The organism is Nitrospiria bacterium (genome assembly GCA_035517655.1).
Lineage (GTDB): Bacteria > Nitrospirota > Nitrospiria > JACQBZ01 > JACQBZ01 > JACQBZ01.
Map to the genome: position 1 here is coordinate 1 of DATIYJ010000022.1, position 51,413 is coordinate 51,413.

General features: G+C 58.8%; 50 protein-coding genes and 1 other RNA gene. 5 read left to right on the plus strand and 46 right to left on the minus strand.

The window, feature by feature from the left end; genetic code table 11:
* A complete protein-coding gene (locus VLY20_04620) occupies positions 1 to 2,469 on the minus strand; it encodes a heavy metal translocating P-type ATPase (GenBank protein ID HUK55922.1) in 2,469 nt (822 codons plus the stop codon).
* A 323-nt stretch (positions 2,470 to 2,792) separates the two neighbouring features.
* On the opposite strand from VLY20_04620, the gene VLY20_04625 reads away from it, so the two are divergent.
* On the plus strand, positions 2,793 to 3,572 hold the full coding sequence (locus VLY20_04625; GenBank protein HUK55923.1) for a hypothetical protein: 780 nt from the start codon (positions 2,793 to 2,795) through the stop codon (positions 3,570 to 3,572).
* A 21-nt stretch (positions 3,573 to 3,593) separates the two neighbouring features.
* On the opposite strand, the gene VLY20_04630 is transcribed toward VLY20_04625, so the two are convergent.
* The 3 genes from VLY20_04630 to VLY20_04640 are packed head-to-tail and all read right to left on the minus strand — an operon-like array spanning position 3,594 to position 6,680.
* Positions 3,594 to 3,962 (minus strand): PilZ domain-containing protein, encoded by a 369-nt coding sequence (locus VLY20_04630; protein ID HUK55924.1) that lies wholly within the window; start codon positions 3,960 to 3,962, stop codon positions 3,594 to 3,596.
* Between the two features lie 34 nt (positions 3,963 to 3,996).
* On the minus strand, positions 3,997 to 5,151 hold the full coding sequence (locus tag VLY20_04635) for an SAM-dependent methyltransferase (GenBank protein ID HUK55925.1): 1,155 nt from the start codon (positions 5,149 to 5,151) through the stop codon (positions 3,997 to 3,999).
* Positions 5,124 to 6,680: an AAA family ATPase gene (locus VLY20_04640; protein HUK55926.1), complete on the minus strand. Its 1,557-nt coding sequence runs from the start codon at positions 6,678 to 6,680 to the stop codon at positions 5,124 to 5,126. Before VLY20_04640 ends, VLY20_04635 begins: the two co-directional genes overlap by 28 nt.
* Before the next feature lie 173 nt (positions 6,681 to 6,853).
* Here VLY20_04640 and VLY20_04645 point away from each other — a divergent pair, with 173 nt between their 5' ends.
* From VLY20_04645 to VLY20_04655, 3 genes are all read left to right on the plus strand, one after another.
* Positions 6,854 to 7,222, plus strand: coding sequence for a TRL domain-containing protein (locus VLY20_04645; protein HUK55927.1), 369 nt, complete (start codon positions 6,854 to 6,856; stop codon positions 7,220 to 7,222).
* 21 nt (positions 7,223 to 7,243) lie between these two features.
* A complete protein-coding gene (locus VLY20_04650; protein HUK55928.1) occupies positions 7,244 to 7,741 on the plus strand; it encodes a hypothetical protein in 498 nt (165 codons plus the stop codon).
* A 113-nt stretch (positions 7,742 to 7,854) separates the two neighbouring features.
* Positions 7,855 to 8,967, plus strand: coding sequence for a DNA recombination protein RmuC (locus VLY20_04655; protein ID HUK55929.1), 1,113 nt, complete (start codon positions 7,855 to 7,857; stop codon positions 8,965 to 8,967).
* Here the strand turns inward: VLY20_04655 and VLY20_04660 are convergent.
* The 36 genes from VLY20_04660 to ssrS form a co-directional block, all read right to left on the minus strand.
* Positions 8,964 to 10,067, minus strand: coding sequence for a sensor domain-containing diguanylate cyclase (locus tag VLY20_04660; GenBank protein ID HUK55930.1), 1,104 nt, complete (start codon positions 10,065 to 10,067; stop codon positions 8,964 to 8,966). The genes VLY20_04655 and VLY20_04660 overlap by 4 nt on opposite strands.
* Positions 10,064 to 10,879, minus strand: coding sequence for a nitrilase-related carbon-nitrogen hydrolase (locus tag VLY20_04665; protein ID HUK55931.1), 816 nt, complete (start codon positions 10,877 to 10,879; stop codon positions 10,064 to 10,066). Before VLY20_04665 ends, VLY20_04660 begins: the two co-directional genes overlap by 4 nt.
* Positions 10,880 to 10,966: 87 nt before the next feature.
* Positions 10,967 to 13,663, minus strand: a complete 2,697-nt coding sequence (secA, locus tag VLY20_04670; GenBank protein HUK55932.1) for a preprotein translocase subunit SecA — start codon at positions 13,661 to 13,663, stop codon at positions 10,967 to 10,969.
* Between the two features lie 135 nt (positions 13,664 to 13,798).
* A complete protein-coding gene (locus tag VLY20_04675; GenBank protein ID HUK55933.1) occupies positions 13,799 to 14,002 on the minus strand; it encodes a cold-shock protein in 204 nt (67 codons plus the stop codon).
* Between the two features lie 129 nt (positions 14,003 to 14,131).
* On the minus strand, positions 14,132 to 14,782 hold the full coding sequence (locus tag VLY20_04680) for a M23 family metallopeptidase (GenBank protein ID HUK55934.1): 651 nt from the start codon (positions 14,780 to 14,782) through the stop codon (positions 14,132 to 14,134).
* A 456-nt stretch (positions 14,783 to 15,238) separates the two neighbouring features.
* Entirely contained in the window at positions 15,239 to 15,916 is a 678-nt protein-coding gene (locus VLY20_04685; protein HUK55935.1) for an endonuclease III domain-containing protein, read from the minus strand.
* Positions 15,917 to 15,930: 14 nt separating this feature from the next.
* Complete coding sequence (gene cutA, locus VLY20_04690) at positions 15,931 to 16,248, minus strand: divalent-cation tolerance protein CutA (GenBank protein ID HUK55936.1); 318 nt, start codon at positions 16,246 to 16,248, stop codon at positions 15,931 to 15,933.
* A gap of 3 nt (positions 16,249 to 16,251) precedes the next feature.
* Positions 16,252 to 17,667, minus strand: coding sequence for a type IV pilus secretin PilQ (gene pilQ / locus VLY20_04695; protein HUK55937.1), 1,416 nt, complete (start codon positions 17,665 to 17,667; stop codon positions 16,252 to 16,254).
* A gap of 18 nt (positions 17,668 to 17,685) precedes the next feature.
* On the minus strand, positions 17,686 to 18,078 hold the full coding sequence (locus VLY20_04700; protein HUK55938.1) for a hypothetical protein: 393 nt from the start codon (positions 18,076 to 18,078) through the stop codon (positions 17,686 to 17,688).
* A 17-nt stretch (positions 18,079 to 18,095) separates the two neighbouring features.
* Positions 18,096 to 18,686, minus strand: coding sequence for a type 4a pilus biogenesis protein PilO (gene pilO, locus VLY20_04705; protein ID HUK55939.1), 591 nt, complete (start codon positions 18,684 to 18,686; stop codon positions 18,096 to 18,098).
* 13 nt (positions 18,687 to 18,699) lie between these two features.
* The gene (locus VLY20_04710) at positions 18,700 to 19,299 is read right to left on the minus strand and encodes a PilN domain-containing protein (protein HUK55940.1); all 600 of its coding nucleotides are present in this window, start codon (positions 19,297 to 19,299) and stop codon (positions 18,700 to 18,702) included.
* A 30-nt stretch (positions 19,300 to 19,329) separates the two neighbouring features.
* Positions 19,330 to 20,433, minus strand: a complete 1,104-nt coding sequence (gene pilM, locus VLY20_04715; protein ID HUK55941.1) for a type IV pilus assembly protein PilM — start codon at positions 20,431 to 20,433, stop codon at positions 19,330 to 19,332.
* 22 nt (positions 20,434 to 20,455) lie between these two features.
* Complete coding sequence (locus tag VLY20_04720; GenBank protein ID HUK55942.1) at positions 20,456 to 20,710, minus strand: MerR family transcriptional regulator; 255 nt, start codon at positions 20,708 to 20,710, stop codon at positions 20,456 to 20,458.
* Positions 20,711 to 20,876: 166 nt separating this feature from the next.
* A complete protein-coding gene (locus VLY20_04725) occupies positions 20,877 to 21,095 on the minus strand; it encodes a hypothetical protein (protein ID HUK55943.1) in 219 nt (72 codons plus the stop codon).
* Between the two features lie 64 nt (positions 21,096 to 21,159).
* Positions 21,160 to 22,926 (minus strand): hypothetical protein, encoded by a 1,767-nt coding sequence (locus tag VLY20_04730; protein ID HUK55944.1) that lies wholly within the window; start codon positions 22,924 to 22,926, stop codon positions 21,160 to 21,162.
* 17 nt (positions 22,927 to 22,943) lie between these two features.
* A complete protein-coding gene (locus tag VLY20_04735; protein ID HUK55945.1) occupies positions 22,944 to 23,900 on the minus strand; it encodes a pilus assembly PilX N-terminal domain-containing protein in 957 nt (318 codons plus the stop codon).
* The gene (locus VLY20_04740; GenBank protein HUK55946.1) at positions 23,900 to 24,397 is read right to left on the minus strand and encodes a prepilin-type N-terminal cleavage/methylation domain-containing protein; all 498 of its coding nucleotides are present in this window, start codon (positions 24,395 to 24,397) and stop codon (positions 23,900 to 23,902) included. Before VLY20_04740 ends, VLY20_04735 begins: the two co-directional genes overlap by 1 nt.
* Before the next feature lie 7 nt (positions 24,398 to 24,404).
* Positions 24,405 to 24,824: a prepilin-type N-terminal cleavage/methylation domain-containing protein gene (locus VLY20_04745; GenBank protein HUK55947.1), complete on the minus strand. Its 420-nt coding sequence runs from the start codon at positions 24,822 to 24,824 to the stop codon at positions 24,405 to 24,407.
* A gap of 5 nt (positions 24,825 to 24,829) precedes the next feature.
* Positions 24,830 to 25,354: a prepilin-type N-terminal cleavage/methylation domain-containing protein gene (locus tag VLY20_04750; GenBank protein HUK55948.1), complete on the minus strand. Its 525-nt coding sequence runs from the start codon at positions 25,352 to 25,354 to the stop codon at positions 24,830 to 24,832.
* Positions 25,355 to 25,383: 29 nt separating this feature from the next.
* Positions 25,384 to 27,420: a tetratricopeptide repeat protein gene (locus VLY20_04755; protein HUK55949.1), complete on the minus strand. Its 2,037-nt coding sequence runs from the start codon at positions 27,418 to 27,420 to the stop codon at positions 25,384 to 25,386.
* Between the two features lie 176 nt (positions 27,421 to 27,596).
* Positions 27,597 to 28,037 carry a type II secretion system protein gene (locus tag VLY20_04760; GenBank protein HUK55950.1) on the minus strand — a complete coding sequence of 147 codons (441 nt, stop codon included), beginning with the start codon at positions 28,035 to 28,037 and terminating at the stop codon, positions 27,597 to 27,599.
* 91 nt (positions 28,038 to 28,128) lie between these two features.
* Positions 28,129 to 28,521 carry a type II secretion system protein gene (locus VLY20_04765; protein ID HUK55951.1) on the minus strand — a complete coding sequence of 131 codons (393 nt, stop codon included), beginning with the start codon at positions 28,519 to 28,521 and terminating at the stop codon, positions 28,129 to 28,131.
* A gap of 173 nt (positions 28,522 to 28,694) precedes the next feature.
* Complete coding sequence (locus tag VLY20_04770; protein ID HUK55952.1) at positions 28,695 to 30,062, minus strand: sigma-54 dependent transcriptional regulator; 1,368 nt, start codon at positions 30,060 to 30,062, stop codon at positions 28,695 to 28,697.
* 44 nt (positions 30,063 to 30,106) lie between these two features.
* The gene (locus VLY20_04775) at positions 30,107 to 31,237 is read right to left on the minus strand and encodes an ATP-binding protein (protein HUK55953.1); all 1,131 of its coding nucleotides are present in this window, start codon (positions 31,235 to 31,237) and stop codon (positions 30,107 to 30,109) included.
* Positions 31,230 to 32,453 carry a type II secretion system F family protein gene (locus VLY20_04780; protein ID HUK55954.1) on the minus strand — a complete coding sequence of 408 codons (1,224 nt, stop codon included), beginning with the start codon at positions 32,451 to 32,453 and terminating at the stop codon, positions 31,230 to 31,232. Before VLY20_04780 ends, VLY20_04775 begins: the two co-directional genes overlap by 8 nt.
* 1 nt (position 32,454) lies before the next feature.
* Positions 32,455 to 34,167 (minus strand): type II secretion system ATPase GspE, encoded by a 1,713-nt coding sequence (gene gspE, locus VLY20_04785; GenBank protein ID HUK55955.1) that lies wholly within the window; start codon positions 34,165 to 34,167, stop codon positions 32,455 to 32,457.
* Positions 34,168 to 34,313: 146 nt separating this feature from the next.
* Positions 34,314 to 35,246 (minus strand): NAD-dependent epimerase/dehydratase family protein, encoded by a 933-nt coding sequence (locus tag VLY20_04790; GenBank protein HUK55956.1) that lies wholly within the window; start codon positions 35,244 to 35,246, stop codon positions 34,314 to 34,316.
* Positions 35,243 to 36,214 (minus strand): GDP-mannose 4,6-dehydratase, encoded by a 972-nt coding sequence (locus VLY20_04795; GenBank protein HUK55957.1) that lies wholly within the window; start codon positions 36,212 to 36,214, stop codon positions 35,243 to 35,245. The genes VLY20_04790 and VLY20_04795 overlap by 4 nt, the downstream gene beginning before the upstream one ends.
* Positions 36,211 to 36,984, minus strand: a complete 774-nt coding sequence (locus tag VLY20_04800; GenBank protein ID HUK55958.1) for a TlyA family RNA methyltransferase — start codon at positions 36,982 to 36,984, stop codon at positions 36,211 to 36,213. Before VLY20_04800 ends, VLY20_04795 begins: the two co-directional genes overlap by 4 nt.
* A complete protein-coding gene (gene dxs / locus VLY20_04805) occupies positions 36,984 to 38,933 on the minus strand; it encodes a 1-deoxy-D-xylulose-5-phosphate synthase (GenBank protein ID HUK55959.1) in 1,950 nt (649 codons plus the stop codon). Before dxs ends, VLY20_04800 begins: the two co-directional genes overlap by 1 nt.
* Before the next feature lie 24 nt (positions 38,934 to 38,957).
* Positions 38,958 to 39,902 carry a farnesyl diphosphate synthase gene (locus VLY20_04810; protein HUK55960.1) on the minus strand — a complete coding sequence of 315 codons (945 nt, stop codon included), beginning with the start codon at positions 39,900 to 39,902 and terminating at the stop codon, positions 38,958 to 38,960.
* Positions 39,880 to 40,158 carry an exodeoxyribonuclease VII small subunit gene (gene xseB, locus VLY20_04815; protein HUK55961.1) on the minus strand — a complete coding sequence of 93 codons (279 nt, stop codon included), beginning with the start codon at positions 40,156 to 40,158 and terminating at the stop codon, positions 39,880 to 39,882. Before xseB ends, VLY20_04810 begins: the two co-directional genes overlap by 23 nt.
* On the minus strand, positions 40,139 to 41,503 hold the full coding sequence (gene xseA, locus VLY20_04820) for an exodeoxyribonuclease VII large subunit (protein ID HUK55962.1): 1,365 nt from the start codon (positions 41,501 to 41,503) through the stop codon (positions 40,139 to 40,141). The genes xseB and xseA overlap by 20 nt, the downstream gene beginning before the upstream one ends.
* A gap of 23 nt (positions 41,504 to 41,526) precedes the next feature.
* Entirely contained in the window at positions 41,527 to 42,309 is a 783-nt protein-coding gene (locus VLY20_04825; protein ID HUK55963.1) for a TIGR00282 family metallophosphoesterase, read from the minus strand.
* Positions 42,310 to 42,371: 62 nt separating this feature from the next.
* The gene (gene rny, locus VLY20_04830; GenBank protein ID HUK55964.1) at positions 42,372 to 43,946 is read right to left on the minus strand and encodes a ribonuclease Y; all 1,575 of its coding nucleotides are present in this window, start codon (positions 43,944 to 43,946) and stop codon (positions 42,372 to 42,374) included.
* A gap of 405 nt (positions 43,947 to 44,351) precedes the next feature.
* A non-coding RNA gene (gene ssrS / locus VLY20_04835) (6S RNA) lies at positions 44,352 to 44,537 on the minus strand.
* Positions 44,538 to 44,916: 379 nt separating this feature from the next.
* On the opposite strand from ssrS, the gene VLY20_04840 reads away from it, so the two are divergent.
* Complete coding sequence (locus VLY20_04840) at positions 44,917 to 45,519, plus strand: LuxR C-terminal-related transcriptional regulator (protein ID HUK55965.1); 603 nt, start codon at positions 44,917 to 44,919, stop codon at positions 45,517 to 45,519.
* A 17-nt stretch (positions 45,520 to 45,536) separates the two neighbouring features.
* On the opposite strand, the gene VLY20_04845 is transcribed toward VLY20_04840, so the two are convergent.
* From VLY20_04845 to VLY20_04870, 6 genes are all read right to left on the minus strand, one after another.
* Positions 45,537 to 46,100 carry an O-acetyl-ADP-ribose deacetylase gene (locus VLY20_04845; protein ID HUK55966.1) on the minus strand — a complete coding sequence of 188 codons (564 nt, stop codon included), beginning with the start codon at positions 46,098 to 46,100 and terminating at the stop codon, positions 45,537 to 45,539.
* A gap of 13 nt (positions 46,101 to 46,113) precedes the next feature.
* On the minus strand, positions 46,114 to 46,908 hold the full coding sequence (locus VLY20_04850; protein HUK55967.1) for an arginine deiminase-related protein: 795 nt from the start codon (positions 46,906 to 46,908) through the stop codon (positions 46,114 to 46,116).
* An 11-nt stretch (positions 46,909 to 46,919) separates the two neighbouring features.
* Complete coding sequence (locus VLY20_04855; GenBank protein HUK55968.1) at positions 46,920 to 48,134, minus strand: TIGR00300 family protein; 1,215 nt, start codon at positions 48,132 to 48,134, stop codon at positions 46,920 to 46,922.
* Between the two features lie 22 nt (positions 48,135 to 48,156).
* A complete protein-coding gene (locus tag VLY20_04860) occupies positions 48,157 to 49,650 on the minus strand; it encodes an aldehyde dehydrogenase family protein (GenBank protein ID HUK55969.1) in 1,494 nt (497 codons plus the stop codon).
* A 209-nt stretch (positions 49,651 to 49,859) separates the two neighbouring features.
* Positions 49,860 to 50,678: a pyrroline-5-carboxylate reductase gene (gene proC / locus VLY20_04865; GenBank protein ID HUK55970.1), complete on the minus strand. Its 819-nt coding sequence runs from the start codon at positions 50,676 to 50,678 to the stop codon at positions 49,860 to 49,862.
* A 95-nt stretch (positions 50,679 to 50,773) separates the two neighbouring features.
* Positions 50,774 to 51,163, minus strand: a complete 390-nt coding sequence (locus VLY20_04870) for a DoxX family protein (GenBank protein ID HUK55971.1) — start codon at positions 51,161 to 51,163, stop codon at positions 50,774 to 50,776.
* Positions 51,164 to 51,413 lie beyond the last annotated feature (250 nt).

Sequence of the window (51,413 nt, forward strand, 5' to 3'; positions counted from 1 at the left end):
TCAAAGCGACAAGCGCCGGAGGCGTAGGGCGTTGGTGATGACCGAGACCGAGCTGAAGCTCATCGCGGCCGCGGCGATCATCGGGCTTAAGAGCAGGCCGAAGGCCGGATAGAGCACGCCGGCCGCGATCGGGACGCCCAGGCTGTTATAGATGAACGCGAAGAAAAGGTTCTGGCGGATGTTCTTCATCGTGCCGCGTGAAAGCCGGATCGCGCGGACGATCCCGCGAAGATCGCCCTTCACCAGCGTCACCCCGGCGCTCTCGATCGCGACATCCGTGCCGGTGCCCATCGCGATCCCGACATGGGCCCGGGCCAGCGCCGGGGCGTCGTTGATCCCATCCCCGGCCATCGCCACGATCCGGCCGTCGGATTGAAGGCGCTTGATTGCGTCGGCCTTCCGGTCCGGAAGCACCTCGGCCGCCACCTCGTCCAGCCCCAGTTTGCGGGCCACCGCCTCGGCCGTCGTGCGGTTGTCTCCGGTCAACATCACGGTCCGTATGCCATAGCCTTTCAGGGCCGCGATCGCTTCGGGCGTCGACGCTTTGATCGGATCCGAAACACCGATCAGACCGGCCGGTTGACTCCCGACCGCAAGCCAGACCACGGTCCGGCCTTCCATCCGGAGAGGTTCGCACCGTTCGGCCAGCTCGCCCGGCGGTATCCCGAGCTCTTCAAAGAGCGCAGGGTTGCCGAGCGCGACGTCACGGCCGCCGATTTTTCCGACCACGCCTTTTCCCGTGATCGACCGAAAATCGTGGGGGGATTCGAGCGCAAGGTTTTTCTCCCGGGCACCGGCCACGATCGCCGCCGCCAGCGGGTGCTCGCTGCCCCGCTCAAGACCGGCGGCCAGTTTTAAAACTTCGTCCTCGCTTGCGCCCGACAGCGCAAGGACCGTGTCGAGCCGCGGCCGGCCCTCGGTCAAGGTCCCGGTCTTGTCCAGGACGAGGGTGTCGATCTTCTCCAAAAGCTCCAGCGCCTCGGCGTTTTTGAACAGCACCCCCGCGGTCGCGCCCCGACCGGTCCCGACCATGATGGACATCGGCGTGGCCAGCCCCAGCGCGCAGGGACAGGCGATAATCAAAACCGCGACGGCGTTCACCAGCGCGTAGACCATCCGCGGATCGGGACCGGCAAGCGCCCAGACCATGAACGTGACGACGGCCGTCAGGATGACGATTGGAACAAAGTAACCCGAAACGGTGTCGGCCAGCCGCTGGATCGGGGCGCGGGAGCGCTGGGCCTCGCTCACCATCCGAACGATCCGCGCCAGAAGCGTGTCGCTTCCGACCCGTTCCGCGCACATGATGAAGCCGCCGGCGCCGTTGATCGTCCCGCCCGTGACGCGTTTTCCCGGCCCTTTCTCGACCGGGATCGCCTCGCCCGTGATCATCGATTCGTCGATCGAGCTGCTTCCTTCGATAACAACCCCGTCCACCGGAATCCCCTCGCCCGGGCGGACGCGGAGCCGGTCGCCGGGCTTCACACTATCGAGCGAAACATCCTCCTCGGTCCCGTCTTCACGAAAGCGCCGCGCGGTTTTTGGCGCAAGGTTCAGGAGAGAACGGATTGCGGCGCTGGTGCGTGAGCGTGCGCGAAGCTCGAGCACCTGACCCAGCAGGACCAGGACCGTGATCACGGCGGCCGCTTCGAAGTAAACCCCGACCTGGCCATGCGCATGGCGGAAGGATTCCGGGAAGAAATCCGGAAAGAGCGTTGCAAAGACGCTGTAGAGATAGGCCGTTCCGGTCCCGATCGCGATCAGCGTGAACATGTTCAGACTGCGATTCACGATGGACCGCCACCCGCGCTCGAAAAACGGCCAACCGGCCCATAACACGACCGGCGTCGCAAGCGCCCATTCGATCCAACTCAGAATCTGCGACGGGATGATCCGCATGAGCGGTTCACCCGGGATGAGATCCGACATCGCCGACAGGAAAAGCGGAAGGGTTAGACCAAGGCCGATCCACAACCGTCGGGACATATCGATCAGCTCCGGATTGACTTCCTCGACCGTAACCGTTCGCGGCTCAAGCGCCATGCCGCAGATCGGGCAGGCGCCCGGATGATCCTGGACGACTTCGGGATGCATCGGACAGACGTATTCGGTTCGCGTGGCCGGCGCCGTAACGGTCTCCGGTTCCAGTACCATGCCGCATTTCGGGCAGGCGCCGGGGTCTTTTTGGCGGACGTCCGGGTCCATCGGGCAGATGTAGTCGCTTCCGGCCGCCGCTTCGGGCCGGTGATCGGCATCCGGCGGCTCCAGAAAGCGTCGGGGATCTTCTCGGAACCGTTCGAGGCAGGACTCGTTGCAGAAATAATAGGTCCGGCCGTTGTAGGATTGGGTCCCGACCGCGTCCGACGGCGGGATCTCCATCCCGCAGACGGGATCCGTCACGGTCGGCGTCGCCCCCGTTCCGACCGTCTCGTCTTCGATTTTAGAATGCCGATGGGGTTCGTCTTCCATCTTCTTCACCGTTTTTCCTTACGGCTATTCTAACAGGTCTCATCGCGCCGGCACAACCAGAGGCTTTACTTGGGTCATGGACTGCCGGCGTTGGAAGACCCTGTTCGACCGGGCCCTTCTTGCTCCGACGGCTTTTGTTTGACCCGGCTAAGCTCGTCCGCTAAATTCTGCGAAGATAAGGCGCGCAAAATTTGTCCGCCATCGGCGGACCGCGTCCTTCGCCAAGCCGGGTGCCCAAACAGAAGCCGAGATCGCAGTCCGGGCCGCAATCGAACAGGGTCTTCTCATTGACAGGGCCGTAAACATGTTGTAGCGTCTTGTCCATGCTGAACGATATATGGGCCGTCTACAAGCCGATCGGGATCACGAGTCATCAGGTGGCGATCCGCTTTTCGCGAAAGCTCGGCGCCGCCGTCACGCATACGGGCAGTCTCGATCCCATGGCCGAGGGCGTTCTCGTGCTCCTCATCGGGCCGGAGGCCATGAAAAAACAGGCCGAGCTGCAGGCCGTGGACAAGGAGTACGAATTCGATCTCCTCCTGGGTTTCTCGACCGATTCGTACGACCCGCTCGGACTCATCACGGAGGCCGCCGCCTATGACCCGGAAATCATCCCGGAACAACGGGTCAACGATCTCGTCGCGCGACTCGCCGGGAAAAGAATACAGGAGCTTCCTCCGTTTTCGTCCAAGGTCGTCAAAGGCAAACCTCTGTTCTGGTGGGCGAGGGAAGGCCGGCTTCGGGAGGTCGGCCTGCCTTTGCGGGAGATCGAGATTTACAAGGCCGAGCTCTTGAAGATGAGCCGAATCGCAAAAGCCGACCTTGAGGGGCTGATCTTGAAAAACATCGGCCGGGTCGCGGGCGATTTCCGTCAGGATCGCATCAAGGAAGGCTGGCCGGCCGCGCTGGGCGGGCATCCCAACGCCCGATTTTCGGTCGCGACGATACGGATCACGGTCGGATCCGGCGTCTATGTCCGGTCCATCGCAAACGAATTCGGGAAAGCGCTCGGGATTCCGTCCCTGGCCCTCCGGATCCTTCGCACGCGGAACGGCCGCTTCGGGTTGACGGACTGCAGTCCGCTCGATGATCCGATCGAGTAACAACCCCGCCGAAGGGCCTTCTCAGCGCTGTTGCTTGACCCATTGATCGATCGCGTCGGCCACGACGATCGGCAGGTCCAGGAAGCGGACCCCGTAACCGGGGTCCTCCTTGCTCGACGGATTGTATCCCCGCTTCCAGACCACCTCGCAGCGGCACTCGACGCGGATCTCCGTGTTGGGAATTTGAAAGGCGATGGCGAACTGATCGCCCGGCTGCCGGGGGTTGACCGACTGGATATAAAGCCCGCCGCGGCTGACGTTCTTGGCGTAGCCAAACAGGCGCTTTCGATCGCCCTCGGCGCTCACTTTGAGAACGATGATCGGAGACCGCAGCGACTTCCGTTTATCCGCAGCTTTCGGCGTGTCCTTTCGGTCCCCCGGCGTCTCCATTTTTATCTCATCTCCCGCGATTGTTGCGATCCCGTCACACCGTCAAAACGTCCTTGAAGTACGGTCGAAAGCTCAAACCTTCCAGCGGAGGCGGCGCGAGGCCCTTATGCTGAACGAGAATCTTGAACACCCCGCCCATGCTCTCCCGGGCCAACAGTCGCTTGACCGACTGGATCTCCGGGCTCTCGGGATCGGACTTCTCCATCTCCTGCGCGATCCCGAGGCTCATCAAAAAATTGAGCTGGTTCGTAAAACCGGTCACGGACAGTCCCGATTCGGCGCCGGCCCGGGCCAGTTGTGTGAAGTCGACATGGGACGTGATATCCTGCCGGCCGATCCGGCCGTACGGGTCGTCGTTGACGGTATGCCGGTAGTAGCAGAGCAGGCTTCCTTTTTTCCGATGCGCCGCGAACAGCTCCGAGGCCGGATAACCGTAATCGATCGTGACCACGAAGCCCCGATCCAGGGTCCGGCCGACCGCGCGGATCCAACGGGCCGCTTCAAGATTCACCTCCGCCCGCTGGCCCTCGGTCAGGCGGACCTTCAACCCGTCGAAGTAGGCCGGCAGGTCCGGCGTGGAGGGCAGATCGGCCGTATCGACGAGGCGGTCGTCCATCAAACCCACGTAAATCTCGTCCAGCCCTTCCCGGGTCCCGACCACCCGATGGACCGGGAAGGCATCCACCAACTCGTTCGACAAAACGCATCCCCGCAGGGACCCTTCGGCCGCGGCGTCCTCGAGGCTTGAAACCCAGACGACGGAGCCGGTCAAGCCCGCATCGCGGAGCAGCGCTTTTTGTTTCACGACCATGGCCGGACTGCGCTCGATCACGGCGTAACGATAACGATCGAACCGCTCCGGCGTATCCCTCTTCAACCCACCCAGGATGTCCCGGCAGAGCAGTCCCTTCCCGGCGCCCATCTCAAGAATCGTGAAAGGATCCGGCCCCGGGACGAGCGTCTCCATCTGACGGATCTGCTTCGCCAGAAGCCGGCCGAAGACGGGATGCACATCGGGACTGGTGTAGTAATCCCCGCCGAGGCCGATTCGCTCGGCGGCCGCGATATAATAGCCCTCGTCCGGATCGTACAGGGCGATCTCCATGAACCGTGCGAAGGTCATCCGGCCCTTGCGCCGGATCTCCTCCCGGATTTTGCGGGCTAACGACGCCCGGCCTTCGTCCGGCATGCCGCCACGAGCTCCTGCGCGTTCCACCCCTTTTCGGTATCGACCGGAACCACCGACTCCGCCTCCTCCGGCTCGAACGGCTCGAAGACCGAAAGCTGCCGCCGCATGATCCCGACGTCGGCATCCGAAATGTCCTTCGACTCCGCCGTCCTCCGCGCCAGGCGCGCCTCAAGAACCGACAACGGGGCGGTGCAATGAAGGATGGCGAAGGGCACCGCCATCTTCTCGGCCCACGACTTCGCGGTCCGCCGGTGCGGCTTCCGGGCATACGTGGCGTCGAGGAGGGCCCATCGCCCGCTCGCGATCACGAACCCGGCCCGTTCCAGGAGGCCGTCGTAGGTCCGCTCCGTCATCTCGGGTGCGTAGAGGCCCCGGGCGTAATCCGTCGGGCCCCGCGCCTCCCGCCCCGACCCCGCCAGCGATTTGCGCACGGCGTCCGAACGGATCATGACGCCGGCGGAATTTTCCGCGACGTCGGATGCGACGGTGCTCTTCCCCGATCCGCTCACCCCCGCCATCAGGATCAGGCCGGGCCGGCGGTCGGCCAGGTAACCTTCGGCCAGTTCGAAATAAGCCGAGGCGCGCGCGCCGGCGGCGGCCTTCTCGGCCTCCGTGATCTCCGGATCATCCAGAAGAAAGCAGGCCACCTTCGCCCTGACGCAGGCGCGATAGACAAGGTAGAAGTCCAGCACGGACAGCCCTTCGTAGTCCTGGGTCTGCTCAAGGTAGCTGTTCAGAAAGCGGTTGCCCAGCCCGGCCAGGCCGCGGTGGTCCAGGTCCATCAACAAGAAGGCGATCTCGTTGACTACATCGATATGATTCAGCGCCTCGTTGAATTCGATGCAGTCGAAGACGATCAAGCGCCCCCGATCGAGACAGATGTTTTGAAGATGCAGATCCCCGTGACAGATTCGAATCGCGCCGCGCTTGACCCGTTCATGAAACAGGGACGCTTTTCGGGTCAAAAAATCTTCCGAATACTTTTTGAGCCTCGAAAACCGTTCCGGAGAAACCACGATCCCCTGAAATTTCGCGGTCTGTTCGAAATTCCGCAGCACGTTCTCGCCGATGACGTCCGTCGTCCCGAACGCGTCGTCGGCCCGGTCGATCGACCGGTGAAAACGGGCGACCTGGGAGGCCAGTTCGAGGATGGGGGCCCGCGTCAGACCGCCCCGCTCGGCCATCGCATCGAGAAGACCGTCCTGACCGAACTGGACCATCTTCACCGCATACTCCACCGGTTCGCCCTCCCCTTCCACACGGAAATCTTCACCGTCACGCGTGATCGGCACGACCCCCACGTAGATCTCCGGCGCCAACCGTCGGTTCAAGACCACTTCCCTCTCGCAATAGAAACGCCGTTTCTCCAGCGTGGAGAAGTCGAGAAACTTCAGATCGACCGGCTTCTTGATTTTGTAGGCAAACGGCCCGGTCAGGAAGACGTCCGAGATATGCGTCGCCAGGTGGCGGACCTCCCGGACGGGATGGGGGTAAGCCGCAGGGTTCATGAGCGAGCGGTACCAGATCATCCGCGCCTCCCTTCGATGGCCATCATTTTAGTCAGTTGCCGGTTGAAAGTCAAAGCCGTCGGGGCGAAAATCTCCCCCCGATTCCCTCAAGGGACTTGCGCGAAACCGGTTTTTTTTATTGATAAACGTGGTATATTAAATGAGTTATGCCATGAAGAACGGAGGGTAAATCGATGCCGATGAAAACCGTCAACGCCATATGGAGAACCGCCGCCCTAGCCGTGCTCACGGCCGGCTTGGCCGGCTGCATTTATGCCAACACGACCCTTCCCCTGGCCTGGATTTCCAATACCCGCCTCGATGTGAAGGACCTGAACCTGGAGAACCAGGAGATTATCGGCCAAGCCACGGCCTACGGCCTCTTGTTCGGTTTGATCTCCTGGGGAAACGCCGGACTCGATGCGGCCTTGGAGAACGCGAAGCTTAAGGCCGGCTTCGAAGTCAAAGAAGTGTACGATGTCAAAACCGACCAGCGGGTCTTTAACGTGCTGGGGCTCTACTTCAGCCGGACGATCATCATCACGGCCAAAGCGGCCCATTAAAATGCCGGGGGGCCGAGTTCCATGATCCGCACGATCATCGTGATTCTATTCATCCTTTATGTCCCCGATCCGGCCCGGGCCTTCGGGCCGCACAGCGACGGGACCGTCGGCAATGCCATCGACCGCGCGGAGCTGCCGCGGGGCTTTCCCATTTATCAGGACTACGAAGCCCCCTTCTCCTATTCTTCGATGACCCGCAGGGATCTCAATCCGATGGTTCAGGAGGACGACGCCGTCGAAGTGGAGGGCTCGAGTGAAATGACGGGGTTTTTCATTCCGGTGGGATTTTTCATGGGACTCGGACCGACCTCCGGACTTTCCGTCGATGTGAAGGATCGAAGCATCCGCGCCGCCATCGAGGACGCGAAGAAGCGCTACGGCGTCGGCCATCTGTACGACGTCCGGATCGACGTGCGGTATTTTTCCATCCTGGGGGTCTACAACAAGACGACCACGATCATCCACGCGAAGGCCGTCCGGGAAAGCACACCTCCGCTCCAAAAAGGTCCTCACCCCTAAAATCACTTCGCGGCGGGAATCCGGCCCGGCCTAATCTCCTTTGGACCGCCGCACCCATTCCGACGGATCGCAAGCGGGTTGACTTCCTGAACCAGCGCGGATAGAATCGGGCCATGGAAACCGTTCTTCTGATCGGAATCGTGGCGGTTGTCGGGCTGCTGGCGGTGCTCATCGTCCTGCAAATCCAGGGACGGAGCAAGCCGCCGGACACCGGGATGCTGGTGATGCAGCAGCAGGTGGACGCGCTGCGGCAGCAAATCACCGAGACGATCGCGGGAAACACGACCGCCCTCAATCAACAGCTCTCGTCCGTCACGCAGCAGGTCAACCAGCAGCTGACCGCGATGGTCCAGCAGCTCCAGAACGCCACCGGCCAGATCGGAACGCGCCTTGACAACGCGGCCCGGGTCGTCGGAGAAGTCAAGCAGAACCTGGGCGAGCTGTCGAAGGCGACCCAGCAGGTGTTTGACGTCGGCAAGGACATCGCCAGCCTTCAGGAAATTCTCCGGGCCCCGAAGCTGCGCGGGATTCTGGGCGAGTTGTTCTTGGGAGACCTCCTGGCCCAAATTCTTCCGCCCAATCATTTCACGCTCCAGCATCGCTTCAAGAGCGGGGAGACGGTCGACGCGGTGATCCGCCTGGGCCAATTTCTCGTGCCGGTGGATTCCAAGTTTCCGCTGGAGAATTTCCGCCGGGTGGTCGAGTCCAAAAACGACGAGGAGCGGAAGGCCGCCCGTAAAAAGTTCAACGCGGACGTCAAGAAACACGTCGACGCCATCGCCGACAAATACATCCTGCCGGACGAGGGAACCTTCCCGTTTGCGCTGATGTACATCCCGGCTGAGAATGTCTATTACGAAACCATCATCAAGGACGAAAACCTGGGCGATGACAAGAGTCTGTCGGCGGATGCGCTCGAACGGAAGGTGATCCCCGTCTCGCCCAACAGCCTGTACGCGTATCTCCAGGCGATCGTGATGGGCCTCAAGGGTCTGCAGATCGAGAAAAGCGCCCAGATCATCATCAGCCACCTGGAGCGTCTGCGGGGGGATTTCGAGCGGTTCCGGAAGGAATTCGAGGTGATCGGCACGCACCTCACCAACGCCAAGGGGCGGTATGACGAGGCGTCGATCCGTCTGGATCGGTTCGGCGAGCGGCTGGTCTCCGCGGGACAGGGCGAGGCCTTGCCGGGCGAATTGAAGAACGAACCGTTGCGGCTGAACTAGGTGGCGCGAACCCGCGACCGTTCCTGCCGTTTCTCGGCAATGCAGATCTGGTCGCGCCCGCTGTTCTTGGCCAAGTACATCGCCTGGTCGGCCATCCGGACCAGATCCCGCTTCGTCAGCGCGTGCTCCGGATAGCCGGCGATTCCGTAGCTGGCCGACATCCTGATCTGCAATCCTTCGTCCTTCAAGAATTCGTGCGCCTTCAGGCTTTTGTGCAGGCGGTGGGTGATGCGGATGGCCGTCTCGACATTGGTTTCCGGCAGGACCACTACGAATTCGTCGCCGCCGTACCGCGCGATGATATCCACGTCCCGAAGGTTTTCAATCAGAATATGCGCCACCTCGATCAGGACCTTGCTGCCCATGAGATGGCCGTGCGTGTCGTTGACGTGTTTGAAGTAGTCCATGTCGAAAAAGATGATCGACAGGACCGAGCCGTAGCGCCGGCAGCGATTGATCTCGCGGTCGAGGATCTGGTCCAGGTAGCGGAAATTGAACAGCTTGGTCAGGTCGTCCGTGATCGCCAGGTTCGACATGCGCTCGTAGAGGCTCGCCCGCTCGAGCGCGATCGCGGCCTGATCCACCAGTTTCCGGAGGAGATCCTGGTCGGTTTCGTCGAACGGTTCGCGGTTCTGTTTGTTGATCATTTCCAGGACGCCGATCGTCCGCTTTTTATTCACGATCGGCACGCACAGGACGGACCGGGTCTTGAACCGGATGATGCGATCCGCCGCCCGGTTGAACCGGCGGTCCTTCCGCACGTCATGGATGATCAAGGGCTGGCCGGTCTTGGCCACCCAACCGGCGATGCCTTGGCCCACCTTCAGGCGGATCTTTTTGATGCCCTTGGTTCCTTTGGCCGCGACGAAACGGAGTTCCTGAGCCTCCTCATCCAACAGGAGCAGCGACCAGGCGTCGCACTTGATCAGCCGCTGCGCCCGCTCCATGATGACTCGAAGGATTTTATTGAACTCCAGCGTGGAGGTCAGGGCCTTGCCGCTGTTGATGAAGAAGGACAGTTCCTTGGATCGTTGGGCGAGGGCCGTGCGCAGGCGGCTGTTCTCAAGCCGGTAGCGGACAAGGAGTTCCGGGTTCTTCATGGCCGGGCGAGTTCCCCATAGAGTTCGGGCCGACGGTCCTTGAAAAAGGTCCAGATGTCCCGCGTTTCCTGAACCTCGTTCAGATCCACATCCGAAAACACAATGGCATCGTTCGACCCGGCGGGAGAGGCGATCAATTCTCCGAAGGGGTTGACGCAGAAGCTCCGGCCATAGAACGTTTGTCGCTCCTCCTTGCCGGCCCGGTTGATTCGAAGGATGAAGACGTTGTTCGCAATGGCGTTGGCGCAGATCATCTTTTCCCAGCGGGATTGGGACGCAAAGGCGGCCGCGGTCGGGGCGACGATGATCTGGGCTCCCTGCAGGGCCATGATCCGGCTGCCTTCCGGAAAGAAATTGTCCCAGCAGATCTGAACGCCGATCCGCGCAAAGGAGGTTTGAAAAACCGGAAAGCCGAGGTCCCCCGCCTTGAAATAATGCTTCTCTTCCCACAGCGGGATCTGGGGGAGATGCACTTTCCGGTAACGACCGAGCACGGTCCCGTCCTTTTCGATCACGGCGGCCGTATTGTAGTAGGAATCTCCTTCTTTCTCGAAAAAGGTTCCGATTAAAACCGTCTTGGACGCTCTCGCCGCTTCGCGAAGGGCCGAAACGGTCGGGCCTTCCAGCGTCTCGGCCCACTGAAAATGGTCGTTTCGACTTTCGAACGCGAACCAGGGCAGACTGAAAAGTTGCTGCGTGGCGATGATCTTGGCCCCCCGTTCCGCGGCCAGGGCGATCATCTCGAGGGCTTTTCGGAGGTTCGCGTCTGGATCCTTCGAACATCGCATCTGGATGCCGGCAATTTTAAGCATGGCGGCAAAATGCGGGGTGCCGGATGCGGGTGAAGAATACGATTCTTCTTTTACACCGGCATTTCTCTTCCAGCATCCAGTCCCTTTCTATTGTCCGTGGCATTTCTTATATTTCTTTCCGCTTCCGCATGGGCAGGGGTCGTTCCGACCGACCTTCTGGACGTCCCGGTGGACCGTCTTGGATTGGGCCGGAGCGTCGCCGCGGCTGAACTGAAGCCGCGCCGGCTGGGGAACGGCCGCCGGGCGGGGTGCCGGCGGGGCCGGTTGGTCCTTGATCACTTGGATCTTGAAAAGATGCTCCACCGCGTCGTTCTTGATGCGCTCCATCATGGCCGAGAACATCTCGAATCCCTCCCGTTTGTACTCCACCAGGGGATCCTTCTGCCCGTAGCCCCGCAGCCCGATTCCTTCCTTCAGGTAATCCATCGCCAGGAGATGATCCTTCCATTGGGTGTCGATCACGCGGAGCGTCACCATCTTTTCCAGTTGACGCATCAACGGCTCGCTCAACTCGGCCTCTTTCCGTTTGTACGCCTCGTCGATCTTCTGAATAAGGTGTTCCCGCACCGCGGCTCGTCCCGTCTCTTTCATTTCCGATTCCCGTTCAGCGCTCATCGCAAACTGACGGGCGAGCGCCTCGTTGAGCCCTTTGAGATCCCATTCTTCCGGATAGACCCCATCCGGACAGTACAAATCCAGGAGCTCGTTCAAACGATCGTCGATCATGCCCAGAAACAGATCCGTCAGATTTTCGCCGCGAAGGACCCGCCGACGCTGTTCGTAGATCACCTCGCGCTGTTTATTCATCACGTCGTCGTACTCGAGCAATTGCTTCCGGATATCGAAATTATGGGCCTCCACCTTTTTCTGGGCGTTCTCGATGGCGCGGGTCACCATCCGGTGTTCGATCGGGACCCCCTCCTCCATTCCGAGCCGCTGCATCAGCCCCGAAATACGCTCCGAGCCGAAAATCCGCATGAGGTCGTCTTCCAACGAAAGATAGAACCGGGACGATCCCGGATCCCCCTGCCGGCCGGCCCGTCCCCGCAACTGGTTGTCGATCCGGCGACTCTCGTGGCGCTCGGTGCCCTGGATGTGGAGCCCGCCCAGCGCCACGACCTCCGCTTTCTCGGCCTCGCATTCCTTTTTGATCCGCTCCAGAAGCCGGGCCTGCTCCGCCGGCGGCATCTCGGGCTGCTGGATGAGGTGCCGCTTGAAAAGAAAATCGGGGTTCCCTCCGAGGAGGATGTCCGTGCCGCGTCCGGCCATGTTGGTCGCGATGGTCACGGCGCTCTTGCCGCCGGCCTGCGCGATGATCTCGGCCTCCTTTTCATGATACTTCGCGTTTAAAACGGAGTGCTTGATCCCCTGACGATTGAGGAGGCCGCTCAGCCGTTCGGATTTTTCAATGGAGATCGTTCCCACGAGAACCGGCTGCCCTTTTTGATGCCGTTCCGCCACCTCTTCGACGATCGCGTTGAATTTTTCACGTTCGGTCCGGTACACGACATCGGGGAAATCCTTCCGGATCATGTTCCGGTTGGCCGGGATCACCATCACATCCAGATTGTAGATTTTGGCAAACTCCACCGCCTCGGTGTCGGCCGTGCCGGTCATGCCGGCCAGTTTCTTGTACAACCGGAAATAGTTCTGGAACGTAATCGAGGCCAGCGTCTGGTTTTCGTTGGCGATCTTGACGCCCTCTTTGGCCTCAACCGCCTGGTGCAGGCCGTCGCTCCAGCGGCGGCCCGGCATCAGGCGTCCGGTAAATTCATCGACGATCATCACCTCCCCGTCTTTGACCACATAGTCCACGTCGCGCTTGAAGAGGGCATGGGCCTTGAGGGCTTGGATGACGTGATGCACCAGATCCATATTCGACATGTCGTAAAGATTCGACACCCCCAGGAGCCGTTCCACTTTTGCGTTGCCTTCCTCCGTCAGGGTCACCGTCTTGGTTTTTTCCTCAACGGCATAGTCCTCTGATTCTTTCAACGCAGGGATGATTTGATTGATCCGGTAATACTTGTCCGTGGATTCCTCGGTAGGTCCGGAAATGATCAGCGGCGTCCGGGCCTCATCGATCAGGATGCTGTCCACTTCGTCCACGATCGCGTAGTGAAGGTCCCGCTGAACGCCCTGGCCCAAATCGACCGTCATATTGTCGCGGAGATAGTCGAACCCGAATTCGTTGTTGGTCCCGTACGTGATGTCGGCCTGATATGCTTCGACCCGGTTCACGGGCCGGAGGAATTGCAAACGGCGGTCGGCCGCTTGGTAGGTCGGGTCGAACCGAAAAGCGGCTTCATGCTGGATCACGCCCACGGATAAACCCAACGCATCATAGATCGGGCCCATCCACTGAGCATCCCGTTTGGCCAGATAATCATTCACCGTAACCAGATGGGCACCGAGTCCGGGTAACGCATTCAGATACAGCGGAAGCGTGGCGACGAGCGTCTTGCCCTCGCCCGTCTTCATTTCGGAGATCTTTCCCTCGTGCAAAACGATTCCGCCCAGAAGCTGTACGTCGAAATGACGCATTCCAAGCCGCCGTTTCGACGTCTCCCGCACGACGGCGAAGGCTTCGGGGAGAACGTCATCCAGCGATGCGCCGGAGGCCAAACGGGATCGGAACTCTTCCGTTTTCGACCGCAGTTGTTGATCGTCCAACGATGAGACGGCCGTCTCAAAGGCGGAAATCTGTTCGACCACCGGGGCCAACCGTTTCAATTCCCGATCGTTTTTGGTCCCGATGACTTTTCGGATCAATATTCCCAACATCAAGGAGTCCGTTCAAAAATAATCACATTATAATACCACAATACGAAAAAGGCACGCAAAAACTGGGGAGATAAAAAACCCCGACAAAGCGGACGCCTTGTCGGGGTTTTCAGGGATCATCGTTTCAATGGTTTGTTATTGCGCCTTGACCACATTCGATGCCTGTGGGCCTTTTTTACCGTCCACCACATCGAATTCCACCTCCTGACCCTCGGTCAATGTTTTAAATCCATCTCCCTGAATGGCCGAGAAATGGACGAAGACGTCTCCTCCGCCCTCTTGTTCGATAAATCCGTAACCCTTCTTCTCGTTGAACCACTTGACCTTTCCTTTACTCATTACGCTGACCCCTCCCTACAATCGGCCCCGGAACCCCGACCGGAGCGACTATTAATAATCGAGCAGACAGGCCATGGAAAACGGTCCGCTTGCTCCCCGCCAAAAATTGTTTTATCAAAGGGAAATGCGCTAATTTAGGATGTACCTCAAAGGATTGACCGGGACGTTGTTGACGATAACTTCGTAATGCAGGTGGGGACCGGTCGACAATCCTGTGTTGCCGACAAAACCGACTACGTCTCCCCGTTTGACCTTTTGACCGATCCGGACGTTCACTTTCGAAAGGTGTCCATAGACCGTTTGCATTCCGTAACCATGATTAAGTTTGACCACCTTGCCCAAACCGCTGTCGAACCCTTCATAACTGACCACGGCACTAGCGGTCGCCATGACCGGGGTATCCCGACGGGCAGCCAAATCGATGCCGTTATGCATCGCGACGCTTCCGGTAAACGGAGAGATCCGGTTTCCAAATCCGGACGTCAACCATCCCCGCACGGGCCAGACGGAAGGGGTCGATGCCCATAAAGAACGCCGGTCTTTCATGGCCTCCGTCAGTTGTTCGAAACTTACCTCTTGGGCCGCTTCGGCCGATTTGAGCTGGCTAAGATCCTCGCCCATCTTGATGATGTCTTCCGGTTGTACATCCCCGTTTTGAGAAACCGCATCCGTCCCATGTTCCTCCGGTCCGCCCAGACCTTTGAGTTGGTCGTTTTCCGGTGGAGGACCGATGTCCGTGATCACCCGCAAATTGGCGTCCAGATCCTTGATGCGTGTCATCTGCTTTTTCAAATCAATAATGTTGGAAGCAAATTGTTGAATTTGGATCTTCTGTGTCTTCGTCTCCTTCCGAAGAGATTTCAACTCCCACATGTCACGAACCATATAAGAATATTGAATAATAAAAACAACGAGAAGAACAGCCACGACACAAGTGGTTCCAATAAAGGTCTTTAGAGCTTGCTTACTGAAGCTGAATCGGTATGCCTTGGAGGTGGGCGTCGGTATAATCATTACTGTGTACGAATCCTTCAATGTTTTCATACAGTAACCTCCTAAAAAGCGGGGTGATGTTATCATACCCCAAAAACCTTGTCAAGAAATTTTTGCTCTTTTTAGAACCGTTTTTTCCATTTCGCATCCACCTTTACTTATCTAAGATAGCAGAAATTCACATTCCTGTAAGCTTCATATTATAGATAATAACACTATATATTGATATTTTTTAAAATAACACTATATATTGGGCTTTTTCCCATTCAAATAGGTCTCTAAAGGACATCCACTGCAAATCGGTGTGGACTTGCAATGCTCCTTGCCAACCTTTACCAACAAGGCATGGTATTCATTATAAAGTTCGGACCGGGATGGAAGATGGTCCATGAAAAAACGTTGCAGACAGTCGTAGGAAGCTTCCGGGTCAACCAAGCGGTGCCGGCTGAAAACCCGCCGAGTGTAAGCGTCGATCACAAAAATCGGAACATCTCCGGTGTACAAGAGAATCGAATCGGCTGTCTCAGGCCCGATTCCCTTTACGGAAAGCAGTTTGGAACGCAGCAGACCGGGCGGCGCGCTGATCATTTGTTTCAAATCGCCATCATACTCTGACTTCAGAAACTGCACGAATGCTTTTAATCGGCCGGCCTTGATTCTAAAGGTACCGGATGGGCGGATCGTCTCGCTTAATCGCTTCAACGAGACCTGGTGAAGCGCCTGGGGTGTCATGAGACCCTCCCGTTTTAAATGGGCCACGGCCCGTTCCACATTTCTCCAGGCGGTATTTTGGGTCAGGATCGCCCCGACCGTGATTTCGAACAAGCTGTCCGCGGGCCACCAATGCTGGGGGCCGTAAACTTCCAGCAACCGTCGATAATACCGTTCAAGTTCTTGGGCCGTCCGGGGTTTTTCGCGCATGGCGGGTCGTACCGCTACCGTGTCGTTTCACGAACCCAACGGAGATACTCTTTCGAGCCTCGGGCAATCGGCAGGGCGATGATTTCCGGAACAGAATAACTATGGAGGGATTTTACCCGCTTCATGAGACGTTCCAATACGGACCGTTGCGTTTTGAGAATCATCAGGGTTTCCCGCTCTTGACGAATCCGGCCCTGCCAGAAGAAGACCGACTCGACCCGCGGAATGATATTGGCGCAGGCGGCCAGTTTTTCCTCGACCAGTCGTTTCCCGATCGCGCGGGCTTCCCGGTAAGACGGGGCCGTGATCAAAACAACCAGCTCGTTCGCCAAGGATCATTGCCCTTTGTATATCGACGGCGTAATAAAAACCATGAGCTCGCTTTGATTATCCACTTTGCTTTGATGCTTGAACAACCATCCCAGGATCGGGATACGGGACAAGAACGGAATTCCGTTTTCATCCAGGGATTCATTCCGTGTATAGATGCCGCCGATGACGATCGTTTCCCCGTCCTTGACCAGCAGATCCGTCTCAGCCGTCCGGGTGTTCAGGGGTGGAATGCCCTGAACCTCCCGGTTGTAATCCGGTTCTTTCTTTTCGGCCTTCACATGCATCACCACCTGATTGTCCGGTGTGATATGAGGCCTCACGGTTAGCTCCAGCTTGGCATCGATCTTGGTCACGCCGCCGACGCCCGTGGTTCCGGTCGCTCCGGCCGTTCCGGTCGTGGACCCCGTGGTGGTCGCCCCGCTCAGAACCGCGCTCTGGATAAAGATCTCCGTCCCGCTTGAAATCAAGGCCTCTTTATTGTCCATGGTCAGCACCCGCGGATTGGATAGGATGCGTCCTTGACCGGTATCCTCCAAGGCCGACAGCTGCAAATCCAACTGACGGGTGCTGGCTACGTTTCCAAAGGTGAATCCGACCGCTCCGCCCGCCCCTTGGGCCACGGCCGCGGGAAGATTGACTATAAAGTTGTTGCCGCTCAATCCCACTCCCCCGGTCAACGGGAGGGCCGTTAAACCCGTGGCACCGGTATTGGACGTGGCACCGGTCACCTGATAGTTCCCCCGCGTCGTCTGGTTGGTAAAATTTCCGCCCCATTGGATGCCGAGTTCCCGGGTAAAATTCGTACTGGCCTCGACAATGCGCGCTTCGATCAGGACCTGCGGGGTGCGGGTATCGAGGTTTTTCAGGATCGACTCGATCTTGGCCACGTTGTCCGGGAGATCGCGGACAACCAGCGAATTGGTCCGCGTATCGACCGCAAGAGTCCCTTGCTTGCTCAAAAGATCCCGGACGGAGTCGGCGTTGATCTTGGCATCGCCGAAGTTGACCGGAATGATTTCGGTGGTCAGGTTGTTTGCGCCATCCGCAAAGGGCGACCTGATAACGCGGACGATCGTGCCATCCCGGAACGAGATCAGGTTGTTGATCTTCAGAATGGCCTCAAACGCTTCCCGCGCGAGAACCCGCTGGAAACTCAAAGTCAGACGGCCGTTGACATCCTCCGCAATGATGACGTTGAGACCTTCCTCCTGCCCCAAAGCCCTGAGAACATCTTTCAGATCTGCGTCCCGAAACTCCATGCTAAAGATGGCCCCGTCCGCGTCGTTGGACTCCTTGACAACATTAATCGTCCCTTGACCGGTCACGGCGGCAGGAGCGATGGAATGGCCGGTCACCCAACACAACGCGATCAGGACCCAAACCATCTTACCCGCTGTTCCGTGACGCCCCCTCTTCATGGAGACCTCCTCTTAGGCCTAATGTCCCAAAACAAATTTATCGACCCGCAGTTCCTTTTCTCCCGCTGGACCTTGCAGCACCACGCGGTCTTCTAATATATCGGTGATCTGTTTTCCATCAATCTTATCACCCTTGCGCAAAATCTTGTTGTTGATAATCGCCACGCCCCGGCCCGATCGATAGATAATTGCGCTCAGATGGAGCTCTCCATTCGCTTCCGACCCCACGGCGTTCGTTCGGCCGGGAAGCACAAAGGGATCCCTGCCCCACTGCAAGGCTTTCTCCTGGCGTTCCAGCCACTGCGTATTAATCTCGGATAGCGGTTGAGCTCTGAGAAACGCAGGGGTAAGGAATAAAAGGCAAAGAATAAAAAACGGGAACAGAATAATAAAAGACACGGCCATTTTCATCTTATTCCTCTTGCTCTTCACTCTTTTCCCAAATACGTTATCGTTTTCAAATGCGCCAAGACGGACGGGCTGATGTCGGTTCGTGTTTCGACTTTGATCTCCTTTACGACCACGGCTCGCGGCAAGTTCTCCAACATGAGCAGATAATCTCCCAGTTCGCGAAACCGCGACTGGACGTCGATCTGGAGCGTGAGCTGGAGATAGGCCCCTTTATCCTCGATGGAATCCGGACGAATCGAAACAAACTCGATCTGCCGGAGACGGGCCAGCCGGGTCATCTCTTCCAGCAACTCCGACAGGCGGCTTCCTCCCGGGAAAAGATCCCCCGCTTTCCCCGCCAGCTCGGCACTGGTCTCTTTCCCCTGAGCCGATTGCCGAAGCTCGTCGGCCCGCTTCCGGAGCAAGGGAATCTGCGCCGTTCCCTGATCCATTTCGGCTTTGAGAGAAACTTTCTGCGCCGACAGATCTTTGGCGCTCCGGACCATCGGAGCGACGAAATACCCGAAATAAATGAATACAACGGCGGCGATGGTCAAAATCGCGAGAGCGCGCTCGCGCATCGAGAGCTTGGTCAGGTCAAGCTTTGCAAGATAATCGTTCAGAGGCACAATTTTCTCTGCGTTAGTGTAAACTCGCCGTCAACTCAAAACTCATGCCTTGCGCGCCCTCTCCGGGTTCTTTTTGAGCGTAGATCAATGAAACATACCCGTAACGGGGAGAGTGTTCGAGAGCCGCAATAAACCGGTTGATGGCGGCCTGGGACTGAGCCATGCCGGCAAAATGAAGTCCGGCTTCCGTTGACGGAGGCATAAATCCTCCGGACTTCGAATCCGTGCTTTCCAGGCGCGTCAGCCAGACATCGTCCGGAACAAGGAGGCTCACTTCCCGCACAACATCCGACCAAAGGATGCGGTTCTTCAGAAGGTCCCTCATGGCCGCGAGCTGCTCCGCCGCGACCCCTTGCCCTGCCTGCGCCCCCGCCGACAAGCTTGCAATCTCTCCATTGAGCCGGGCCAACTCTTGCTGAGTCTTGTCCCGCTGAATCGTGAGCTCCTGAACTTCTTTTTTCATCGTGCTAACTTTCCACCAATAGCCTAAAGAAAAAACGACCAAGACGACGGCGCCGGTGGCCACGCTCACCGGAATGGCCCTCTGTTTGAAGGAAAAAGGTTTCTCCTCAAATAGAATCTCCGGCGCGATCAAATTGATATAAGATTTCATTGATATCTCACGATCAAGGATCCCGTCGCCTCATGCGTCCGTCGTTCTCAAGGCCAGTCCCACACCGGTCGAGAATCGGGGTGCCAACAGCCGGATCTCCCGGAAGGCCGATTCCTCGCAGATTATTTCGGCAAACGGATCGTCCAATTCCACATTGGCATCGAAATAGGACGCGAAGTATTCCTGGAATCCGGGCATGAGGCCGACGCCGCCCATCAACACGATCTTTTTGACCGACCCCTCGCGGAACTGGGCCCGGTAGTAATCCATGGAGCGTTGTGTTTCCAGGACCATCCGGTCCACCTCGGCCTTGATGATTTCGAGCCGCCGGCCGTCTTGATCCTTGGAGGGCGCGGCGGCTCCTTCGCTGGGCTTGGCGCCGGAGAGTCCCTTGTCCCGCTTCAGTTGTTCCGCTTCTTCCCGTTCGATCCCCAACCCCTGCGCGATGGCCCGGGTGATTTCCTGGCCTCCGAGCTGAACATTCCGCGTGAACCGCAAGACGCCCCGCTTCGAGATATTGATATCCATTTTTTCGGCGCCGATATCCACAAAGACGAGGTTTTCATCCAGGTCCGATTTGTAATTCAATTTGACGGTATTGAAGAGCGCCAGCGGATTCACGTCCATCGCCGTAATCGGCAGGTTGATCCTCTTGAAGGCCCCGAGTTGGTTCATCACGGCGGCCCGTTCGGTCGCGACCAGCAACACCTCGGTTCGCTTGAGGTCGCGCTCCTGGACTTCTCCGACAACGAGATAATCCAGAACGGCATCCTCGACCGGAAACGGGATCAGTTTCTTGGCCTCCCATCGGACCGCCTCCGCCAACTCATCCTTGGGCATCTTCGGCAGCAAAATGTACCGGATGATGGGGTTGCGCCCGCCGAAATTGATCGCGATCTTTTGTCGTTTGAGCCGGCCTTCTTTAAAAACGTCATGAAGGGCCAAGGGGGCGCTCTCCTCCGGACCCGGTTGAGCGCTTGGGTCGGCGGGCGGGAGCTCGGTCAGCCCGGCATGCTTTAGAACGAGACCCTTTCGCGTGGAAGCCAGATGAACGACCTTGATCGCGCTCCGGCCGATGTCCAACCCCAGAAGATGCCGCTTCGGCATGACCCAGGAAAGCAAAGACGATCCCATCTTCTTCACCCACCGGCATTCATTAAGACGCCCTGCGGACCAACGCGCCGCCCGCCTTCATCTCGTCAATCGCTTTCCGATAGGCCGTTTTATGTTTGAAGCCCCGTTTAAGGTACTTCCAGATCAGCTTGATCTTTAGAATGTCCTCTTCCGAATATTCCCGAGCCTCCAGATCCCCCATCGGAACGCGGCGGGGGTTGATGTACCCCTTTTGCTCCAGATAGTAGAGTTTGTGTCGGGGAATATCGACTTTTTTAAGAATGTCGGCGGTTTTCATCAAGTGCTTCTCTCGGCGTATGGACAAATCCCTCGTGAGGATCGATTTCTAAATCTATTTTTCTAAGGTTCAGTGTACCAAAAAAGGCGGGATTGTCAAGCGCGCATTCGAATGCCCGTCTCCATTATTGATGATCCGGAGCCTGCTCGGAAGGAAGCCGGGCCGCCTATCGTCCGCGGCCCAGCATGTACGCATAAAAGAACAGGAATATCGCGGCCAGGATCAGACTGACCCCGAAGCCGATCCGATACTTGACCACCTCCTCGTCAATCCGGGTCACCATCCGGTTCATCTCCTTGCTCATTTTAATCAAGGTCTGTGGCGAGGCGATCAACAACCCGCCCACGGCCAGTGCGATCAAACCCAGGAAAATCATCCAGCCCATGGTTTCCTCCTTCGTCCGTTTTGCCGGTCTCTGAATGGATTCCGGCGCATCCAGAATTTTAATTTCATGGAAAATCCTCACGAGTGGCGCCCGTATTATTCGAGTTCGGACCCGGACTTCCCGAGTTGAACGCGTTCACGGTGACATCCGTTGTCCGAGTGACGGAGGCATTGTTCGTATCGGTGATTGTAATCTGAAAGGTGCTTGTCCCCGTCGAGGAAGGCGTCGTCGGAAAGACCAGATTGAACGTGCCGTCCTTGGGGGAGATCCCGACAAGCGGGAGCACATTCGTGCTTGCGCTGGGAGGCAAGATCGTCGCGGTAAAGACGACGGGATTGGTGCCGGAAACCGTCCATATATCCTCGATCGGGTCGATCGGATTCGTGCCCGGATTGGGCGGATTGTACTGCTCGATCATCGAATAGCTGTCCGTATCCGGCAGCCCCCAGCCCGCGGGGGCCGTGATCTGGACCTGTTTCGCGTCGGCGCAGCCGTTGTTCGTAATGGACCAGGTCATTTCCTGGTCGGTGCTGTTGGCATTGATGCTGGTAGGATTCACCTGGGGCGTGAAACCTCCGAATTTGACCGTGTTGGAATTCACCGTCTGTGTGCCGACCGGCGTCCCGGACCCGCCGGTCTGCTCCGTCCCGTTGGCCGAGCCGGTAAAGTAGAAAGTCGAGCCGGATGGGCTGCCGGTGATCTGATAGACCCAGACGAAGTTGAAGGTGCCGCCGCCGGACGGCACGGGACCATTCGGCGCCGCCGGAGTCGGTCCGGAAACCAGCGTGACCTGCCCCCCAACCGACACTACAAGCGCCGAGGGCGTGACATTGATGATGTTTTGCGAAAAATTGTTCGTGAGCGTCATTGTCACGGTCAGATTTGCATTGAAATAACCGCAGGTCGGTGAGGTTGCGGGCGAGGTCGTCACCGCGATACCCGCGTTAAACTGACCCATCGCCAGCGTGGGCGAAGTGGCCATGATGGAAGTGGCCGAGTTGACGCTGTTTCTCGCAAAAGCTGTGAAATAGATCGTTCCCGAATCGGTCGCATTCGTGCTGTAGGTAAATGTAATCGTCCCGGAGGCCCCCGAAGCCAGGGTCAAGGGGTTGGGACTGTACACCGTCGATGTCAGAGCTTGTGTCACGGTGCCCGTCTTTACGGCCGTGGGCGGATTCGGATTCGTGGTAATCGTGGACAGGGTGGCCGTGGAGCGATTGGCGACGGTCATCACGAGCCTGAAGCTGGCGCCGGGGGTGAGCGTGGAGATCGGAGTCCCGGACAGGTCCGTAATGATGAAGCTGGTGACCTCGAGCGACTTGAGCGTCCACGAGCCGATGCTCGTTCCTGAATTTAATGTGACACTCGTTAGGTTGGTGAACGGGGGACCGGTCGTCGTGGTGGTATAATACGCACGGACATCTCTCAAGTGCTGGGTGACATCGGCCGAGGAATAGCCGGCCGTCATCAGAATGACGAAATTCAGATTACTACCCACCGCAATCGCATTGGCCCAACTGCTGGCCCGGAAGGTAACCGATGTCGTCGAGTAGGCCGTGCGCGTCCAGCCGGCCGGCGGCGCGATCGTCGATGGAAAGGTCGTGTTGTAGGTGTTCAAGCGGAACCGGACCTGGTAGATTCGGGCTCCGGTATTCGGATTGGTGTTGGTGTTGGTAATGAGAAAATTGGCCGTGACGGCACTTCTCATGGTGTACTGAACCGGTGTCGGGTCGGTCTGGGCCGACGTGTAGCTGTAGGCTGCCTCGGCCGAGGTCTGCCACATCCCGAGAAGGACCCCCGTCATGGCGAACGTTATCCATTTTATCTTCATCCGAGCACCCGCTTTCGTTAACGTTGGACCGTCCTCCGAATCACGCGGTTGGCGTTTCCCACCACGGCCACCGGGGTCGTCCCGGTCGAGACGATCTCGGCCTCGTAATTCGGAGGGTTGGTAGGATCGTCGTACAGGATCGGGGCGACCGGCGCCCCGGCCGCTTGGCTGGCGGATGAGCTCCCATCCTGGCATCGTCTGACCCCGTACAGCGTCATGTTCACTCCCGACCGAACCGAACCGGTATAGGTGAGCTGCTCCCAATCGACCGGATTGGGTGAGAAAGCCGTAATGATCGCAATGGACCCGGCTGTGAGAAATTTGGAATTATCCGCGATTGTTAGTGAGGCCAACGATGTACAATTATTCGCGAGGCCACCGGCCAGAGTGGTAACCGGATAAACCAACTCTCCACGTTCATGGGAGCCAGCCGTGGAGGTGACTCCGCCGACGGGTCGGCCTCGCGTAATTCCGGTGAACTGGGCGCAGATGCCGGAACTACTGATGCCGGTGTATTGAACATACTCAAAGGGATCCATCCCGACGTCCCCGATCATCAAGTAGCCGCTTGTCGGAAAGCGGTCCGTGGTGTAAACACAGATGGGCGAGGTTGTGGCGCTGTTCGGAATCCGTCGGCGCAACTTGGTCGCAGGCAAGTTGGTGCTGACGGTAAAGCTCGCGGCATTGGGAGCCGAGCCCAGCGTTCGAGTGGAGGACGTCATGGGGTCCGACGTGCTCCGGTACCAATCCACGTTTTGCGCCAGGTTGTATTGTTCGAACTCGATCCCTCCGTCCGCGATCCCGAAGGCCAATAAACCGGCTGACTGGTTCATGGCCGTGAAGCTTTCGTTGCTCACGAGCGAAATCAGGGCCGCGCCGATCAGGGCGACGACCACCAGGATCAGGATGACGAAGATGAGGCTGGCGCCGCGTTGAGGGTCGTTCATAATAAGATGTCTTCTCTCGTTTTCCATCAGAAGCTCCGAGGGTGAACGCGGGAACGGAACTGGACCGCCCCCGATCCGGTGCCCACCGTGAGGGCGATCTGGACCCACCAGATATCCGTCGCGGCCGGGGATACGGCCGGCGTGGCGATCGTCGCCCCGGTGTTGTCCAGATAGGTGAAGGTCAGACTCGAAACGTTCGCGGCCAGGGTGTCGGTCGTTGCAGTGACGCGATTGAGGTTCGTCCCCGACAGTGTATAGCTGATCGTGTTGTTGCTTGTATCGACAAACGTAAAGGTGGTCGCGCCGGCCGTGTTGACGCTCGTGTTATTCGCCACGTTTCGAATCTCGCGGATCATTCGGTCCATCGCGATCCGGTTCACTTGCGTCCCCTCGCGGACGTTGGTCCCGGTCAGGACGCTTTCGCTTGAGTAGAGAAAGGCCCGGGCCGCAACGATTCCGATGATCCCGATCAGGATGACCGAAAAAATCAGCTCGATCAATGTCACGCCGCGCTCGTTCCGCATGCATCCTCTAATGATTCGTAACCAGCGAGACCAACACGGCGGCCGGCACGCTCGGCCCGACGCCCGACGCCTGGACCGTGACCTGGACCTGCTTGTAATCGGTCGGACAGGCCGCCGTCGTGGTCAGGGCATTGTTCGTAAAACAGGTGATCGTCACACTTCGATTATATTTTGTGAACCCGGTCACCGGATTCTCCGCCGGATAATTGCCGGCGATAATATAGCCGAATCCGCGCCCCGGATTATTCCGGTCGCCCATGATCTCTTCCATTTTCTCCTGGGCCAGATCGGCCGCCGTCGTTGTTCCCACCGTATTCACCTGCCGGCTCGTCATGAAACCGACGGCCGAGATCAGACCCGGAATCGCGATCGCGAGGATCACGATGGTCAGAATCACTTCAATCAATGTAAACCCTTTGGATCTCATCGTCGTCAGTGGGTCAGATTGCCCGTGTTCTGTTGAATCGTAATCACGCGATTCCTTCCCGAATAATTCAAGATGACGCTGCTCGTGCAGGTCAGGACGGTGCCGTTGGTGTCGGTCGGCGCCCCGATGCTGTTGAACTCCATGACGCCGCCGGCCCCCCCGCAAAAAGGCGTCGCCGAACTGAAGCGAACGCCGCTAAGCTGCCCCTGGCGGTAAGCATCAAAATTGACGACGAGCGTCGCCCCCAGACTCGACGGATCCGCGACGGGCACGTCCGGGTTCGGGGAAGCATCACGATAAATGGTGTACCCGGCCGTCGAAGTGATCGTGATCCCGTGCCGGCTCTGCGTGCTGACGGCCAGTTGCTGTGCATAGCGCAGATCGCCCACGACCTTGTTCACGGCCTGATCGAGCCTGCTGTCCGAGAGGCTGGAAAGGCTGAGCGACACGACGGCGCCCAGGATGAGCACAATCAGGATGGTCAGGACCAATTCGATCAGCGTGAAGCCGTTCCCGTCCTTGCCCGCCATACTCTCCCTCTTACTGAAATTTTAGCACGTTATGGGCGTTCCCGGACCCGATTATTCCGGATTTCGGCGGCGCGGGCTTCCATTCTTTCGGCTTCGACATCCTGTTTCGTTTTTCTCAATAAATCGGCGTAATCCTCCAGGGTCGTCGCCAGTTCCGGGTTTTCCGGTCCCAGGGTTTTCTCCCAGATCGCCAACGATTGCCGGTAGAGCGGCCCGGCTTCGTCGTACCGGGCCTGATTGCGGTAGAGATCGGCCAAAGCCCGCAGGCTGAAGGCCACGGCGGGATGATCCGTCCCCCATTCTTCTTCCCGAATGGCCAACGAACGACGATAAAGCGGCTCGGCGTCCGCATACCGGCCTTGCGCCTCATAGAGTTTGGCCAAGTTGTAGAGACCCTTGGCCAGTTCCGGACTCGGCGTCGTTCCCATCATTCCAATGGCTTGGCGATAGAGCAACTCGGCCTCGTTGTACCGCTTCCGGTTCGAGTAAAGCATGGCAAGATTGTGAAGCGCGATGATGAAATAGCTCGCATTCGACGCCGGAGTCCGCTGCCAGATCAGGATCGCGTCCCGATAGAGCGGCTCGGCCTCGTCGGACCTTCCCTGGGCGGCGTAGAGCTCCGCGAGATAGAGAAATCCCGACGCTTGAGCATCTTGTCCTTCGCCGTTCTTGGCCAGGGCGATGGCCCGGTGGTAGAGGCGCTCGGCCTCGGCGTAGCGTCCCAGGATGGTATATTGCGCTCCCAGTCCCAAGTACGGAAGACTGGTCGCGGGCGACGACGCCACGGCCGCCTCCCAAAAAACCACGGGACTCCGCCAGACGGCGTTCCGGCTCCAGCTCTCCCTTCCCCCGGCCGCCACGATCGCAATGACGATGAGGCCGGCCGTTACCCAGACCTTGGCCCGTAGCCCCTCCGCGGCGGCCGCAAGCCGCTCAAGACCTTGCATCGCCAGCCCGGTGCCGGCCATCAAGAATCCAACAGACGGGATATAGACATAGCGCTCCGCCAAGGGAGTGATCGCGATGCCGAAGACGCCCGCCAAAACAGCCGGGCCAAGAAAAATAAGAGCCCATCCCAGGCCGAACGACAATACGACCGCGCGACGAATGAGCGCCCAGAGGAAGAGACCCGACAACATAACGCACGCCAGAACGGCGAGCTTCAAGAAGAGAGAAGAGGCCGTAAAAGAGACGATGAAGGGGTGGAGCGGATAGGGGAACAACATCAGCCTGAGGTAAAAACTTAAAACCGTGATCAGGCCCAAAACAGCTTCGAACGGAAAGAGTTCCTGCACGGCGAGACCGCCGCCCGGGTTTGAAATACCCGAACGCCGCATCCAAAAATAAACGCCCAGGATCAGCAACGGCGCCAGCCAGCGAACCGCGTTCCGCCGGGACAAGAGCTTGGGCCCGGAAAGATAATCGTAGAGCATGAATAACGGGAACAATCCCACCGCCGTTTCTTTGGTCAGAAGCGCGAGGATGAATGCGAACATGGAGGAACTGAAAAACCACCTGCTTCCGCCGCGGCCGGATCGGATGTAGAGCAGCATCGAGAGGAGAATAAACGTCGCGCAGAACACATCGCTGCGGCCCGCGATCCAGGCAACGGCCTCGGCATGGGCCGGATGGACGGCAAAAAGAGAGGAGACCAGAAGCGGAAAACTTGTATAGGGGGACGGCGTGGCCTGACGGGCCGTGATTACTTTCGCCAGGAAAAAAACCAAGGCGGTGTTGAGAATATGGGCGAACCAGATCGAAAAATGATAACCGAAGGGGTTGTAGCCCCAAAGAGAAAAATCCAGAAGGTACGACAGATTGACGACGGGGCGATAATAGGCCGTCGATGGCTTGAGAGCCGGCGCGATCAGCTGATCGGTCAGAAACCGGCTCCAGCCGTCGACCGGCGAACCAAGATTCGGGACGATTTGTTCATCATCCAGGCCCAGGCCGTTGGCCAGCACGTTGAGGTTCGCCAACAGGGCCAGGAGCACCGGAACAGCCCACAGCCACCGGTCATGCTCACCCCTTTCCAACGCTCGTTTCGCGGCATCGAGTGTCAGCATTTTCCGAACGGCTTTACAACCTGTTGGGATTTTTTTTGAACCGCCAAAACCTCTGATGAGAACATCGCAGGGAGAGGAGGCCTCCTCTCCCTGCGCCTTGGCCTTTTCACGCGGACCGGATGCCGATCAAACAAACCCGGCCGATAAGACGGCTAAGACGGCGATGACCGTCCCGTTTAACAATTGGTCTTCGTCGCCAAAGTCAAAGCCCCCGTCAATCCGTTATAACTCGCCTGGGCGCCGCGGCCGGACCCTCCGCAAGACGTGGCGGCCGCATTGCAGGTTAAGTTGCCGCCGGCGCAGATTCCAAAGGTGTCCGGACTGCCGCCGGAGAACGCGGAGGTAACGACCCCGCTGCCGCTGAGACTGACCAATGTGAATACGTTCGAATAAAAGGTTCCGGCCGCGCCGGTCGTGGGCAGGGCCTTCAAGCTGTTAATGGCCAACGCCAGCTGGGCGTTGAACTGGCCGAAGGTGCCGTCAATGGCCGCGTTTTTGGAGTCCGTGAGGATGGTCCCGAACTGGACCATCGCCACGGCGCCGAGAATTCCCAAGATGACAATGATCAGGACCAGCTCGATCAGCGTGAACCCTTTTTCATTCTTCAGCATCTTCATGCGCTCTCTCCTTTGTTTTGATGACGGTTGATGGATCGACGATCGACCTCGGCTGTCCGAACCGGAATCTCCATCTTTCAAGAGCTGTCGATCACCATTTCTCGTACCCCTTCGTTGTCGAATAAACGCGCCCGTTCGAAGGATCATATCCGAAGGGGTTTCCGAACGGATCGACGGGATTGCCGGATTCGTCCAACGCCTTGGTTTTCAAATACTGGTCCGTAAAGAGGGTTCCTTCTTTGATGGGGAGCGTATAATGTTCCCGCATCAGATCCTTCAAGTCGGCCGGAATTTTCTGTCGGGTGAGCACGTACACCTGAACCGCCTTTCGAAGGTTCCCCAGCGAGATCTGCAGGGCCGCCTCCCGCGCGGCCTGGGCCATCCGTTGGTACTTCGGAATCAGCACTCCGATAAAGATCGAGATCAGGACCACAACGATCAGCGTATCAATGATACCGAGGCCCTGTTCCCCTTTGAGCCGCATCTATATTTTTCGGATCCATGGCCAGCCGGATTCGTAAACCACATTAGAAGATGAAGCAAAGCTCATGCCAAATGGCCTTGGAGATTACCCTACGCTATTTCAATCTGTTAACTACTACCATTATAGCAGATGCCCAAAATCGCGAGTATTCCCGTGCACAAGTGTCACCGGAATTACCCAAGTCCGTATTTCTTCATTTTGTTGTAGAGATGCTTCCGGCTGATGCCCAAACGCTTCGCGGCCGCGCTTCGATGGTCCTGTTCATCGGTCAGCGCCTGTTCGATTAATTTTTTCTCGATGTCCGAACTGACCCGTTCCAAATGGTCGCGAAGGCGGCCGTTGCCCATCGGTTCGGACGGCATCGTGGCCGGCGGCTGAACGGCGTCCTGAAGATCATCGAGATCAAGAACATCGGCCTCGGCCAGGACGACCGCCCGCTGAATAACGTTCTCAAGCTCCCGGACATTCCCCGGCCACCGTTGACGAAGCAGCCAGGTCAGGGCCGGCTCGCCGATCCGACCGACACGGCGATTGAATTTTTTCGCATACAGCTTGAGAAAGGCTTCCGCCAGAACCGGGATATCTTCCAACCGCTCCCGGAGGGGGGGCAGATGAATATTCACGACGTTCAGGCGGAAGAACAGGTCCTCGCGAAAACGGCCGGCCTTTACGGCCTCGCTCAAATCCCGATTCGTTGCGGCGATGATCCGAATGTCCACCGGAATGGGCTTGATCCCGCCGACGCGTTCAATCTCGCGTTCCTGCAGCACGCGAAGGATCTTGGCCTGCATGCCCGTCGCCATCTCGCTCACTTCATCCAAAAACAGGGTTCCTTCATGGGCCGACTCGAATTTTCCCAGCCGTTGCTGGTAGGCCCCGGTGAAGGACCCCTTTTCATGTCCGAACAACTCGGCCTCTAGCAAACTCTCCGGGATGCTGGCGCAGTTCACGGTGAGAAACGGCCGGGCCCGGCGAGGACTCCGCCGATGGATGGACCGGGCCACCAATTCTTTGCCCGTCCCGCTCTCGCCGGTAACCAGCACGGTGACATCGCTGTCGGCCACTTTATGGATCAGGTCGAAAACCTTCCGCATGGCCGGGCTCTCCCCCAACATCGCCGATGTTTCCTCGCCCCAGTGACGGTTCAGTCGCCGGACTTCCTCTTGGAGGCGACAACGTTCCACGGCCCGTTTAATCACGATTCGCATCTCATTCAGATCGAACGGCTTCGTAAAATAGTCATAGGCCCCTTTCTGCAAGGTCTCGATCGCCACCTTTTTGGAACCGAACGCCGTCATGAGGATCACCACAAGTTCCGGATCAAACTCTTTCATCTTGTCCAGCGCGAGCAGGCCGTTGAGCCGGGGCATTTTGATGTCCATCAGGACGATCTTAAACTGCCCGGACTTCAATTTCTCAAGGGCCTCCCATCCGTCCGAGGCCGTCGCGAAGGAGTAGCCTTCCTTTTTCAAGGCCTCGCTCAGGAAAAAGCGAAGGGCCTCTTCATCGTCGACAATCAGGATTTGCGGTGAAAGTTCCATTCAACGCTCATGATCGGGCGGACGCCACCCGTCCCGATGGCGAATTATTTGACCGGCAACTCGATCGCGAAGACCGTCTCCCCGTTGCCGCTTTCAACCTCGATCGTCCCGCCTTGCGCGGTCACGACCTGGTGCGTAATGGCCAGGCCCAGACCGGTTCCGCCTTCCTTGGTGGTATAAAACGGATCGAAGATCCGCTTGTAGTCGTCGGGCGGAATCGTCGAATCCGTATTCGCGATCTTGATCGACACCCGGCGCGCCCTGGAAGGGTCCGGACCGGCTTGCACCGCCGTTTTCACCCGAACCGTTCCCGCATTCGGAATCGCCTGCACGGCATTCCGAAGCACGTTTAAAACGGCCTGGAGCATCGCCTCCCGGTCCAGCAGGATTTCGGAGATCCGCGGATCATACTCCTGAAGGATGGTAATCTGTTTTGTGTTTCTTTCATAGCCGCACAGCTCAACGGCGTCGTGAACCAACCGGTTCAGATCCACTTTTTCGATCAGACCGCTGGCCGGGCGGGCGAGCCGCAAGAGGCGCTCCACCACCCTGTCCAGCCGGTTCACTTCCCCCACGATCGTCTCGGCATACTTCTGCTCCGACGGCGAATCGGCGGATTCTTGCAGAAGTTGAGCCAATCCTTTAACCGCCCCCAAGGGGTTTCGGATCTCGTGCGCCACGCCGGCCGCAAGCGTTCCCAGTGCCGCCAGGCGTTCCGTTCGCTGGAGTTGTTCCTGCATCGCCAGTTTGGAAACCATCTGATTGAAGTCCCGCCCGAGGTAGGCGAACTCCTCCGTCAAATCCAACCGGAGGTTTGTCCGGAAGTCTCCGATCGTGACACGGTTGATCGCTTCCTGAAGCCGTTTCATCGGCTGAACCAGGGCGTACGAAATGAACAACCCGACCACCAAGGCCACCAGCCCGCTGAGGAGAAAGACGGGTATGATGCCGGTGATGGCGCTGTGAAATTCGGTCATTCCCGCGATTCGGCCGGAGGCTTCCGCGGAGAGGACGGCCCTGGAGATCAGATACACCGAGATGTAAGTCGGCGCGAGTGAAAATAAGATCAGGAAAAAGGGGATGAAAAAAAAGAGGCTGAGTTGAACGTGGCGTTTAAAGAGAAAGGAGGACAGCCCATGATCAAGACCGTCACCGGGCTGCACGAATTTAGCCACCGCCGCCTTTGAAGACATTGATCAGGTTCCACCAGGGCATGAAGATGGCCAGGGCCAGAAACAGGACGACCCCGCCGATGACCGCCAGCAACAGCGGCTCCAGGGAGGTGGACAGGTTTCGAATGGAATACTCCACCTCTTGATCGTAATATTCCGACACCTTCATCAGCATCTCTTCCATCTTTCCGGTCTGCTCGCCGATGGAGACCATCTGGATCACCACCGGCGGAAAAATGCGGCTGACCTGCATGGGCTGGACGATGCCGCGGCCCTGCCGTGCGCTGTCCCGAATGTTGTCCACCACGCGGGAAATGACGGTATTCCCGACCGTCTGAGAAACGATCTCGAGGGTTTGCAGGATCGAAAGCCCGCTGCGGGTCAAGGTTCCGAAGACGCGGGCGAACCGGGAAAGGGCCGTCTTCAGAAAGATGGTTCCAAAAACCGGCAGTTTAATCTTCACTCCGTCCCACCAAAGCCGGCCCGCTTCCGTCCGGACGTAGGTCCGCGTCGAAAAAGTGACCGAGACGATGACCGCCAAGATAAGCCACCAATAGCTCTGGAACCCGTTGTTGATTCCGATGAGGATGCGGGTCGGCAGCGGCAGTTGGGCTTTAAAACTGGCATAGAGGGCCGCAAACCGAGGAATCACAAACTGCAATAAAATGATGAACGCAATCACCAAGGCTCCGATCACGATCTTGGGATAACGGGTGGCGGCCTTGATCCGGGCGCGGGTCGTGGCCTCATGCTCCGCAAGGGTCGCCAGACGTTGCAGAATCTCATCCAGCACGCCCCCGGTCTCGCCGGCGCGGATCATGCTCACGTAGAGGTTGCTGAACACCGACGGATGTTTTGCGAGGGCGTCCGAAAAGGAGCTGCCGCCTTCCACATCCTTGCGAACCTGCACGATCACATCCTTCAGCCGTTTGTTCTCGGTCTGCTCAATCAGGGCATCGAAGCTGGACATAAAAGGCAGGCCGGCCGAGATCAGCGTGGCGAGCTGTCTTGAAAAGATGATCAGGGCCTCGGGAGAAACGCGCGTGAAGCGGTCCAAAACATCGGCCACCCCAAGTTTTTTCCGCATCTCCTCAATCGAAACGGGGTGATAGCCGAGATGGTCCAACTGAGTGGCCACGGCGTCCCGGCTGGAGGTCTCGATCGTGCCGGTGGACAAAGAGCCGTATTTATCCCGTGCGCGGTACTGGAAAACCGGCATGCTACGCCTCGATTTCTTGAGTGACGCGCAAGACTTCCTCCAGCGTCGTAAGGCCTCTGACGGCGGCGGCCAGTCCTTGCAGACGCAACCCGACGAACCCGGACTGGACCGCTTGATTGCGGATCGTGCCGGAAGAGGCCTTGGCGACAATCAGGTTTCGAATCGCCTCATCGACGGGAAGCAGCTCATAGATGCCGGCCCGGCCCAAATAGCCGGTATTCCGGCATTGCTGGCATCCGCTTCCCTTGACGAGATGGATCTCCTTTCGTCCGTCGAGGAGCTTCTCCAGGTTCAGGCTTTTGACCAGATCCGGAGTCGGCGTGAACGGACCCTTGCAATGGGCGCAGACCTTTCGAACCAGCCGCTGGGCCATGACTCCGATCAAGGACGAGGCCACCAGAAACGGCTCGGCGCCCATGTCCAGAAGCCGGGCCATGGCGCCCGCCGCGTCGTTGGTGTGCAGCGTTGAGAAAACCAGATGGCCCGTCAGGGCCGCCTGGATCGCGATCGAGACCGTTTCGGTGTCCCGGATCTCGCCCACCATGATCACGTTGGGGTCCTGCCGCAGAATGGAGCGCAGGCCGTTGGCGAACGTGATGCCCACCTTGGAATTCACCTGGACCTGGTTGATGTACTTGAGTTGATATTCAACGGGGTCCTCGATCGTGATCACATTCTTTTCGATGGAATTGATGCGGTTCAACGCGGCGTAGAGCGTGGTGGTCTTCCCGCTCCCCGTCGGACCGGTGACGAGCAACAGGCCGTACGGCCGACGGATCATTTTTTCGAACTTTTTCAAATTGTCCGCCGAAAACCCCATCTCTTCCAGGCCGAGAAGGATGCTCCCCTTGTCGAGGAGCCGCATCACGAGCTTTTCGCCGAAGATCGTGGGGAGTGTGGACAGTCGGATGTCCACGTCCTTTTCGCCCACCTTCATCTGAATCCGGCCGTCCTGTGGAACCCGCTTCTCGGCGATGTCCAGATCGGCCATGATCTTGATGCGGGAAACGACGCCCGCTTGAAGGTTCCGCGGCGGGGTCATTACCTCCCGGAGCATCCCGTCGACCCGATAGCGGATGCGCAGCACCTCGGCGTCCGGTTCGATATGAATATCACTCGCGCCTTCCCGGACGGCCTGGGCGATCATGGTGTTCACCAGCTTGATCATCGGCGTATCGTCCCCGATGCGCTGGAGATCGATCACCTGCTCTTCCGGCATCACGCCGTATCCCTGGATATCGGCCTCCTTCGCCGCCTCTTCCATGGTCGAGGTGGCGCTGTAGAAACGATCAATGGCCTTCATCACCTCGGATTCCGAACTCACAACCGGCTGGATCTCCATGCCGGTCGCCCGGCGGAGGTCGTCGATGGCAAAGACGTTGAGCGGATCGACCATGGCGAGGGTGAGAATCCGGTCCTTTTTGAAGACCGGGATGACTTGATGGCGACGGGCCATCGTTTCCGGAATAATCTTGACGACATCCGGATCAATGATGATGCTGGAAAGCGTCACCGGCTGGATGCCCATCTGCTTCCCGAGCACTTTGATGATGTCTTCCTCGGTGACGAAACCCATGCTCCGGAAGATGGTCCCGATCCGGCCGCCGTGGAGTTTCTGTTCGCTGAGCGCGCGCTCAAGCTGTTCGCGGCTGATCAACCCTTCCGCGATCAGCATTTCCCCCAGCATTTTCCGTTTCTGTTGCGGTAACGGCATCGTCACCTTCCCCCCGGAGGGCCGTTCCAACGGACCTGGAGCAACGGGCAAGAGTTTGGATTTAGATTTCTATCGTTTACTCGCTTTTAAAGAAAAGTCAAGCGAAACAAAAAGGTTCTGGCACTCAACTAGCATACCATACGGGTTCATGTTGTCAATTGCAGGGCCGTCCGGAAGTAATCCACCGTCAACTTAAGTCCGTCATGGAGTTCGACCTTGGGCTCCCAATCGGCCGCCTTCTTGAGCTTTGTGTAGTCCAGCACGCTCCGGATTTGCTCTCCCCGCTTCTCCGGGCCGTAGACTTCTTTAACCTTTGTACCGGTGATTTCGACCAGAGCGCGGAAAAGTTGGTTGACCGAGACCTCCTTCCCGGTTCCGACGTTGAATATCCCCTGAATGCTGTTCTCGATCACGGCCATGTGCGCCTCGACCACGTCTTCCACAAAGACATAGTCCCGCGTCTGCTTGCCGTTGCCGTTGATGATCGGCTGGTCATTCACCAAGGTTTTCTGACTGAAGATCGCCACGACACCGGCCTCTCCGAAGGGATCTTGACGCGGACCGTAGACATTGGCATAACGCAAGGCCACGTAGTTCAAACCGGTAGCCCGCTGGTAGTAATACAGGTAATGTTCACCGGCCAATTTGCTGATTCCATACGGTGAAACGGGATGCACCGGGTGGGTTTCGGGAGCCGGAAACACCTGCTGTTCGCCGTACACCGCGCCGCCGGAAGAGGCGAAAATCACCTTCTTGGCCCCGCAGCGAACCGCATTCTCCAAGACATTGAGAAACCCCAAAACGTTGACCTGCGCGTCATAGATCGGATCCGCCACGGATCGGCGGACATCCATCTGGGCCGCGTGGTGACTGATCAAATCCGGTTTTTCCTTCTTGAAAATCTTTTCGATCTTCGAGCTCAGAATGTCCATTTTATAAAAACGCGCGGTCCGGTTGACGTTTTTCTTTTTCCCCGTGGAAAGATTATCCACCACCACCACGTCATGGCCTTCCTGGATCAGCCGGTCCACAATATGAGAGCCGATAAATCCCGCCCCTCCGGTCACCAACACCTTCATGGATTCTCCTTAGTGAGATTTTTTTTTTCTTGATACCACTCCACAAATTTTTTGAGACCCTCATCGATCGACGTCCGGGGCTCGTATCCGAGAAGCCGTTTGGCCTTGCCGACGTCCGCAAAGGTCAGCGGGACATCGCCGGCCTGGGGCGGCAGGACTTCGATTTGAGCCTTCTTGTTCAAGGCCTTCTCGATCTTGGCCACCAAGTCCCGCAGTTCAGTGGTTTGGGATCCTCCGATGTTCAGGATCGCGTACGGTTGCGGATGTCCCAGAGCCTCGACGACTCCCTCGACGACATCCGAAATATACGTGTAGTCGCGGCGCGATGATCCGTCTCCGAAAACAGGAACGGGACGGCCCTCATCGATCAACCGCGTGAATTTGGCGATGGCCATCTCGGGCCGCTGGCGAGGACCATAAACGGTGAAAAAGCGCAGGCAGGTCATCGGGACACCGTACAGATGATGATAGGTGTAACACAGCAATTCTCCGGCGCGCTTGGTGGCGGCGTAGGGCGAGATGGGAAAGTCGGCCGGGTCCTCTTCCGAAAAGGGAACGCGGTTGGCGACGCCGTACACCGAGGAGGAAGATGCAAACACAAAGTTTTTAACCCGGGCCGACCGCGCCGCTTCAAGAAGCCGGGTGGTTCCGTTCAGATTCACGTCATGGTACAAAACCGGATCTTGAATCGACGGACGGACGCCCGCACGGGCCGCCGCGTGAAAGACAACCTCGATCGGTTCTTCCCGGAACAATCGGGCCAGCGTCGGTTCGTCCCGGATGTCCCCCTCGACCAGTCGAACGTTTGGCCGGTTCAAGGCCGTTCTGATGTTGGCCCGCTTGACGGCGGGATCGTAGAACGAATCAAAATTGTCCAGGCAAACGACCCGGTCTCCCTCCGCCAGGAGACGCTCAACCACGTGGGACCCGATAAACCCCGCGCCTCCGGTGACGAGGACGGTCTTCATGGTTTCTCGAGAAGAATGAGATATTCGACGTTGCCTTTTTGTCCCGTGATCGGCGATGGCATCACACCCTTTACAATCAATCCCGTCGACCGGGCGAAGCGGACGATTCCGTTCAAGGCGCTCTCGCGCTTCGCCGGATCCCGGACGACGCCTCCCTTGCCCACTTCCCCTTTGCCCACCTCGAACTGGGGTTTGACCAACGCAACGATCATGCCGTTCGGCCGCACGAGCTCGGCCGCTTTCGGCAGAACCTTGGTCAGAGAAATGAACGAAACATCGATCGTGGCCAAATCGACCGGTTCCGGAATCCGTCCCGGCTCAAGGAAGCGAATATTGGTTCGATCGATCACGTGGACCCGGCCGTCCCGGCGCAAAGACCAGGCCAACTGGCCGTACCCCACATCGACGGCGTAGACACGCGCCGCGCCGCGTTGAAGCAGACAGTCCGTGAATCCGCCGGTCGAGGCACCGATATCGACCGCCACTTGATCCCGGATCGTGATGCCGAACCGGTCGATGGCGGCCTCCAGCTTCAAGCCCCCTCGACCGACGTACCGGAGGGCCGTGCCGGCCGGGTCCTCGTGAATCCGAACAACGGCGCCATCCTTCACCGGCAGTCCGGCCTTCGTCGCTTTGGCTCCGTCGACTTCAACCGCGCCGGCCAGGATCAGCGCCTGTGCCTTCTCCCGGCTGTCGGCCAAACCGCGATCGACCAGGGCACGGTCCAGGCGTTTTTTGACCTGTTTTTTAACGGACGGTGAAATCACCATTAGACCACCCGCCGCGGGACTTCGACTTTTGGAAGGCCCGCGGGTCCCTGTTTGTTGGGAAATACAGCGGCGGAAAGGCCCGCCTGGACAAAGGACCGGACGTCCCTCAGTAGGGATTCGGTCGTGAAACCGAAGCGCTCGCGCAGGGATCGAACGGCGCCGTGTTCGATAAATCGGTCCGGCAGACCGATTCGTTTCAGCTCCGCACCGGCAAGGCCCTCCTCTTCCAGGACTTCCAAGACGGCCGAGCCGAATCCGCCCTGCAAGACATGTTCTTCCACCGTGACCAGACGCCGCGTTCTCCGAGCAAGCTGCACGATGAGGTTGCGGTCGATCGGCTTGACGAAGCGGGCATTGACCACGGCCGCGGATATTCCCTCTTTTTCAAGCTCGGCGGCCGCTGCAAGCGATGGGTAGACCCCATGGCCCAGAGCCAGAATCGCTATGTCGCTCCCGTTTTTTAAAAGCTCGGCCCGGCCGACCGGAAGCCGCATAAGTCGCGCATCCATTTCAACGCCGATCCCTTCTCCGCGCGGATACCGGATCGCCGCCGGTCCGTCGTGCTTTGACGCGGTGTAGACCATGTGCTGCAGCTCGTTTTCATCCTTCGGAGACATGACAACCAGGTTTGGAAGGATTCTCAGAAATCCGATATCGAAGATGCCATGGTGCGTGTGGCCGTCTTCTCCGACCAAGCCCGCGCGGTCCAGACAAAGTACGACCGGGAGGTTCTGAATGCAGACATCATGGATGATCTGATCGTACGCCCGCTGCATGAACGTGGAATAGATCGCGACCACCGGACGGAGTCCGGCGGCCGCCAGCCCGGCCGCAAAGGTCACGGCGTGGGGCTCGGCAATCCCGACGTCGTAGCAACGGTCGGGAAACTCCTTGGCAAATTGGGCAAGCCCGGTGCCCTCCGGCATCGCGGCCGTGATCGCCATGATCTGCCGATCGCGTTTGGCCAGCCGGGTCAGGGTCGAGGCAAATACCTGCGTGTACGTCGGAAACCGGGGCGTCTTGCGGGCCTGCCCCGTCTCGACCTGAAAAGGCGAGGCGGCATGCAGCGCGACCGGGTTGCGTTCGGCCGGCTCGTAGCCCTTGCCTTTCTTGGTAATGACATGGACCAGGATCGGTCCCTTCAGTCGCTTGATGTTCTCCAAGGTCGGGAAGAGATGCTCGAAGCGGTTTCCGTCAATCGGACCGATATACTGAAAACCGAGTTCCTCAAACAGAAGACCCGGCCCGATAAATCCTTTCGCCGACTCTTCCACTTTGTGTACGGCCTTGATCATCGGCTGGCCGATCCGGGGGATTGTTTTTAAAATGTGTTTGGCCTCTTCCTTGACCTTGGTATAGAACTGTCCGGTGATGATCCGTGAAAGGTAGGCCGAGATCGCTCCCACATTCTTTGAGATCGACATTTCGTTATCGTTTAGGATGACGACGAAATCCTTTTTGGACGCCCCGGCCTGATTGAGTCCTTCATAGACCATGCCGGCCGTCATCGCCCCGTCCCCGATCACGGCGATGACCTTGTGGCGCTCCCCGAGATGGTCCCGCGCCTCCACCATGCCCAACGCGGCCGAGATCGAGGTCCCGGCATGACCGGCATTAAAAGTGTCATACGGGCTTTCCTCGCGCCGGGTGAACCCGCTGAGCCCTCCGAATTGACGGATCGTTTGAAACTGCTCCCGTCGCCCGGTGATCAGTTTGTGCGCATAAACCTGGTTGCCGGTATCCCAGACGATCTTGTCCCGCGGCGCGTCGAAGACCGCGTGCAGCGCCAGGGTCAACTCGACAATGCCCAGGTTGGTCGCCAGATGCCCCCCGTTCATGGAGGTGACCCGGATGATCTCTTCCCGGATCTCCTCCGCCAGCCGCGGCAGTTCCGTCCTCGGAAGTTTTTTCAGATCCTCCGGGCCGTCGATCTTGTCCAATAAGCGCATTCGTTCTCCTTCTATGGATTGATCTTACGACTTTCTTTCGACGATGTAGCGCGCGATCGCCCGGAGGGGAGCCGCTTCCGGGCCGAAGGCGTACAAACTTTCCTGCGCGTCCCGGATCAGCCGGTCCGCGAGCCGCTTGGATTTTTCCAGACCCACAATCATCGGATAGGTCAATTTGCGGCGGGCGTCGTCCTTTCGAACCCGTTTTCCGGTTTCCTCCTGCGTTCCTTCCACATCCAGAATGTCGTCCGCCACTTGGAACGCCAGCCCCACCCTCTCCCCGAAGACCGTCAGGGAAGACAACGCCTCCGGCCCGGCCTTTCCCAGAATGGCCCCGATGCGGACGGAGGCACGGATCAGCGCGCCGGTCTTGTGGGAATGGACATAGCGAAGGGTCTCTTCGGACACGGTTTGCGATCCGTTTATTCCTTCGGACTCGATGTCCACGAATTGTCCCCCGACCATTCCCAGACTCCCGGCGGCCAGCCCCAGTTCCTGGACGACCGCCAGCAGTATATCCGGTGGAATCGTCCGATTCAAGTGCCGATCCGAGAGCAGGGTGAAGGCCGCCGTCAGAAGGGCGTCGCCCGTCAGAATGGCGGCGGCCTCGCCGAATTTCTTGTGGCTGGTGAGCCGGCCGCGACGGTAGTCGTCGTTGTCCATCGCGGGAAGATCATCGTGCACCAGCGAATACGTATGGACTAGCTCGATCGCGGACGCGACAAGGAGCGTGTCGTCCATCGTAGGGGAGGACCGATGGGCTGCCGTTACCGCCTCGAAGGCCGCGATCGCGAGAATCGGCCGAATCCGTTTCCCGCCGGCAAAAAGACTGTAGCGCATCGCCTCGTGGAGCCGCTCCGGAACGGTTGTCACCGTCGGCAGGCAAGCCTCGAGGGTCCGATCGATCCGGGCCCTTCGGTCGGCAAGATACGGTTTCAGTTCCTGGTCAGTCCTGGTCTTCAGTGTCACGGACGTCTTCGTGAAGGTCTTCCCGGGCTTCCGTTCCCATCGCAAAAGGCTTGGGGCGTTTTCGGCCGTCCTTGTCCTTCAAAAGGATCTCTACTTTTCGCTCGGCTTCCTCGAGCGTCTTTAAACAATTTTTGGAAAGCCGAACCCCCTCTTCGAAGATTTTCAACGACTCTTCCAAAGGGAGGTCGCCTTTTTCAAGCTGGCCCACAATGGTCTCGAGCCGAGCCAGGGCGTCCTCAAATTTGAATTGGGCCATCCGACGATCCCTCGGTTTCTTCAACGCGGCAGATCAGGGCGCCCCGATGCAAGCGGACATGGACGCGCGTGCCGGGGTTCACTCCCTGAGCCTCCTTCAAGAGGCGCATTTCCGGAAGCGTTCGCGTGACGCTGTAGCCGCGGCTCAAGATGGCGAGCGGGCCCAAGCCGTCCAGCGCCGTCAGCAGGGAATCCAGGCGATTGCGTTTTTGGCGGAGATAAAAACCCGTCTGAAGCTCGAACCGCTTCACGAGTTCCTGAGTCTGCGTTGCGAGTCGGTGAAGTCGTTCCACCGGACTGCGGTGGCCCAGACTCTCGCGGACATGCCGCAGCCGCTGGGCTTGATGGCGCATCGTATTGAACAGTCCCCGACGGATGCGCACCTCCAACTCGTCCAGGCGCAGGAGGTGGGCCTCGACGAGACGGCGGGGATCGCGGAACGATCGTTGCACGGCCCGCAGCCGGCTGCGGGTCATTTCCAGACCGTGCTGCATTCCCCGGTCCAGGCGGACCCGCTGAAATTCGACCTGGTCCCGCCGGGCTCGCCGGGCTCGGACGACCATTTCGGCCGCCGCGGTCGGCGTGGGGGCCCGGAGGTCCGCGACGAAATCCGATATGGTATAATCCACCTCGTGGCCGACGGCCGAAACGACCGGAACCCGGGACCGGGAAATCGCGCGGGCGACAACCTCTTCATTGAAAGCCCAGAGGTCTTCCAACGACCCGCCGCCCCGCCCGATGATCAGCAGATCGAAGCCGCCCAGGTCGTTCAATTCGTCGATGGCCGATGCGATGGCCGCCGCCGCGCCTTCCCCCTGAACGGGCACCGGATTGATCACGATCTCCAGATTCGCTCCGCGGCCGCTCATAACCTTCAGCATGTCCCGGATCGCCGCCCCCGTCGGCGATGTCACAATGCCGATGCGGCGGGGGAGAGCCGGCAGCGGCTTTTTCCGCAAAGGATCGAAGAGCCCTTCTTTTTGAAGGCGCTCTTTGAGCTGCTCAAACGCCGCCTGAAGGGCTCCGACGCCCCGTGGCTCGATGTAGTCGATGACGATTTGATACTCGCCGCGCGGTTCATACACCGACACGCGCCCGCGGCATAAGACCTGTTGTCCGTCTTTCGGAACAAATTTCACGGAACGGCCCGAAGAGCGGAAGAGCACCGCCCTCAGCTGCGCGCTTTCATCCTTGAGCGTGAAATAAAGGTGACCGGAACTCGGCATTTTCAGGTTGGAGGCTTCCCCCTCGACCCAGACGGCGATAAAACGACTCTCCAGTTGCTGCTTGATCAACCGCGTCAGCGCCGAAACCGAAAGAATCGGATCATGGGGAGCGTTCAACATCATGGTCCAAAGGACGGTGCGCTCTATTCCGAATCCTTCACTTGAAGACGGACAATGGACTGCGCCCGGCCGTTGGCGTCGATCGTCATGAGCGCCGCGGAGATCACGCAGGGACCCCCGCCCATTTCAAAGCGCTGCGGCATCTGGCGCAGAAACTTGTGGATCACCTGGTCTTTATTCATTCCGATGACCGAATGCATCGGCCCCGTCATCCCGGCATCGGTCAGATAGGCGGTGCCTTTGGGCAGGATCTCTTCATCCGCCGTTTGAACATGGGTGTGAGTCCCCACGACCGCGCTGACCTCGCCGTCCAGATACCACCCCATCGCCCTCTTCTCCGAGGTGGCCTCCGCATGCATGTCCACGATGATGATCGGCGTCTCGGCCCGCAGGCGGGCGATCTCGCGTTTACCGACTTGAAACGGGCAGTCCAGAGTCGGCATGAAGACCCGACCCATCAACTGGAGCACCGCGACCTTTTCCGTTCGGCTGAGGCTGATCACGGCCGAACCGACACCGGGTGTCGAGTCGGGATAATTGGCCGGACGGAGAAGACGCGGCTGTTGCGCGATATAGTCCACGATCTCCTTCTTGTCCCAGACGTGATTTCCGGTGGTGATGACATCGACTCCCAGAAGGTACAATTCTTCGGCAATCTTGGGGGTGATCCCGAATCCGCCCGCGGAATTCTCGCCGTTGGCGATGACGAAATCGATCTCGTAGGTTTCGATGAGATGGCTCAAGCGGCGGGCCAGAATGTTGCGTCCCGGCTCTCCGATGATGTCCCCGATCAATAAAATTTTCACGATACGTTTCCCTTAAAAAGGGCAGGGGCGATTTCTGAATCGCCCCTGCGATGCCCGTTCTGTTATCTCGCGTACTCGATATACCGATTCTCACGGATCACGGTCACTTTAATCTGGCCGGGATAGGTCAAATCCTGTTCCACTTTCTTGGCGATCTCTCTCGAGATCATGGCCGACTCGGCATCCGACACCTCGTCCTGTTTGACGATGATCCGAATCTCGCGTCCCGCCTGAATCGCGTAGGCCTTCTCGACGCCTTTAAACGACGTGGCCAGCTGTTCCAGCTTTTCCAACCGCTTCACGTAGGATTCAACGGATTCCCTCCGCGCACCCGGCCGCGCCGCCGAAAGGCTCTCGGCGCCCATTACGAGGACCGATTCGATGCACGTCGCCTCGACCTCTCCGTGGTGCGCGGCGACGGCGTTCACCACCTTGGGGGATTCCCCGTAGCGTTTGACCAGATCCGCCCCCAAGGCCGCGTGGGATCCTTCCTCTTCATGGCTGATCGCCTTCCCGATATCATGAAGAAGCGCCGCCCGTTTGATTAATTTCACGTCCATGCCGAGTTCCGAGGCCATGATGCCGGCGATGAAGGCCGCCTCCCGCGCATGCGCCAGGTTATTCTGTCCGTAACTGGTCCGGTATTTCAGACGACCGAGGGTCTTCACGACTTCGGGATGGATATCCTGAAGACCGAGATCGAAAATGATCTTTTCGGCCTCTTCCCGCATCAGTTTGTCCAGTTCCTTTTTGACCTTTTCCACCATTTCCTCGATGCGGGCCGGATGAATCCTTCCGTCCGCCATGAGGCGCTCCAGGGCGATTTTGGCAATTTCCCGACGGTACGGATCGAAGCCGGAAACGATGACGGCGTCCGGCGTATCGTCGATGATCAGGTCAATGCCCGTGGCGCTCTCCAAGGCCCGGATGTTCCGGCCCTCCCTCCCGATGATCCGCCCCTTCATGCCTTCGTTGGGCAGATTCACGACCGAGATGGTCGCCTCCGCAATGTAGTCCCGGGACAGCCGCTGCATGGCCGTCACCATGACTTCCTTCGACTCCCGTTCGGCCTTCTCGCGGGTTTCTTCGATGATCCGCTTCATCATCTTGGCCGCATCGTATCGGGCTTCTTCCTCCATCGCGTGCATGAGCTGTTTCTTGGCCTCCTCCGCCGTGATGCCCGATAAGCGCTCCAATTGTTGCCGTTGCTCGCGCAGGCCGTTCTCCAACGTCTTTTCTTTTTCGCGAATCACTTTTTCACGCGCCACCTGGTCCCGGTCGTTCCGGTTCAGGTCGCTTTCACGGCGGTCCAACTGGCCGGCCCGTTTATCCAGCTGCTCTTCCCGTTGGCCCAAACGACGCTCCAACGCGGTCAACTCGGACCGGCGCTCCCGTATTTCTTTTTCAAAATCGGTTCGCTCCTGTAAAATCCGGCTCTTGCTCTCGATCTGGGCTTCCCTCCGCTTGTTCTCCGCCTCTTGTTCCGCGTTGCGGAGGACGCGAGCGGCCGCTTCTTCGGCTTCCTGCAGCTTTCTGGAAATTCCCTCTCGACGAAGGTAAAACCCGATCGCCACGCCGGCCGAACCTGTTCCGATCGCTGCGATGACTGCTATGATCCAGGTAATAATAATCGTCACCCCCTCCTCGTCCTGTTGAAGAGACTCGTTCGATGCAGTTTGTTGTGCGAGGGATAAACCCGGACGGGCCGATGAGGACGTCTGAGGGGACACAAGGGACGGGATAAACGCCGGAGAAAAGGCTATGGTTCGCGGTATCGGTTGCCGATACGTGTTCCGACCGTCGCCAAGGATAGGGCTCGCGCTGGATCATGGCCGTTATGCTCCGGCCGCCCGGTCGAATCCGAAACCGTCTTCATTCCTCCTGCCTTTTCAAGCGTCAAAATTCTCCGGATTACCTCGATGGCATCGAGGTCGTAACCGGATAAAATCTCTGTCGATCAATTCGAGACTTTCCCTGCCTTCGCTGTCTCTCTTCAGAATCGTCAAAATCATTTCCCGAAACCCGTTTTCTCCCGTTTTAATAAGGCCCCCGCGGTTGCCGTGGCTGAGTGGAATGTCTTGAACCCGGTTGACCAGGTGGGCGCCGTGATGAGAACTTTAGGCTTCCCCTCGTTACCGTGGGGCTTGCACACCATTCCCAGGGCATGGCTCCCCAAGACAAAGCGTTGGGTCAAAATTTCTCACCCCTCACCAACAACGCAGGGGCGACTTGTTCAGCCCTTGCAAAACTTTCATACGTTGCGGTAGTCAATATAACAAACCCTAATGAAGAATTCAAGTAAAAAATCCTATGATCCCTCCTCCGGAACCGGGGTGCGAACCGATGGATCGGGCTTGACAAACTGTAAAAGTTCGTTAATCTTTAAAAGAGTTACGACCCTTGCCGTTAAAAACACATCCGGCCGTAAAGAAGGGTCGCGACGCCATGGGGTCGGTTCTTTCCCCTCATATGGGACAGGATTCGGTTTGAAGGGATGCCGGTGTGCCGAACGGACGTCCGATGGCGATAAAGACGCCGTCTCTATGGAAAATGGAGGAAGGAACCTTTTTTATCGGTTTTTGAGGGATGATGGAAAAAAGGGCTGTTGTGCGCATTCCTTTTGCCGGCCGAGGAAAGGCCGTGGCGCTCCGGTCGTCCGAGAGCGGGGTCATCTACACGGCCAACATCAGCCGTCAAGGACTCTGCTTCTATTCAAGCACCTCCTTATCGTTGGATTCGGAGGTGGTTCTTGAACTCGGCATGAGCCATCCACCGGAGCCGGTCGTGATCGAATATCTTCACGGCCGGGTGCTGTGGAAGCGGGAATGGGGAGCGATCACGGTATACGGACTTCATCTGTCATCTCCCCTAACCCGACTCAAGAATCCCCGCTTCATTGAAATGACCGCCGACCCGGAAATATTTAAACCGACCGGAGGACCGGAAAATTCCGGCACAGACCCTTCACAGGATCGCCTTACAAAGCGGGAGCACGAAATCACCCGTCTGCTTGCACAGGGCTCGAACAACCGGGAGATTGCCCAGCGTCTTTCGATCAGCGTAAAAACGGTTGAAACCCACAGGGCCAATATTTACGCCAAGCTGAAGGTTCACAACGCCGTGCAGCTGCTGCGGGTGTTGGACAAAAGCGGGACGTGGGTCATGAACCGGGATCAAGCGACCCCTCAATCCGCAGGACAGCGACGATAGATTGGACGGCATCATTTTTACGCACGTCCGCCCGCCTTCAACGCGTCTTTTCCTCTCATCGATTTCAACACGCGCTCATAGACCTCATACGCCATCGTGCCGAAAAGGACAAAGCGAACCAACTGGACTCCCGAAGGGCCCTCCAAGCACTGTCGCACGGCGGTCAGGGCGATCTGCGCCGCAGCCTCGATCGGATAACCGTAGACGCCCGTGCTGATCGACGGAAACGCGACGGACTTGATCTTGTGCTGTGCGGCGAGGCGCAGGCTGGAACGGTAGGCGGAGGCGAGAAGTTCCGCTTCCCCGTGGCGGCCGTCCCGGTAAACCGGTCCGACCGTGTGGATCACGTAACGGGCCTTAAGCCGGCCCCCGGTCGTGATGCGGGCCTCTCCGGTCGGGCAGCCGCCGATCCATTTGCACTCCTCCAGAATCTGCGGACCGCCCGCGCGATGGATGGCGGCGTCCACGCCGCCGCCGCCGAGCAGCATTGTGTTGGCCGCGTTGACGATCGCCTCGGTGTCCTGCAAGGTAATATCCCCCTCCACCAGTTCCAGAGTCGATTTATGTATCGTCTTCTTCATCCCGGCACCCTTTTTACGAAAGCCGGAGGACCAAACACTTGGCGCTTCCGCCCGCCCGGTGGAACTCGGACAGGTCCAGTGCGTGGACCTTCAAACCACGACGTCTCAACTCGCGGTTTGTCGACTCGCAACCGGCGTGCAGCACCACGTCGCTCCCCACAACGATCGCGTTGCAGGCGAACCGAAGCGCGTCTTCCTGGACAACCGGCACCGCTTCCGGTACGGATTCCGCGATGACCTTTCGGCCGTAGTCGTCAAAGGCCGGAGGAAAATACAGGGCGGCCCGGTCGCTTAAGGGACAGAAGCAGGTGTCCAGGTGATAAAATCGAGGGTCCACAAGTTCCAGCGACAACACCTCGCATCCCAGGATCTCTCCGATCTTGCGGTGAGACTGGATATCGGAGCGCATCCGGTAACCCGCGAACAGGGTTTTTCCCAACGGCAGCGCATCCCCCTCCCCTTCAAAACAGGCGTCTTCGGGAATCGGGAAAATCCGATAGGCCCGGTTCCGAAACCAGGTTTCGAACACCGGCGTCTCGCGTCGGCGTTGGGGAAAACGGAAATTGCTTCGAATGAATTTGTCGCCCGCCACCAGCCCCGCATTGGCCGTGAAGACCATATCCGGAAGTCCCCTCACCGGGCTCAGAAGCTCGACGGTCGCGCCCAGTTTCTCCGTCAGGAGGTCGTAAAGCGCCTGCCACTGCCGCATGGCCGCGGCCGTTTCCGCCGGACGGCGCCGGTTCATCCACGGATTGATCTCGTATTCAATCTGGTAGAAGTCCGGCGGACACATTAAAAACGACGGCATGGTCCGTACATTTACTCCGTGAGATTCCTGCACAGTTCCCGCAGGAAGGGTTCGACGTCCGTCACAAGCCCGAGCGCCTGGAAGCTTCCCCGGTCCGTGAGCTTCGTCACCACGGCCGGGTTGATGTCCACGCAAACCAGCTTTACCGAGGCCGGGAGGAGGTTTCCGGCCGCGATCGAGTGCAGCATCGTGGCGATCATCACGCAGACCGAGACCCCGGGCAGAAGCTTCCGCAACGCGTCCTGCGCCGCCACCATGTCGGTCATCACCTCCGGCAGAGGCCCGTCGTCCCGGATCGATCCGGCCAGGACGACCTCGATCCTCTTCCGCACGCTCGCGGCCATGATGCCGGACTTCAGGATGCCGCGCTCGACGGCCGCCCGGATGCTTCCGGCGCGACGAATTGTATTGATCGCGCGCAGATGGTGCTCATGGCCTTCCTTGGCCGGGATGCCCTTTTCCAAATAGACGCCCAGCGACGTTCCGTAGAGCGCCTGTTCGATGTCATGAACCGCCAGGGCGTTGCCGGCAAACAGGATATCGACCCAGCCGTTCTCGATCAGCCGCTCCAGATGCATGCCGGCGCCTGTATGTACGACGGCCGGACCGGCGACAACCATCACCTTGTTCCCGCTCTTCTTCGCCGCACGGATCTGGGCCGCGATTTCCTTGATCACCACGCCCTTGGGCTTCTCGGACGAGACGCTGCTGGCCATGAACTCGAACACGTTTCGGTCCGCCGAGCGCTCCAGCGGGATCACCTTGATCCCCGGATGGCCGACCACGATCCGGTCTCCCTTTTTGACGCGATGCATCGGAATGGTGGCCGCCTCGCGTCGGTCCGGATCGACCGAAATCCCGCAGTCCATCTCGGGCCGGGCCACCTCCAGCCATTGGCCGCGGGATCGGACGAAGGTCTGGAGGTTTGTGGTGCAGTAGAAATTTTCGGGAAAGGCGCCGTCCCGGTCGGCCGGAACGAGCACCGCCTCTTCCTCCAGCATCGGGACCGCGCCGAGCTGCCGGATCCGGCTCAAGATCGTGTCAAGACCCTCCTGGGATGGCGCGGAGATCTGAATGCGGGCCCGGCTGGGATCCTCGCGCCGATGGCCGATCGCGACCTCGAGGATCTCGAACGTCCCGCCGTAGTTCATCACTTCATCCAAGACCTTCGGCAGGGTCAGGGAGTCGATGATGTGACCTTCGAGCTCGACGGTTTCAGAAACCATGGAGGTTTTATCTCCGACACGCTTACTCAATTTCGGCTTTCAGCCCCTGCGCCATCTTGATTTCTTTGGCATGGTTCACGGTCCAGGCCGTCTTGTGCGTCACGGCGTCGATCAGGGCCGAAGCCGACGGCATCCCGGTCCCGCTCTTCTTCACGCCGCCGAAGGGAAGATGCACCTCGGCCCCGATCGACGGCAGGTTCACGTAGCCGAGGCCGTATTCGCACTCCTCCCGAATCCGCCGGGCCTTCCGGTAATCCTCCGTGATCACGGCGAGTGACAGTCCGTAATCGGTGTCGTTGTAAATCCGGATCGCCTCGTCCGTCGTTCGAAACGGGACGATCGCCACGTTCGGGGCGAACACCTCTTCCCGGAGCACGCGGGACTTCGGGGAATAGTCCATCTGATAGACGAAGGGCGAGACGAAATGACCCCGGTCGCATTCCTTCCCCTTGAGCGCCCCGCCTTCGAGCAGGACCCTGCCGCCCTCTTTCCGCGCGAGGTCGTTGTAGAATTCCATCTTCTTCCGGCCGGCCTCGTTGATCAAGGGCCCCATGAAGGTCTTCTCGTCCAGCGGATCGCCAACCGCGACGCGCTTTGACAGCTTCACGAACTCCCCGCAGAACCGGTCGTAGACCGCCTCGTGCACGATCAGCTTTCCGGACGAGACGCAGCGCTGGCCGGTCGTCTTGTAGGCCGACAGCACCGCCGCGTTGAGCGCGATCGGAAAATCGGCGTCTTCGAAAACGATCACGGCATTCTTCCCGCCCATTTCGCAGACCGCGAACTTATGAGGGCTGTCGGCGCAGACCTTGCGGATCTCGGAGCCCACCTCAAACGATCCCGTAAAGGCGACCACGTCGACGTCGGAGTGGGACACGAGCGGACGGCCCGCCCGCTCGCCGTCGCCCTGAACCAGATTCAGGACGCCGGGCGGGATCCCGGCGCGCTCCAGATATTCCACCATCTTCTGGCCGACGAGCGGCGTGTCTTCGGACGGCTTGAAAACCGCCGTGTTCCCCTCGACCAGCGAGGGGCCGAGCAGCCAGAGCGGGATCGCAAACGGGAAGTTCCAGGGAGTGATGGCCGCGACGACGCCCTTGGGATGTCGGAGCATATAGGCGTCCTTCTCGGCGATCTCGGACGCCAATACATCCCCGGCCGGCATCCGCGTTGCGCCGAAGACATACTGGGCCATGTGAATCCCCTCCGTCACATCGGCGCGGGATTCATTGATCGCCTTGCCGCATTCCCGGGCCATCAGCCGCGACAGATCCTCATGGTCTTTTTTCACGAGCTGGACGAACCGGTCGAAGATCTCGCCGCGCTTGATCCGGGACATGGCCCGCCAAGAAGGAAAGGCATTCCGGGCCGCGCGCACCGCTTCATCCACGTCAGCTCCGTCGGATGAAGGAATGGTTCCCAATACCTCGTCCCGGTTTGCGGGATTGCGGCTCTCAAAGGTTTCGGCCGAGTGAGAATCCACCCAGCGCCCGTTGATGAAATTCTTGCCGAGAATCGACACGATTCATCTCTCCTTTATAACATTAGAATGATAATGGAACAAGGTTCCTGGAAGCAAACATCCGTCGAGCCTCCTTGGCGGCGGGGGTCTTGAGACGCGCCAAGCTATAGCCGCAAGGCGCCATGGGCGAATCAACAGATGCACCCGTCATTGAATGGTGCGACTCGGATGGTTGCTGAAAGGAACTTTGTTCCATTATTAGATCATGCCTTGCCCAACTCGATCGACCGCTTCGTCGCGGCCTCGACCGCCTCGATCAGCGTCGCCCGCAGGCCGCCGCGCTCGAGCTGCGCGATCCCGGCGATCGTTGTTCCGCCGGGCGAGGCGACCTGGTCCTTCAGCTCCCCGGGATGCCGCTTCATCTGGAGCACCATCTCGGCCGCGCCGGCCACCGTCTGGACCGCCAGCAGCATCGCCACGGCACGGGGCAGTCCCATCTTCACGCCGCCGTCGGCCATCGCCTCGATCATCATGAAGACAAAGGCCGGGCCGCTGCCCGACAGGCCCGTTACGGCGTCGAGATGCTTCTCCGGCAACTCCACGGCGATCCCCACCGCTTCCAACATCGACCGCACGTCATCGACGTCCTGCTTCGTCGCCCGCTTTCCGGAACTGAAGGCCGCCGCTCCCCGGCCGATGAGGGCCGGCGTGTTCGGCATCACCCGGATGATTCGTGCCTCCGAGCCGGCCACCTCCTCGATCTGCCGGATCGGAACTCCCGCCGCGATCGAGACGATCAGGTGATCCCTCGTCAGGACCCCCTTGATGTACTGGAGGATCGGCCGTATGAGGTCCGGCTTCAAGGCCAATAAAATAATTTCGGCCGACTTCGCCACCTGGGCGTTGTCGGCCGTCACTTTCACCCCGGTCTCCTTCTTGAGGAGTTCCAGCGCGGCTCGATCCGGATCGCCGGCCATGATCTTATCCGGCGAAAGCAACTTCGCCTTGATCAGTCCCCGGACCAGGGCCGAGCCCATCCGGCCCGCCCCGATCACCCCCAGTCTTCGACTCAACTTCGCCATCGCAATCCCTCATGCGCGGAGTGTGACGCCGTCCCATCCTTTTGTTTTAAGAATACTCCCAATCCCCCCCTTTTTCAACATGTCCCGCCGGAATTCTATTTCCCGCCGCGCGCGGCGTCCAAGCTCCAGAGGCCGCCGCCCTGCGTGGAGATGAAAAGAAACACGAAGCAGAACAGGACCGCGAGGTCCCCGCCGTTTTGGATCGGCAGGAGCGCCTTCGTCCCGTGCCCGATCCAGTACGCAAAGGCCATCAGGCCGCTGCAAAGAAAGGCCGCCCATCGCGTGAAGAGGCCGGCCATCACGAGCGTTCCCCCCACGAACTCGATCGGACCCGCGATGTAGATGATGAACGCGGGCACGCCGGGCGGCAACGGAGTCGGAATGCCGAACAGCTTCTGCGCGCCGTGCCACAGAAAGAGAAACCCGACCGCGATCCGCATCAATGCATAAGCCTGCCGGTTCAAAAACCCCATGAATCCCGCCATCGCCCCACCTCCTTGTGTGATTGTGCCGCCGCACTATCGTTCTATGATTATATATTATTCTCTTTCGTCGCGCAGCAAGTTGCGCGTCGGATAGTCCGCGTTCATCGCTCCTGCGACCAAAGAAATTAACGGGCTGATGCTGATAAGGGATTATAGACTAATTGAAGGAAAGAATAAATACGGACGGGGAAAATCAATCCTCAAGAGCTTTAATCAGTTCATACTTCTTGATCGCGCCGATGATGTGCGC

Excerpts from the sequence above, each read along its gene's own strand:
- VLY20_04795 (HUK55957.1), bottom strand. The coding sequence starts at position 36,214 with ATGAAGACCGTCCTCGTCACCGGAGGCGCGGGGTTTATCGGGTCCCAC.
- VLY20_04630 (HUK55924.1), bottom strand. The coding sequence starts at position 3,962 with ATGGAGACGCCGGGGGACCGAAAGGACACGCCGAAAGCTGCGGATAAA.
- VLY20_04745 (HUK55947.1), bottom strand. The coding sequence starts at position 24,824 with ATGAGATCCAAAGGGTTTACATTGATTGAAGTGATTCTGACCATCGTG.
- VLY20_04845 (HUK55966.1), bottom strand. The coding sequence starts at position 46,100 with ATGAAGAAGACGATACATAAATCGACTCTGGAACTGGTGGAGGGGGAT.
- VLY20_04680 (HUK55934.1), bottom strand. The coding sequence starts at position 14,782 with ATGACACGCATCAAGGATCTGGACGCCAATTTGCGGGTGATCACGGAC.
- VLY20_04685 (HUK55935.1), bottom strand. The coding sequence starts at position 15,916 with ATGCGCGAAAAACCCCGGACGGCCCAAGAACTTGAACGGTATTATCGA.
- VLY20_04720 (HUK55942.1), bottom strand. The coding sequence starts at position 20,710 with ATGAAAACCGCCGACATTCTTAAAAAAGTCGATATTCCCCGACACAAA.
- VLY20_04870 (HUK55971.1), bottom strand. The coding sequence starts at position 51,163 with ATGGCGGGATTCATGGGGTTTTTGAACCGGCAGGCTTATGCATTGATG.
- VLY20_04755 (HUK55949.1), bottom strand. The coding sequence starts at position 27,420 with ATGCTGACACTCGATGCCGCGAAACGAGCGTTGGAAAGGGGTGAGCAT.
- VLY20_04675 (HUK55933.1), bottom strand. The coding sequence starts at position 14,002 with ATGAGTAAAGGAAAGGTCAAGTGGTTCAACGAGAAGAAGGGTTACGGA.
- VLY20_04765 (HUK55951.1), bottom strand. The coding sequence starts at position 28,521 with ATGCGGCTCAAAGGGGAACAGGGCCTCGGTATCATTGATACGCTGATC.
- gspE (HUK55955.1), bottom strand. The coding sequence starts at position 34,167 with ATGCCGTTACCGCAACAGAAACGGAAAATGCTGGGGGAAATGCTGATC.
- secA (HUK55932.1), bottom strand. The coding sequence starts at position 13,663 with ATGTTGGGAATATTGATCCGAAAAGTCATCGGGACCAAAAACGATCGG.
- VLY20_04740 (HUK55946.1), bottom strand. The coding sequence starts at position 24,397 with ATGCGGAACGAGCGCGGCGTGACATTGATCGAGCTGATTTTTTCGGTC.
- VLY20_04780 (HUK55954.1), bottom strand. The coding sequence starts at position 32,453 with ATGCCGGTTTTCCAGTACCGCGCACGGGATAAATACGGCTCTTTGTCC.
- VLY20_04650 (HUK55928.1), top strand. The coding sequence starts at position 7,244 with ATGATCCGCACGATCATCGTGATTCTATTCATCCTTTATGTCCCCGAT.
- VLY20_04640 (HUK55926.1), bottom strand. The coding sequence starts at position 6,680 with ATGATCTGGTACCGCTCGCTCATGAACCCTGCGGCTTACCCCCATCCC.
- xseB (HUK55961.1), bottom strand. The coding sequence starts at position 40,158 with ATGGCCCAATTCAAATTTGAGGACGCCCTGGCTCGGCTCGAGACCATT.
- VLY20_04620 (HUK55922.1), bottom strand. The coding sequence starts at position 2,469 with ATGGAAGACGAACCCCATCGGCATTCTAAAATCGAAGACGAGACGGTC.
- VLY20_04760 (HUK55950.1), bottom strand. The coding sequence starts at position 28,037 with ATGAAGATGCTGAAGAATGAAAAAGGGTTCACGCTGATCGAGCTGGTC.
- VLY20_04660 (HUK55930.1), bottom strand. The coding sequence starts at position 10,067 with ATGAAGAACCCGGAACTCCTTGTCCGCTACCGGCTTGAGAACAGCCGC.
- VLY20_04625 (HUK55923.1), top strand. The coding sequence starts at position 2,793 with ATGCTGAACGATATATGGGCCGTCTACAAGCCGATCGGGATCACGAGT.
- VLY20_04855 (HUK55968.1), bottom strand. The coding sequence starts at position 48,134 with ATGGTTTCTGAAACCGTCGAGCTCGAAGGTCACATCATCGACTCCCTG.
- VLY20_04635 (HUK55925.1), bottom strand. The coding sequence starts at position 5,151 with ATGCCGGACGAAGGCCGGGCGTCGTTAGCCCGCAAAATCCGGGAGGAG.
- VLY20_04655 (HUK55929.1), top strand. The coding sequence starts at position 7,855 with ATGGAAACCGTTCTTCTGATCGGAATCGTGGCGGTTGTCGGGCTGCTG.
- VLY20_04645 (HUK55927.1), top strand. The coding sequence starts at position 6,854 with ATGCCGATGAAAACCGTCAACGCCATATGGAGAACCGCCGCCCTAGCC.
- pilQ (HUK55937.1), bottom strand. The coding sequence starts at position 17,667 with ATGAAGAGGGGGCGTCACGGAACAGCGGGTAAGATGGTTTGGGTCCTG.
- VLY20_04730 (HUK55944.1), bottom strand. The coding sequence starts at position 22,926 with ATGAAGATAAAATGGATAACGTTCGCCATGACGGGGGTCCTTCTCGGG.
- xseA (HUK55962.1), bottom strand. The coding sequence starts at position 41,503 with ATGTTGAACGCTCCCCATGATCCGATTCTTTCGGTTTCGGCGCTGACG.
- VLY20_04750 (HUK55948.1), bottom strand. The coding sequence starts at position 25,354 with ATGGCGGGCAAGGACGGGAACGGCTTCACGCTGATCGAATTGGTCCTG.
- VLY20_04710 (HUK55940.1), bottom strand. The coding sequence starts at position 19,299 with ATGAAATCTTATATCAATTTGATCGCGCCGGAGATTCTATTTGAGGAG.
- VLY20_04850 (HUK55967.1), bottom strand. The coding sequence starts at position 46,908 with ATGCCGTCGTTTTTAATGTGTCCGCCGGACTTCTACCAGATTGAATAC.
- VLY20_04700 (HUK55938.1), bottom strand. The coding sequence starts at position 18,078 with ATGAAAATGGCCGTGTCTTTTATTATTCTGTTCCCGTTTTTTATTCTT.
- pilM (HUK55941.1), bottom strand. The coding sequence starts at position 20,433 with ATGGGATCGTCTTTGCTTTCCTGGGTCATGCCGAAGCGGCATCTTCTG.
- proC (HUK55970.1), bottom strand. The coding sequence starts at position 50,678 with ATGGCGAAGTTGAGTCGAAGACTGGGGGTGATCGGGGCGGGCCGGATG.
- VLY20_04800 (HUK55958.1), bottom strand. The coding sequence starts at position 36,984 with ATGGTGATTTCACCGTCCGTTAAAAAACAGGTCAAAAAACGCCTGGAC.
- VLY20_04725 (HUK55943.1), bottom strand. The coding sequence starts at position 21,095 with ATGGGCTGGATGATTTTCCTGGGTTTGATCGCACTGGCCGTGGGCGGG.
- VLY20_04770 (HUK55952.1), bottom strand. The coding sequence starts at position 30,062 with ATGGAACTTTCACCGCAAATCCTGATTGTCGACGATGAAGAGGCCCTT.
- dxs (HUK55959.1), bottom strand. The coding sequence starts at position 38,933 with ATGCGCTTATTGGACAAGATCGACGGCCCGGAGGATCTGAAAAAACTT.
- VLY20_04665 (HUK55931.1), bottom strand. The coding sequence starts at position 10,879 with ATGCTTAAAATTGCCGGCATCCAGATGCGATGTTCGAAGGATCCAGAC.
- VLY20_04735 (HUK55945.1), bottom strand. The coding sequence starts at position 23,900 with ATGGAAAACGAGAGAAGACATCTTATTATGAACGACCCTCAACGCGGC.
- VLY20_04790 (HUK55956.1), bottom strand. The coding sequence starts at position 35,246 with ATGAAGGTGTTGGTGACCGGAGGGGCGGGATTTATCGGCTCTCATATT.